A 46,951-nucleotide genomic window follows, 5' to 3' on the forward strand; every position below is an offset into this window, starting at 1 on the left:
GCACATTATGATATATAGTATATAGAGTGCGATATAAATCCATAGACCGGAGAATACATACAGAATGTATAGAAACAACAGGATGGAGAAAATGGCGGAAATAGAGAAGGTAATATTTATGAATATGTGCATGGTATATGATCACGCTGGGCGTGTACTTGCACTCGATAAAGTAGGGAAAAGCTATTCCGGAACGACATTCCCTGGTGGACATGTGGAACCCGGAGAGACATTCACAGAATCGGTGATACGAGAGATATATGAGGAGACCGGGCTGACCATAAGCAATCCAAAGCTCACCGGAATATATCACTGGATGACTGGAGCTGTGAGAAATGTCGGATTTCTGTACAAGACGGATGAGTATCAGGGGGAACTTATATCTTCAGAAGAGGGCAAAGTGTACTGGATATCGGGAGAAGAGTTCCTGCTAAAACCGCTTGCACCAGGAATGGAACAGGTGTGGCAGATGATGCACGATGACAGTGCGTCGGAATGTCTGCAGACACTTACGGAAAATGGCATAGTTTCAAAGATACAATAACAATAAAAGTTTAATGGGATTTATGGGGAAAAGAAAATGTCAATATTTTCAGATATATCAAATCTTTCAAATAAAAAACGTAAATTGGAGGTGCCAGCGCCAGATACAAAATTGCTCGTGAGGGGGATAGTGTTGTTGGCATTGGGACTTCTCGGAGCCTCAGTCTATACAGTTGAGGATATAGATAAGACGCCGGCTCTTGTTTTTCTGTGTATTGGAGCGGCTTTGATCATAGCCGCTATAATTTCTTTGATCTGTTATGGAAAACAGGTGACAGCATTTAAGAAATATACTCCAACATGGGAGAAACACAGAAGTATTTTTGATGATTTCGCCATAGAATTAAATCATTGGTATGATTCTGACATGCGTCCACGCAGTTGTGATGGAGACACATCATATATTCTTCGCCTTCAGAAGGATAGAATGACACGGAAAGGCATTCGTATGATACAGCATACATCACCTGTGAAGAGAGAAACGATGGGAACTACAAGAGTGCCTCGAAAGACATCCTGGTACACAGTTGATCTCATGTATGAGGGTGTTGACAGACATCTGCAATTCCAGAATTCAACCGGCATAATATATGAGCGTGTAACCGAAGATACGATGTACGAGACAGTTGTCCATACTCCAAATGAGCAGGAACTTACACGTATGTCCATGACTTGTCCAAACTGCGGTGCAGTCAGCCCTGTGGCAGCTCTCACGGAAGGCTGCCCTTATTGTCGTACGGTTTTTCGTATCAGTGATCTGTTTCCCCGTGTAACAAATATATTTTTTATTCGGGAGAATGCTTCTACAAAGAATCAGAAGAAGATGGGAAAGGCCACAGGGATAACCATGCTGGTTTTCTTCCTTGCATGTTTTATACCTTCTTTTCTCGACCGGGAAACTCCAATACCGCAGGCTTTGTTAATGTCATTTTTTGTAGCACTTATTATGGGCGGAATATTTGGATATATAATTTCTATTATTATATTTATGACAAAACAGTTCAACAGGGATGGACGAAAGAGAATACCGTTCTGGTCCTATGTGACAACAAAAGGAAAGGTCAAAAGTGCATTTGCACCATATGATCCGTATTTTTCATTTGAGAAGTTTGAGGGACAGATCATATCTCTTATCCGTATGGCGATTATGTCAGACCACCCGGAGAATCTGGCATCATATTGTGGTGGAACATTAAATCCATATTTTCGGGATATTATAGAAATGACATATATGCAGGCTATGACAGTGCAGGATATACATATGGAGGGAAGTCATCTGTGCATGACACTCAGAACATGGTGGATAAATTACAGTGAGAAGAATGGACGCGTCAACAGGTGCGGAGACTGTATAGACGTTACACTTCGGAGAAATGTTGCTTACATGGAACCTCCTGGATTCTCCATTACATCTGTGTATTGCAGGAATTGTGGAGCAAGCTTTGATTCTGTCCGTCAGAGAAACTGCCCATATTGCGGAACCGTATATCACATGGAGAATGAAGGTTTTATAATTGAAAGACTTGAGCTGGTATAAGCAAAGAGTATAGATACAATATAAGCTGAGTATAAAGGAAACGGAGAAACTAACAGGTATAGTATCTTAAAATCTGATTATAACGAGGAAGATAAAAGAAAGAAATAAAAAGAAAATAAGAAGAGAATAAGGAAATACATAATAGGAAAAACACAAAAATAGAAAAAGAAAAAATATGCTTGACATTGTAAAATGATGGTGGTATCTTATAAAAGCTGTCGCGTGAGACGGTGTCAGGAACATCTGTAAAGCATCAGATTTTGAGATTTATTCGTTATATAATCACCCGGTTATGATACGAAATCAGTTCATAAGAGCTGACGAAATGACTTGAAAAAAGATGAAAAAAGTTGTTGACATTAAGAAATGAATGTGATAGTATTTAGAAGTTGTCGCTGAGAGGCGGAAACATAGATTTTTGGAATTTCAGGGTTGTCATGTTGTTAATTTTTCAAGGTTCTTTGTGCTCTCGCCTCTCAGCGACAACTTCTATATGTTATCACATCTAAAGTTCTTTGTCAACAACTTTTTCATCTTTTTCCCAAGACCTTTTCGGTTGCTGATGTCTGACCTCTTCGGCGACAACTTCTAAATATTACCACACCGGAGTGTGTATGTCAACAACTTTTTTCATTTTCTTTGTCATCATATTCCAGTGACAGAAGAAGAAAATCGATGTTAACTTGTGCCGGTCACAACCAGCAAGTGAAACTATACTAAATATCTCCCAATATGTCAATAACTATTTTCAAAAAAATGTTTTTATCGTACAGATATGTGAGAGCCTTGCTGTCGTGTACCATTTCCAGCATCTGCGAAGCCACTGAGAATGCTGACAAAAACGTTATGAGAACCATTGCGATCCATATACACAACACAGCCTGTGCAACGCCAAAAACAAGTCCTCCTGCTTTGTCCAGTCCACCGACCACGGGGATACCCGACAGAACATGCGATAACGCAAGAGCTATCAGCACGAGCAGTAGCACCACAAATATGGTTAACAGATAAGACAGTCCGTTCATGACCATATCTGTGAGATAATCCACAACATATGCCACATAGTCTCCGATCGCCTTTCCATTTATCTTGTCTCCGCCGTTACTGCGTATGTAGTTCTTCACGATCTCCGGCAGTTCTGTATGTTCTAGATAATCTTCTTTCTCATAGACAGATACACTTTCACTGATATCTTCCACTCCTATGCTCTGCTCCACCTTCTGCCTCACGGTGTCTCTGAGTGGTGTATGCTGACAGAGGAACTGGTTTACATACGGATTCAGCACATTTGTCAGGATCACCGCTCCTACTATGCCCACTGCACTTACCGCACTTTTGATGAGACCTCTCCTGTATCCGATAAGGGCGCACAGAAGAATAACCGCCACAGACGCAAGCAACATCAGATTCATATGCGCTTCTCCTTTCTCTTACATGCCCTTGAGGGCAATAGTCTGCGTCTCATTTTCAAATATGACCACATACTCCTCCTCGTTTGAGTCCGGCACAACATTTACAAGATTCTTGGTGAATGAATAATTAAATTTCATACTTCCATTAAACCTAATTATACTGCAGTCCATATCTCCCGTGACTATTATCTCCTCTTCAGTTGCATATATTTTGTCAAATGCATTGTCGTAGTCCACTTCAGCCTTCAGCGCACCCTTGTTGTCATATATATATATTTTGTATTTCGCCTTTGAGGCAGAATCCGAGACAGCAATATAACCCACGCAGGAAGAATTATAGAATACGCCCTGCATCTCCCTGGATCTGAGATCTATAACAGCTCTCTCCTCCGGTTTCTCCGTCATAGTGTATGTTCTTATATCTTTATTACCAAAGCATGCAATATTGTCATTATCTGTAAATTTCACGATAGGATACAATGCATCATCCACTGTATAGCTTCCCATCATACGATCAGCATTCTCATTCTGTCCAACCGAGCTAAAATTGTACATGGCTATCACAGACTGTACCTTTGTGCCCTGTATCTTCATATAACTTGTGACCAGCTTCTGTCCATCGTTCGATATGTCTATATCCATAGGGTATCCACTTTTATCTATCGTGGTCTTGAGCTCATAGATCGTGTTGCTGTCCTTATCGTATCCATTGATATAATTGCAGTCTTCTCCCACAAGTACAAGGGTGTACACTCCCTGCTCTGCAATATCAACATTTGAGATGTCGTAAGCGAGAGTCTGACGGCTGACTTCGCCGTCAACATTAAACACATACACATCTTTACCGTTCATATCCGCAACTATCGCGTAGTTTCCGCACACCTCTGCGTGTGGCATCTTCATCGCATAGCTCACATCCCACTTTGTCACGCCTTTTTCATCTATGTAAGATGCACCGTCCTTGGTCACCTTCAGCACATTTCCCGCAAACACCGTGTAATCTGCTATATTGTCACCTGATGTTTCCGTCGCTGACACCACATCATACTGAGTGTATGTCTTTATCGCATTATATCTCAAAAGTGCAGTGACAAGTCCTAGCACAACCACAATTGCTGCGATAGCGAGGAGCATTTTGCCTTTTTTGCCCATGGTACGTTTTACTTCAATGACATTATCCCTGCCATTTGCAAGGCTTTCCTCGTCCATATCATCTTCTGTCTGATTCTGAACTTCCTGTTTTTCATCGTCTCTGCCCGCAGCAATTTCCTTATCCGCAGTTTTTTTATTTTTTGTTAAAAATTTCATATCCGTATTCCTTCTGTTCTTTATTCACTATAAAAAAACATGGTAATTATAGCATTTTTAATCTGTATAGGGAATAACCAATTTCTGGCCCTCATATATAGGTTCATCTATCTTCAGGCCATTTACCGCCGCTATACTCTCTGCGCCATCCTGCGTTCCGTACATCTTTATCGATATACTCACAAGAGTGTCCCCCGGTTCAACCACATAGATGCTCTCCGTATCCTCCGGCACAGAAGGTATCTCTGATGTTACAGCTTCATCTGAAACACTGTCCGAAGTGTATTCCGAGCCATCCGAAGTTCCCTCCACCGAAGCACTTGTATTCTCCGCTCCTTGCGCCGCTGATATATCCTGCGATCCATTTGCTTTCTGTGCCATCTCTGTATCCTGCACACCTTCCGCATTCTGAGTTGCCTCCGTGTTCTGTGATCCCGGCGTATTTTTTTGTGTATAGGCATCTCCGGATGCAGCTCCTCCCACTGTTTCCTCAGCACCGGCCATGGTGTCTGCACTGTTCATGAACACCTGAACCTCACCGGAGTGTTTTGCCTTTGTCAGCCTGTCCGTTATCTGCCCCACTGTATCCGGGGATATGTACCACAATGCTCCAAATGACACCGCACATACCGCAACAAAGCACGCCGCGGTTGTACCCCAGCTCCTCTTCTTCCGGTTCTCCGTCTGTTTCCCCCTCTCTCTGAAGTTTTCAACGACCGTCTTATCCTTTATTACCACACTGTCTGTCGCAGATTCCGCAGTCTCACGCTTTCTGCTGATTATGTAGTTCTGCATTTTCTCATTTCTCACATAATATATATAGTATCCCTTTTCCCTCATAAAGGTCCCGTGATCGTAATAATAAAATGCCTCCTCACACTCCAGTGCATCCATAAGGAACAGGATCTTTCCCTCACCCGGGAAATTATCGCGGTGCAGCCTTTTCATCTGATCGTTTATCTCTGCAGAGAAACCCATTCTGGACAGGAACCATCCCACGATCGATAGGTCATCGAAGTATTTGTTTATCTCCGCATATATCCCGCTCCACTCGCTGTCACCAAATTTTATCATGGATATGTCAAATTCAAGATTCTGCGCATCCACTGCGCCGCTGACAAATATCACCTTTGTGCCATTTTCATCATATACTTTTCCGAGAAGTATGGCTCCACGGCAGTTCATATTGCCCGGCGATGCAATTCTCCTCAGATATGTCATGACATAGTCTTCTACATATATCTTGTAATTTCCTGGGGCATTTCCCACCTGTCGTATATTCTTGGGCAGCTCATATTTCACCCTGTCGCTTGACCTCATCATCTCATTTGCTTCATCATATACTATCTCTATCATTCACCCGACCTCCTATACTCTTAAGCATCAGCCCTTACAGCTCCGCCAACGATGCATGAATAATACCATGTTGACAAGACGCTTTTTTAGGAAATCATGTCATTTGATGTGTGTAACTGCGCCCTATATTCCAGCCTATTACGACCTATATCTACAGGATCACGTAAATGAGCGCTTTATGAATCTATTGTGTAAACTTTGATAATCTTGGAAATACTCTATACTATAAAACACAGGCAGGGTATTGATATGATAAAAAAGAAGCAGCGACAAACAGAATATTTTAATCCAAATGACATTCTTGCCTGCCGTGCGCTTTCAACCAGAATATCGGATTTTCTGGCAGACAGCGGGCAACCTTCTGACAGCACCGTGGTTTTATGCATAGGAACCGACCGCGCTACCGGTGATGCTCTCGGCCCTCTGACAGGCAGCTTTCTGACAGAGCACAACTGTCCTTTCAAAGTATACGGAACGTTAAAAGCTCCGGTCCACGCCCTCAATCTGCGCGATACCATACACCATATATACGACCATTTTGTCTCCCCCGCCATCATCGCCGTCGACGCATCCCTTGGACGTCCTTCAGATGTAGGTATGATCACGCTCTCTAACGCCCCCCTGTACCCCGGAATCGGTGTAAATAAAAAACTCCCGGCGATAGGAGATATCTCCATCACCGGGATTGTAAATCTGTCTGGAAAGCCAGGTATGAGTCTTCTTCAGAGCACCAGGCTGTATACCGTCAGCAATATGGCACGCTTCATCTCTGACGCCATACTGTCATCATCGACACACTGACTAGCTCTCTCCCTTATAAACCTCTATGGCGCCTGACACTGTGCTTGCCGTGCCCTCCTCCATGATCGATATAAGATCAGAGAGTTTCTCTTCTGTGAGCAGATCTTTGCCAAGGAATGTGACATAGCTGTCAGTCAGATGGCTCTGCATATCAGCAAGCTGTGACTCCATGGCATTGATCTTTTCCTCGAGCTGCTTCAGATCCGCCTTAAGTGCGTCGATCTTCGGCTGCCGTCTTCCTGTTATCTCATCAGTTATAACCTGTTTTGTATCATTCTCAAATACTTTTATCGCCTCAAGCTTGCGATTGCTTATATCCTCGCGCTCCGCCTCAAGCTCGCTGAGCTTTTCATCATATTTGCCAAGATTATATACACTCTCATCCTTGTCTCTTGTTATCGAGTTTCTGATGATCCTTATCTGCTTGTTGTTGGCGCGGACCTTGTTTCTTATCCGCCTGCCCTCATTGACGATCTCAAGATTCTTTACCTTGGCAAGATTGAACACTATGAAATATATGATAAATTCTGCTATGACAATCGCCTGACTGATCACCACATACGTCAAAGTGTGAACTCCGGTCTGGTATATGGTGTATGAAAGCGCCACGCATACAATCGCCGGTATACATCCGCAGAACAGGAGTATAAGCAGTATAAGCTTAAACACGTCGCCTGCTCCGCACGGAGCGAACATACAGTAGAAAAAGCCCGTATTGCAGAAGCCCGATACATTGTTCTGCTTAAACAGCTCCTTTGCCTTGAGTCTGAGCTGTCTGTTGCTCTCGTTGAGGGAGGCCGTCTCGCTCTCTATTCGGTTGCCCATACGCTCCGTCTTCTTCTTATCTTTTTTTGACTGAAGCTGCCTTATCTTGGCTCCGTTCGCCGAAAGCTGCTGGTCGTATCCATCCTCTATCTCATTCTTTCTGTTTTTCAAGGTTGAACTGATCTCATCAGAAAGGCCCTTTTCCTCCTGTGAGATACTCCTGCTGGTCTTTCTCTGTGCCGTTCTCACCTGTTCAAGGTTGTCCTGCACATCATCGATAGCCACCACCAGCTCCCTTGCCTTTATAAGATATTCCTGATTCTCCTGGAAAACATTCTCCGATCCCATACAGTCCTCCTTATGTCTCTTATAATAGTGCATATCAAGTTTATAATATCAAATCGCCTACTAATTAACAACATAATTTTGCAATTTCTGACACATCTGACACATTTCGGATTATATTCTGAAAATACTTTCTTATCATGCACCCGGTCACTATTATTTCACAGTAATTTAATTGAACTCATACTGATTATATTTTATAATTATTACATATGGGCGATAAGCAATATTTATGGTATTTATCATTTACAGAATGGGGCTGTAAAATTACAAATTATATATGACAAGGAGAAGAGGCATGAACATTTTATTTTTTCTTACACCTAAGAGCGATGTAGCATATATTGAGGACAGTTTTTCACTCAGACAGATACTTGAGAAGATGGAGATACACAGATATTCTGCAATACCGATACTATCCAACACCGGTGAATATGTCGGCACCATAACGGAGGGCGACATTCTCTGGTACTGCAAGCGCAATTCGATGAACGCGCTCAAAACCGCAGAGAGCATCTTCCTTAATGATATTCCAAAGAAATTCGAGTACGCCTCCGTATCCATCAGTTCCAACATGGAGGATCTCATAGCCAGAGCCATGGTCCAGAATTTTGTTCCGGTGGTTGACGATCAGAACAAGTTCATCGGCATAGTTACACGAAAGGATATCATCGGTTACTGCTATAAGAAACTTAAGACCAGCGAATCATAAAAAACACCCGGATATGTAAGCATTTCGCCTGCACATCCGGGTATTTTAATGTAATTCAATATATCTTAATCCCTAATTTAATATCTAATTGAGATCTCCCGTTCTGTTGACGGCGCTCACGAGTGCATGTACAGATGCGTCTATGATATCGTTCTTTATTCCTGCGCCCCATGTAACCTTACCATCGACAGTCTCGACTCCGACATAGGCAACTGCCTGTGAGTTTGAGCCAGTCTGGAGTGAATGCTCCTCGTAGCATACGACCTTGAACTGTATGTCAAAGTGCTTCTTTATAGCGTTGCTCACGGCATCCAGACGTCCATTTCCCTTGCCGTGGTAAACCTTCTTCACACCGTTCTTCAGAATAGTTATCTCTGTGGATATTCCATCTCCCTGTACGAAGTGATTCTCAAGCATCTTGATAGGGCCATCTATATTGACATATGTATTCTGGAATATATCCAATACTTCCTTTGGACTGAGCTCCTTGTGCTCCTTATCTGACACATCCTTTACTGTGTAGCCCAGATCCTCTCTGAACTTTGCAGGAAGGTCAAAGCCGTACTTTGTCTGGAGGATGAATCCAATTCCACCCTTTCCTGACTGGCTGTTTATTCTAATAACATCGCCATCATACTTTCTTCCGATATCCTCAGGGTTAAGCGGCAGATATGGACAGGTCCACATTCCGTCACCTTGCTCTTTTCTGAACTTCATTCCCTTGGCAATGGCATCCTGATGTGAGCCTGAGAATGCGGCAAATACAAGCTTTCCTGTATATGGTGAACGCTCGTAAACCTTCATTCCTGTAACTCTCTCATACATCTCTGTGAGCGATGGTATATCGCTGAGATCTATCTCAGGGTCAACTCCATGGGTGAACATGTTCATGCAGAGTGTGATCACGTCCACATTTCCTGTTCTCTCACCATTTCCAAATAATGTTCCCTCTATTCTGTCTGCGCCGGCAAGGATACCAAGCTCTGCATCTGCCACTCCACAGCCTCTGTCATTATGAGGATGAAGTGACAGGATAATATTCTCCCTGTCGTGGAGGTTCTTGCTCATATACTCTATCTGGCTTGCGTAAACATGCGGAAGTGACATCTCGACTGTTGCAGGGAGGTTGATTATAACCTTTCTGTCCGGTGTCGGCTTCCATACATCGATAACTGCGTTGCAGACCTCAAGTGCATAGTCAACCTCTGTTCCGGTGAAGCTCTCCGGTGAATACTCAAAACGATATGGAACGCCGTACTCATCAGCCATCTTGTTGAGCAGCTCTGCTCCATCCACTGCTATCTTAAGTATCTCTTCCTTTGACTTTCTGAACACCTGCTGTCTCTGGGCAAATGATGTTGAATTGTACAGATGTACGATCACGTTCTTTGCACCCTCTATAGCCTTAAATGTCTTCTCTATGATATGTGGTCTTGCCTGTGTAAGTACCTGTATCGTGACATCATCAGGTATGAGATCCTGCTCTATAAGTGTTCGGCAGAACTCGTACTCAGTCTCGGACGCTGCAGGAAATCCGATCTCTATCTCCTTGAAACCGATCCTGACAAGCTCCTTGAAAAATTCCAGCTTCTCATCAAGGCTCATAGGTACGATCAGGGCCTGATTACCGTCTCTCAGATCCACGCTGCACCAGATAGGTGCTTTGTCAATATACTCCTTGTTTACCCAGTCTGTGCACTGTACCGGCGGCATGTAATAGCCACGCTTGTAATTCTGATAATTCTTCATTGATATAACCTCCTACTTAAGCAAAAAAAAACTCACATCTCCTAATCACTATAGAGACGTAAGTTACGCGGTACCACTCTATTTCATACAATAATGTATGCTCTCATCGCAGATACAGATGAACGATATACTTACCGCCGTCTTATACCCTCCTGCTGTAACGGTCAGGCTCCGTCCCTTCCTACTTCACACGATCATCTGACGTGCCATTCAGCGGGCTGCTCCAAGGCGAGTTCAAACCCTATCGATCACCGCCTCACACCAACCGGCGGTTCTCTGAACATCTCCAGAATTCTACTGCTCCTCTTCATCGCATTATCTAGGCTGACTCTAACACATACAAGTGTCAGATGTCAACCCCTTTTAGCTATAATCCTATATATATTAACAGTTCTACCAGACAATAAATCTCTTGTTCTTGAGAGATCTTCCGCCTGCTGTAAGCATCAGTATACCCACTACAAGACCAGTAACTATCGTTATAACCCCAAGTGCTATGTTGAGTGCTCCAACCTGCTTCATAGTCTTATATGCTTTCTCCATACTCATATGCTCCTTTCTATAAGTCTTTATCAATTCTCAGATATAGTAAGTATATCATGTGATATTGCTTCTTACAACTTAAAACTTGAATTAGTTTATTTTACTTTGCACCCCGCCCGTGATAAAATAACTGTGTTTCGGATCATTATATTTGTATACAAAAAGGAGTATCAATATGCCAGCAATAACAAATGACTGGGCTGAATATCTTAAGCCTGAATATAAGAAACCTTACTATAAAAAGCTGTTTGATTTTGTGGGACAGGCATACGCAACGGAAACTGTCTACCCACCAGCCGATGATATATTCAACGCATTTCACACAACGCCGTTATCCCATGTAAAATGTGTGATAATCGGTCAGGATCCATATCATGAGCCAGGGCAGGCACACGGTCTGAGTTTCAGTGTGAAACCAGGTGTCACCATACCACCATCGCTCGTCAACATATATCAGGAGCTTCACGATGATCTGGGATGTAAGATCCCCAATAACGGATATCTTGAGAAGTGGGCCGACCAGGGAGTCCTCATGCTCAATGCCGTGCTGACCGTTCAGGCTCACAGAGCCGGTTCCCATCAGGGAAAGGGCTGGGAACATTTTACCGATGCAGCGATCAGGATCCTGAACGAGCAGGACAGACCTATCGTGTTCATCCTGTGGGGTGCATACGCCCAGAAGAAGGCCGCATTCCTGAACAACCCACACCACCTGATCCTGAAGTCCGCACACCCAAGTCCACTGTCTGTATACAGGGGCTTCTGGGGAAGCAAGCCGTTCAGCAAGACCAACGATTTCCTGGTTGCAAACGGAGTCGAGCCTATCGACTGGCAGATCGAGGACATTTGATTTTGGAGGACTGTACACATGGAGATTTATATTGTAAGACACGGTGAAACCGTATGGAATAAAAAGAAGCTGCTTCAGGGCCGGACTGACATTGAGCTCAGCGACAAAGGACGAGAGCTCGCCAGGATCACAGGAGAAAATCTGAGAGACACACACTTTGATATGGTGTTTTCCAGTCCGCTTAAGAGGGCTTACGAGACAGCCAGCCTCATTGTCGGCGGCAGGGACATTCCAATTGTGAAGAATGACCTCATAAAGGAAATGTGCTTTGGTGACTGGGAAGGGCAGAATATGTCAGAACTTCTGGCAGACGGAGGTCAGGATTTTCAGTATTTCTTCAAGCATCCTGAGCTCTATCACCCGGTTGGAAACGGTGAATCATTTGAGGAACTCTGCCAGCGGGCGGCCAGATTCATGACTGAGTATGTGGAGCCACTCTCCTCAAAATATTCAAGGATCATGGTCGTTGCCCACGGTGCGATAAACAAAGCAATGATGATGCATGTAAAAAAGCATCCGCTCGAGGAGTTCTGGTCAGGCGGACTGCAGCAGAACTGCAACGTGATAATGCTTGACTACTCAGACAACGTATATACGATCATCGACGAGACAAAAATTTTCTATTAGACAGTATAATAAAAACAAAGAGCGCTGTCCCGGCTTCATCTATGATACAACCTATCATGAATGTTTCAGGTTCAGTGCTCTCTGCACTTCCAGTATCTGCTCTTCTATCTTATCTGCGAGCATATATATCTGTTCATTATATCTTCCGTCTATTCTCCGCATAGCCTCGGGAAGGGGATTGAGAATGTCTGTATACGACTGCTTTATCTTCTTCTGTATCCACCTCACATCAGGCATGTAAACTATCGTTCTGAGATTGTGAAGCCTGTCCGCAAGCTTCACGATCACCGTCTGGTACGAACCCTGAGAAAATAACCTCCTGGCATATACGGAAAACGGTTCCCCCTGTATCCTGGTCAGAAGTCTCACCTGTTCGCGTATGTCCGCGCCAAATGCACTCTCTATATCGTCAAGTGTACATTCTGTATCTTCAACCGTGTCGTGAAGGAGTGCAGTTATGAGGATATCCTCGTCGGTTATCCCGCACTCTTCTCTCAGGATATTGTATACGCCAAGTATATGCTCATCATAATAAGGCTTCATACCGCCATTTCCCCGGCGCATCTGCCCTTCATGAAATGCTTTTGCCATATCCATAGCCTGCTGTATGCGTTCTGAAACCTGTACATCCGGTCCAACCATATCATCAACGCCTTTTCCCAGTGTCATGTCAGCCATCTTCTTATCCCTTTCAGTACATCCCAAACTACACAAAGTATAACATAGCAGCCTTGAATAATCTATCCATTTTTTATATACTTAACAAATGTGCTTCTATTAAATTTTACATTTACAATGAAATATTTTTTTACTTTGCACATCACACTTTACAAAAGGAGTATATACATGGACATAATCAAGAAAATTGCTCAGGAGATAGGCTGTCGTGACAGCCAGGTTGAAGCAGCGGTAAAACTCATCGACGAGGGCAACACAATTCCATTCATCGCCAGATATAGAAAGGAAGCCACCGGCTCCCTCAACGACGAACAGCTTCGTCTTCTTCACGAAAGACTTGTATACCTTAGAAATCTCGAGGACAAAAAGGCTCAGGTCATCGCAAGTATAGAGGAGCAGGGAAAACTTACAGATCAGCTCAGGACGGAAATTGAGAAGGCCGAGACCATGGTTCTGGTCGACGATCTCTACAGACCATACAGGCCTAAGCGAAAGACAAGGGCAACCATCGCCAAGGACAAAGGGCTGGAGGGGCTTGCAAACATCATCATGCTGCAGATGACCAGAACTCCGATAGTCAAGGAAGCTGAAGCTTATGTGTCTGAGGAGAAGGGCGTTGCAGACACCAGCGAAGCCATCGCAGGCGCAATGGACATAATCGCTGAAAATATATCTGACACCGCCGATTACAGGACTCACATAAGAGACCTCACCACCAGACACGGTGTGCTGAGAACAACAGCAAAGGACCCGGAGGCTGAATCCGTATACGAGATGTACTACGACTTCTCCACCCCTGTATCCAAGATGACCGGATACAGAACCCTCGCCGTTAACCGCGGTGAAAAGGAAAAGTTCATCACAGTAAAGATCGAGGCACCGGTCAACGACATAATATCATATCTGAAAAAACAGATCATCGTCAGAGACAATCCTGAGACCGAACAGATACTTTCAGACGCGATCGCAGACAGCTACGACAGGCTCATAGCCCCTGCCATAGAGAGGGAGATCAGAAACGCCCTCACAGAGACCGCTGAGGACGGTGCCATCAAGGTATTTGCATCGAATCTGCAGCAGCTCCTCATGCAGCCTCCTATCGCAGGACAGACCGTGCTCGGCTGGGATCCGGCATTCAGAACCGGCTGTAAGCTCGCAGTTGTGGATCCGACCGGAAAGGTTCTCGACACCGTTGTCATATTCCCAACGGCACCTCAGAAGAAGGTTGCAGAGGCTAAAAATACTGTGAATGCTCTTATAAAGAAGTACGGCATAACTCTCATATCCGTGGGAAATGGTACGGCATCCAGAGAGTCAGAGATGGTGATCGCCGAGCTCATCAGTGAACTTGACACACCTGTACAGTACGTGATAACCAACGAGGCAGGAGCTTCTGTCTACTCCGCCAGCAAGCTTGCAACCGAGGAATTCCCTCATTTTGATGTTGGTCAGAGAAGTGCGGCTTCCATCGCCAGAAGAGTACAGGATCCTCTGGCAGAGCTGGTCAAGATTGATCCAAAAGCTATCGGAGTCGGTCAGTATCAGCACGATATGAACCAGAAGAAGCTGACAGAAGCCTTGGACGCAGTTGTTGAGGATTCTGTAAATAAAGTCGGCGTCGACCTCAATACCGCTTCTGCCCCACTCATGGAGCACATTTCCGGAATAAACAAGACGCTGGCCAAGAATATCGTGGATTACAGAGAGGCAAATGGGCGCTTCAACACCAGAAAGGAACTCCTCAAGGTTGCCAAGCTCGGACCTAAGGCATTTGAACAGTGCGCAGGTTTCATGAGGATAAGCGGCGGCTCAAATCCTCTGGATGCCACATCTGTACATCCTGAGAGTTACGATATAGCCACTGCCCTGCTGAGCCACATCGGCTACACAACCGATGACATTGCATCCGGCAGGCTCAAGGATCTTTCAAAATCCGCCGGCAACATCAAAAAGCTAGCTGAGGAGCTGGGAACAGGAACGATAACTCTCAACGACATCATAAAGGAGCTTGAAAAGCCTGCCCGTGATCCTCGTGACGAGATGCCAAAGCCGATCCTCAGAGGAGATGTCCTTGAGATGAAGGATCTGACAGAGGGAATGATACTCAAGGGAACCGTCAGAAACGTGATCGACTTCGGTGCATTTGTGGATATAGGTGTTCATCAGGACGGACTTGTCCACATCTCAGAGATGTCCGACAAATTCATAAAGCACCCTCTTGACGTGGTGAGCGTCGGCGACATTGTCCAGGTAAAGGTCATCGGCATAGACCTCGCCAAGAAACGCATACAGCTCTCCATGAAGGGTATTTAACACACGACAAAATACAGTAACATATTTAAGCCTCCAGCATAGTTTATACAGAGAAAACTTATGTATGGAGGCTTTTATAGTGGAACAAAACAGAAACTGCTGCCGTAACGGCCAGAATCGATGCTACTATAACCAGGGAACCTCTGTTAAATACACCGCCTCATCCGGCTCCAAGCCACGCTCCTGCGACTCCGGCACTGCCACTTCAGTGAGAACCGACAGGCCGCTCGGAATGGCTTATATCCCTGAACAGCTCTTTGAAAATCTGTACGATGCAAAATGCGGACTGATGGAGGGCACCATGTTCAAGGATCTCAATCTGATATTCTGCGGGGTAAGGGGGAAATAGCCATGAATAAAATGAACAAAAAACAGCTTCTTCGCTTTATCGCAGAGGTCTCTTTTGCACTTGACGATATTGCGCTCTATCTCGACCTTCATCCCGACTGCACCAAGGCACTTTCGAGCTATGACAACTATCAGAGCATGCGTACCCAGGCTATAAATGATTACGTGAACATGTATGGGCCGCTGAACAAATATCAGGTCACTGACAACAACTATTTCAACTGGGTCAATGACCCTTGGCCATGGGAAGGAGAGTGTAACTGCTAATGTGGGTTTATGAGAAAAGATTACAATTTCCTATAAATATAAAGGAAACCAACGCAAAGCTGGCCCAGGACATAATCAGTCAATACGGCGGTCCGGACGGTGAAATGAGTGCCTCGATGAGATACCTGTCGCAGAGATATTCCATGCCTGACAAGAAGGTCAAGGCGGCTCTGACCGACATCGGAACCGAGGAACTTGCCCATCTCGAGATGGTTGCGACCATCATTTACCAGCTCACAAGGGATCTGAGCATCGAGGAGATCAAGGCATCGGGCTTTGACAAATATTATATCGACCACACCATCGGCATCTGGCCACAGGCGGCAGGAGGAATTCCATTTAACGCCTGCGAATTCCAGTGCAAGGGCGACGCGATAACAGATCTTTTTGAGGATATGGCCGCTGAGCAGAAAGCCAGGTCGACCTACGACAACATCCTCAGACTGTGCAAGGATCACCCGGACGTATATGAGCCTATCAAATTCCTGCGCGAGAGGGAGGTCGTGCACTTCCAGAGATTTGGCGAATGCCTTGAGGCTGTAAAAGATACCCTCGATCACAAGAATTTCTATGCATTCAACCCTTCATTTGACACCAAGGCACCTTGTTTAAAGAATAATTGAAAATTAGAAATATCGGTGGTAAAATGATGTCACTTTTAACAAGAGAAGAGGCGGTGTTATGTCAGAAAAACAGATCAACCACTCACAGAGATTCGGAATCATACTGGTTCTGTCATGCGGAATCATGTGGGGCATAAGCGGAGTCCTTGGACAATACGTGTTCCAGTCGTCAGATGTAAATGCTACACAGCTTTCCATAATCAGACAGTTTATATCCGGTGTCGTACTGCTTGTCATCGCCGCCGTAAAGGGAGATAAAAGGGCTTTGACCATATGGTCAAAGCCTAAAAGTGTCATATCTATGCTGTTCTTTGCACTCTCAGGTGTCATGGGCGTGCAGTTTACATACTTCGCTTCCATCGAACATTCCAACGCCGCAACCGGCACAGTGATCCAGTTCACATACATAATCATGCTGCTGTTGTACACAACAATATTCATGCACAAGAGACCTCATATATATGAAGCCGCCTCAGTCGTATGTGCATTTGCAGGTATCTTTCTGATCGCCACACACGGCAGCCTGAATTCCCTTGCCATATTCAGGCCGACGCTCATATGGGGACTCACCTCAGCGGTATGTTTCACTATATACTGCCTTTATCCTCAGAAGCTCTACAATGAATATGGTCTGGTAAATATCATAGGCTGGTCATCACTCATAGCCTCCATTTTCCTTGCGCTGGTCACGAAAACATTCTCACTGCCTCACATGGATGGAAGGATAATTGCAGCCTCACTTGCGGTAGCCATTGTGGGCTCCCTCATCCCATTTACAATATACGGTCTCGGCATCAGCATCCTCGGAAGCGTGAAGGCGAGTCTTTTTGTCACAGTCGAGCCCGTGTCAAGTGCCCTGCTGACGTGGATCTTTCTGGGAACCCAGTTCACCAGCATGGATCTGATCGGTTTTCTCCTGATTCTTGGATCCATACAGGTTGTTGCCATAATGACATTTCACAGTGAAAAACACATAGTAAAAGCTGAACAGACTCATCTGTCATGATGAAAGTCCATCCAGCTCATCTATCGCACATCTCATAACCCGGATCTCCTGAAGCTTTTCATCAAGAAGCTTCTCCCGGTGTGTGAGTTTTTCGTATATATCTCTTCTTCGTCCGTCAAGGCTTTGCAGCCCGGTTCTGCGGCTGTGTATCTTATCCCGCTGTGCACAGAGCTTATCAAGTTCCGCCCTGCTTTCCTCAAGCTCCGCTGTCAATCTCTTTCTTCCACTCTTCTTCCTGAGTCCCCAGTATTTTGACAACGCATATCCAATATAGTATGCAAGTCCCGCAGCTCCGACAGCGAAGAGCATCGCATACACAAGTCGTCCGTCCGGGAGAATATTATCCCCCCGTGCGACCAATGCATACATTATAACTATCGACAATATTCCAAGTACCATGAGCGGTACAAGTGCTGTTCTTACTCCAGTCCTTATCCAGCTTCGTCTGTACTCCTTAGGAAGCTCCTCCAGATGACGTCTGAGCGTCGTGATCTCAAGTTCGCTTTTCCGCTCCTGTGCCCATACCGAGTTAAGCTCACCCAGAACATCAGAGCTGACCTCGTAGTCATTTCGCAGGCTCATATATTCCCTGACCGCAGCGTCCGCCTCGTATGTCTGACATTTCATCCTGAGTATCTGTCTGACCTGTCTCAGTGTATCGTGATAAAGCTCCCTGCCCATTTTTCTGCCCGATCTTGCATACAGCCCCGACACCTCTATCATCATGTCGACCGCAAGTTTTATTCCGTCTCTGCTTTCAAGATCGGCAACATTCAGTTTATCGAGCAATCTGCCAAATTCTGTATTTTTGTTGGCTCTGGCGTATTCACTGTAGTCGGATCGTTCAAATCTCTCACCTTCCACCGCCAGGATTCTGTAATCCTTCAGCATGGATGATATATCAAAGTTCTTCTCACAGCCTGCCATACGGTTCAGGCATATGGAATATATATTGCCACGTCCCTCAAGCTCCAGGATACCCAGAATGGCCTCCGTCAGAGCACCGTCCCTTGTATCGTTATCCACCGGATAATCAATTCTTTTATATTCTCTGACCGCAGCAGGCACAAACTTAGTCGAAACCACTCCGTCAGACATTTCCCCATAGATATATCCATGTGCGCCTGTTGACTCTCTCGACACAGCCTCCGGACTTCCAGAATAATAAGCCTTGCCCGGAATCTTCATCTGATACTTCTGGCGGCCGCCAAACGCAATGTAATTAAATCCACTGGCACGCAGCCTGTTCCAGTCAACCGGCATCCGTCTCCGGTCACCCCCACATGCGATCAGCACATTACATACCGCTTCATCCTGCGGTTCTGCATCATCCACCACCCTGGCATCCATCTTCCTGTCAAAATAGCTCACGCCGTATATATCAACGTCCTTGTCCGGAAAATGAATATGATCCAGTGCCATGGTCGCCTGCTCATCCCTGACCGCTGTGTACCCCATATCTCCAGTCTGTTTGTCTCCAATCTGTCTTATTCCAGGGCTTCCGATCACACACACACGGGATTTGAAACCATAGTCAAGAAGCGGCGCATCACTTCCCAGATTATCCTGAAATCCAGCAGCATATATGACCACTGTATGCTTTAAGCTTCCAAATATCTCATCAAGCCATACAAGCTCTTCCTCAGATGGCTGATGGTCAAACAGATTGCCTGCAACCAGAAGAAAATCCACGTCAAGCTCCCCGGCACGTGCCACCACAGCCTCAAATGTCATGTATATTTCGTTTTTCCTCTCGCCGCTCCATACACACTCCCTGTCAGGAAGCGCGCCGAGCAGCACATCGGATATATGTATAAACGTTATCTTTTTCATCAATCTGTATATTCCAATCCCAAGCATGAAAATGCATTATAATCCGTATTTGTTATGTGTGAGCATGACGCACGCCCCACATTTACATACTCTTTTATAATTATATTAGTATATGTCGATACACGCAAGTGCAACGACATAATGTATGTCGTGCACAGGTGCGACAGCCTTCACGCATCAATGTGCTTCATTATTTCATGTCATCTGGCCCTAAAACGTTCATTTCAACAGCCAGAGCATTATTTTGCCAAGTTTAATTTGTTTTTAGCTTGTTTTTCTCAATTGACTTTTAGATATGGCTTGCTTATAATATGTTAATGTAGTTTTTTGAAGTATTAATGGAGGATATAATTATGGCAGTCAAGTATGTGTTTGTCACTGGTGGTGTTGTATCTGGACTCGGTAAGGGTATTACTGCTGCTTCTCTTGGACGTCTTCTCAAGATGAGAGGATATAAAGTCACAAGCCAGAAGTTCGACCCTTATATCAATATTGATCCGGGAACAATGAACCCTATCCAGCACGGCGAAGTTTTTGTCACTGACGACGGCGCCGAAACAGATCTGGATCTCGGTCACTATGAGCGTTTTATAGACGAAAGTCTCAACAAGAATTCTAATGTAACAACCGGAAAGGTATACTGGAGCATCCTTCAGAAGGAGCGCCATGGTGATTTCGGAGGACACACAGTACAGGTAGTGCCACATATCACCAATGAGATAAAAGACAGATTCTACAGAAATCCCGATGCAAAGGATACTGAGGTAGCGATAATCGAGATCGGCGGAACCGTTGGAGATATCGAAAGCCAGCCATTCCTTGAGGCTATCAGACAGTTCCAGCATGAGGTCGGTCCTAAGAACTGCATCATGATCCATGTAACTCTTATCCCTTATCTGAAGGCTTCAGGTGAGATCAAGACCAAGCCTACCCAGGCGAGCGTTAAGAATCTTCAGGGAATGGGTATTCAGCCCGATATCCTCGTATGTCGTTCCGATCTTCCTCTTGATCAGGGCATCAAGGATAAGATCGCACTGTTCTGTAACGTGCCGAGCAGAAACGTTATACAGAATCTTGACGTGGATGTTCTGTATGAGGTTCCACTTGCCATGGAGAAGGAGCACCTTGCCGATGTAGTATGTGAGTGCCTGGATATGGAATGTCCTCCACCTGCAGAACAGGCATGGCTCGAGTGGACAAGCATGATAGATGCATGGAAGCATCCTGAGAAGAATGTAAGAGTTGCTCTGGTCGGAAAGTACGTATCACTTCACGATGCCTATATCTCAGTAGTTGAGGCATTGAAGCATGCCGGCGTTGCCAACAAGGCAGAGGTTGAGATCAAGTGGGTCGACTCCGAGCTTGTAACAGAGGAGAATGTCGCTGAGATCCTCGGCGATATAGACGGAATCCTTGTTCCGGGCGGCTTTGGCGACAGAGGTATAGAGGGAATGATCACTTCTATCAATTACGCCAGAACACACAAGGTTCCTTACCTTGGACTGTGTCTCGGAATGCAGCTCACGATAGTTGAATTTGCAAGAAATGTACTTGGATATTCAGACGCCCACAGCTCTGAGTTCAATCCAAACTCATTCCACCAGGTAATCCACATCATGCCAAACCAGCACGATGTAACCGATCTTGGCGGTACCCTCAGACTTGGTTCATATCCTTGTGTGCTTGCAAAGGATTCAAAGTCATACCAGTTATACGGTACAGAATATATCCACGAGCGTCACAGACACAGATACGAGGTCAACAATGACTATCGTCAGGCTCTGACTGACAACGGAATGGAGCTTGTCGGACTGTCACCTGACGGACATATCGTCGAGATGATCGAGATTCCTGAGCATCCTTGGTTCATCGGAACACAGGCACATCCGGAATTCAAATCAAGACCAAACAAGCCACATCCTCTTTTCAAAGGATTTGTAGCAGCTGCACTTGAGCATATGGATAAATAATATATAGAGACAGGGAGTATATCAACTGCTGATATACTCCCTGTTTTTCTGTTTATTATGTTTTATAGCAGGTCTGTAAATGACCTTCCGGATCACTCCACCACGTCAAGAAGTTCCGCAAATGTATGGATCTCCGCATCCTTATCCTTCACACTGCCAAACCCGTATGCCGCGTGAATGAACTTTATCCCGGCAAATCTGGCACTGTCGCAGTCGCCCTGGATGTCGCCGACATATGCAGCATCCTCTATTCCATTCTTCTCCATGAGTATCTTTATACTCTCGCCCTTTGATACCTTTGTATCTCCCCAGCAGAGTATATCCTTAAAATACTTTCCAAACCCGTAATAACCAAGAAATGCCTCTATATATCCACTCTGGCAGTTGCTGACTATAAACAGCCTGTGTGAGCCCGAAAGCTTCGCAATGGTATCCTCTACACCATCGTACAGAACGCCGCCATGTTCACGGAGATACTCGTTCTCATAGTCTCCGCAGGCATCCATAAGCTGAGTCATTCTGTCCTCCGAATACGCTCCGAACAGCTTGTAGGCAATGGCATCCATAGGCATACCCATAACAGATTTGATATCGGCCTCTGTCACCTTCATGTCCACATCAGCCTGTCTTTCGAGGACTTCATTCCAGGACGCAGCCACATTTGCCGCGCTGTCCCACAGAGTTCCATCCATGTCAAATATAAGTGATTCTACCTTCATATTCTACCTCTCGTATATTCTATTCAAGTATATGGTCAACACCCTGTTTGATGATGGTCACAACGTGCTCATCGGCCAGGGAATATATTATATTCTTGCCCTCTCTTCTGCTTTTTATCAATTTGGCCTGCTTCAGCACCCTGAGCTGGTGTGAAATAGCCGATGCATTCATCTCCAGACGCTCTGCGATGTCTCCGACACTCAGTTCCTGCTTAAGCAGGGCGAACATGATGGATATACGTGTCGCATCGCCAAACACCTTGAACAGGTCTGCCAGATCTGCGAGATCCGCCTGTTCCAGTTCATAACTGTCAAAAAAAATATTTTTATCTTCTGCCATATCTATGGTCCTTTCTGCTCCCAAACAAGCAACTCACGTGTTCCATTTGAACAAGTATTCATATGTAAATTTACTACACTTACTTTTTTGTGTCAAGTCACTGAATCTCATGAATATTTCAAATGATAACTGCACACAATTACATCATACTGAAACGCCGCATTTGGCGCGATCATATTGGAGGTCAAAAATGAAAACATTAAATTGCATATGTCTCACACTGACCATAATCGGTGCTATCGTATGGGGCATTATAGGACTGTTCAGCTACAACATAGTGGACGGCATCTTCGGTGCCGGAACTGCATTTTCCAGAATAATCTATACTCTGGTGGGTGTTGCCGGACTGTATGCCATCTCCTTCTACTGGTTACTCAACAGGGATTAACGGCATTAATATGCAAATGCCCGCACCTATAAAAGTGCAGGCATTGTATTACATATCATAAAACAAATTCTGTTATTATCATAAATCCTATGCATACGCACAGTGCCAGAACAAGCGGCACAGATATGATCCTCGGTCTCTTGACCTCAGCGTTCCTGTTTCTTCTGAACATCGCCAGCATATCCATATGCCTTCCATTCAGGTACGCCAACAACACTATCATCGCCGCAGCCGCACACAATCCCATAAATGCAAATGGAATATATATCAATATCGTCTGCTTGAGCTGATCTGCTGCTATTCCCTCAGAAGCCTGTTTCTCCACCATCTGCTTGAGCACGCTGACATGTGATGCTATATAGCTGATGATGACGGATATCTCATTAAAGCAGAAATGGGCATACATGGTCGTAAATATACTTCCTGTCGCCTCGGCAAGAAATCCCAGCATCATTCCCAGAACCATCGCATATGCCATCTGATTGAAATTCATGTGCATGGCTCCGAACATTATTCCTCCTATGATTATAGCCGCCAGTCTGCTGCCATATCTGTAGCTTCCCATTATGACGCCTCTGTAGGCAAGCTCCTCCACGATTCCCGGAGTGACCGCCATGAGAAGTGTTGACACCCACAGCTTATGATTCGACACAAGACCTGTTGCAAGCTCGGTAGTGGCACTCTCCACCCACAGAAGACTTATGGCATTTATGAGTGTCATAAGAGGCTCAAGAGCCACGACGAATGCCGGAACGATGATTATCGCCAGCCAGTGCGTCTTTTTCAGTCTGAGCGTTTCGCGCAGATCACATTTGCTTATAAGAATATATATGATCGTCGGCACGAATATCATGCTCTGGCTCAGGATCAGATTCTGAACCATGGTTATATGTGAGCCGATATTCGTCTTCCACAGTATCATAACAACACACAGATACACACATATCAGCGACAGGAAAAACCATGACGCTCCGTGTACCTTTCTCTGAACATTGTCCTGTCTCATACGCTTACTCTACTGTAGCGATGGCTTCTATCTCTATAAGCACATCCTTAGGGAGTCTTGCAACCTCCACGCATGAACGTGCAGGGAAATCGCTTGTGAAGAAGTCCTTGTAAATATCATTTATCTTGCCAAAATCATTCATATCCTTGATAAATACTGTTGTCTTCACTACCTTATCCATAGATGAGCCTGATGCCTCTATGAGATTCTTGAGATTGCCGATCGCCTGTCTTGCCTGTACAGTGACATCTCCCTCAACCAGTGTATTTGTCTCAGGATCGATAGGTATAACTCCTGATGTAAAAAGCATTCCATTCACGAGAACCGCCTGTGAATATGGTCCTATTGCCGCTGGTGCCTTTGGTGTACTTATTATTGTCTTCATGTTTTGTTCCTCCTGTTTTTTACTATTATATATGATGAACCATTACTCCTCATCCATCTCGCTCAGCTCCGCCATGAGAGCCTTTCTGTTGTTGCGCCTTCCGCCATTGCTTCTGGTAAATTTCACAGTGCCTTTTCTGTCTGGCACGGGCTCCGGTGACCGTCTGGATACCGGCTTCTTCGTCTCAGGCTTTGCACGCTTCACAACATCGGCTTTGGTTGTTCCTTTTTTCGCAAGCTCTGCCCGCTCTTCCTCGGACAGTATCTCAATGTTCTTCTCTGTGATCCTTATCTTGCCGTCCTTGAGGAGCTTGCCAACCGCCGTCTTAAATGCTCTCTTGCTTATTCCAAATTCCTTCTCTATCACCTTTGAATCTGCCTTGTCATTGAACGGGAGCACTCCATTATATGAATCGATGATATTCAATATCATCTCTGCATTCTCCCTGATCTGCATCTTTATCGGCTTCTGCATGGTGAGGTTCAGCTTGCCGTCTTCCCTGACTGACGCAACCCTGCCCTCAACGTGGTCGCCGGCATATATGGCACTGTGTATCTCCTTCTTCGGGATAAGTGCTGAATATTTGTTGTCCACAGCGACAAATGCACCATACTCGGAGCTGTACTCTATAACTATTCCCGATATAGCATCTCCCTGCTTATATGGGGAATTGCTGCTCAGATACTCATAAACCTTCATGGACACACACAGTCTGTCCGATTTGTCAGTGTACATTCTGACCAGATATTCATGGTTCTCTCTCACCGGGCCAACCTGCTCCTTAAACGGAAGCAGAATATCCTTTTCAAGTCCCCAGTCCATGAATGCACCGATCTTGGTAGTTCCCACACACCTGAGAACAGCCATCTTACCCATAGTTATATATGGAACATTCACAGTTGCAATGAGTCTGTCGTCAGAATCCCTGTATATGAACACGTTGATGTGCTCGCCTGTCTTTATGCCATTCGGAACCTGCTTTCTCGGAAGAAGCACCTCACTGTCAGAATCCGCACATCCAAGATACACACCAAATTCCTTTTCTCTCTTTACTATAAGATCATTCCATTCGCCTATCTTTATCATCGTCATACCGTCCTCTTAATTTTTTCTGTCGACACAGTATATCATATATCCTTACTGCTCCGTTCAAACTGGACAACACACCTTGTCCTGTCCTCTTCATCTGCCAGGATTATCTGAACATATCTGTCGTCAATAAACCTCTTTACTACTATAACATCATCTTTCACATATTGCATCTTATATTCCGCTCTGACTGCAATAATATCCGCAACATCATCCACGTATTCCTGGGCAAGAGCAATATACGCTTCATTATTCATATGATTGTTGGAGTCTATCTGATAAGACATGACCTTTCTGGTATCTATAGTCTCCGCATCGCCCAGCAGTTTTACCTTGCGCGGCGCATACTCCATGTCTATGGCAGGCTCCATCGGATATGCGTCTGACACCTCTTTGTCTATCTTGACAGGTCTCAGCCTCTCGGTGTCCATATAGCTCCAAATGGATGCCGCCTTAACTATGCGTTCTCCATTCTCGTCCAGTATATCTATATTTCTGAATCCCAGAGATGCCTTGAAATCATATGCCCACGTCCTGACCTTGATCTTCTCTCCCATCGCAGGATATCTGACCACCTCTATCTGCCAGGAAACCAGGAACCATGCTCTGTGGTGTTCTGCCAGATAATCCAGCCCTATGCCGACCTCCTCCGATTGCAGTATAGCACAGTCCTGGAAATAGTTCGCTATGGTCGCCATGTTGGATATCTTATTTCCACCAGTCTCACTATACCTGACTATCGCTTCATATGAATACATTACGCCACCTCCATGATGCTCATTTTACTATAATTTTATACCCTATTTAGAGGGCTATCGCAAGGTGAAAAATTTTTTGAAATTTTTTTAAAAAAGTGCTTGCATTATTCTGAGCTTTAGTATATACTACCATTTGTTGAGGCAATGGGCTATCGCCAAATGGTAAGGCACTGGACTCTGACTCCAGCATTTTCAAGGTTCGAATCCTTGTAGCCCAGCTACTAAGACTTGAGATTTATCTCAAGTCTTTTTTATTTTATAAACCGCTTCATATAATGATACTTACAGTGGGCAGTCCGCTCCACAGCACATAAAAAAGACATGTCGTTAGGCTCCGACATGTCTTTCGTGTATTACTATCTGTGAAAAATTTCATTGGCGTAACAAAAATGTAACACATTTTTAAAACATTATCAATAGGTTTTTGCGTATTTTTTCTAAAAATTCAATTTCAATCCAAGCAATTTTCGCGCATTATTCTCAAATATATTGTTTTTGTCCACATCTTCCAGATCAAGGGCCTCTATGTCCGCACATGACTGTTCCTGATCAGACCATGGGCTGTCCGTTCCGAACAGGATCTTGTCAGACCCGTGAGCTGCCACTATCTTCTTAAACATGTCACCATCAAGAAGCTGCCATCTGTGCGATGCCCCCTCCCGCCAGTCTATCTGTCCATAGGAAAATGCCGTGTCAAAATACACATCTCTTCCGCAAAGTCTGTTCAGCACGTCATCCCACATCTGCCATCCACCCATATGGGCAAGCACAAGCTTGTCAGGCCCAACCTCATCCAGCACCTCCTCCGCCATTGCAGGAGTGCAGTGAGTCACATCAGGAAGTCCTATGTCTGTTCCCGCATGTGTCACCACGATAAGCCCAAGCTCTGTGGCATAGCTGATTATCCTTTTATATCTTATATCGTTGAAAAAAGCCCCCTGGTAGTCAGGATGGATCTTTATCCCCTTCAGACCTTTGTCGCATATATCCCTGAGTATCTCTTTGTAATTGTCATTGTCGGGATGTATCCCTCCAAACGACCACACATGTGTCTCTGAAAAGCGCTCATTCTCCTCAACTGCGAATTCATTTATATGCTTATATTGTTTCGGAGACGTTGCCACCGGAAGTACCACAGACACATCCACATGTCTGCTCCTCATGTCATTCTCCAGTCCGTCAAGTGTGCCATCCGAATGTGCCCTTGTACCGGATCTGCTCTCCAGAAGCCCTACCGTCTTGGCTGCTATCCTGTCGGGATACGTGTGTGTGTGAAAATCTATTATCATAAATATTCCTCCTGTACATTTATACTGCGTAAGCGCAGAACACCTCTGCTGCGGCCATGCTGTTCACGTTCTCCATATCCCCAGTTGAAAAACATCGGATTTTGAGGTATCTTTATCAAAGATATTTCCACGAAGGAGAAAACATGAGCAAACGAAAAAAGAAAATGACGCTGAAACAGATGCGTTCCCTCGTCGTCTTTTTGGTCGCCATAAACATCATACTATTATTGTGCATACTTGTCATGGGATTTTTTCTGGCAAAGGCACAGATCACCAAGGGGAAAGGACAGACTGTCATGCTCCAGAAGGCCAACGACACATACACGGTGTGTGTGGATGCTGGTCATGGAGGAAGCGATGTAGGCGCTGTGGGACTTGACGGAAGCTACGAGAAGGACGACAATCTCCGTCTTGCGCAGGAGGTTGCCAAAGCCCTGAAAAAGAGCGGCGTCAACGTCATAATGACCAGATCCGACGACAGCGACACACAGCTCGACTCCCGTTCAAAGATAGCAAACAAGGCCAAGGCTGATATCTTCGTTTCGCTACACCGCAATTCAACAGCCAACCCAAACACCACAAAGGGCATTGAGATATGGATACACAGCTCAGGATCTGAGCGCAGTTATGCGGCCGCAGATGACATTCTGAGCAATCTCGAGGAAGTTGGTATAACCGCCAACCGAGGGGTGCGAATCGGAACCCAGGGAGACAGCGATGATGACTATGCGGTCATCAGAGACACCGATATGACAAGCATGATCGTTGAGATGGGCTTCATGACCAACCAGGACGATCTGGACTATTTCAATGAAAATCTTGAGAACTACGCCAAGGCAATATCCAACGGTGTGGTTCAGTGGCTGAACGATTATGTCCAGTAACGCCGGACATATCATAACATTTGAATAATTCCATAAAAAAATAACACATTGAGCACAGCCCAATGTGTTATTTTTTATTCACTTATAACTGTTCTGTTTCTTCCTGATTCCTTCGCCTTATAGAGTGCTGAATCCGCTCTGTTGAACCATGCCTTGGAACTCTCTCCCTTGGTGTACTCAGCGACACCACAGCTACAGGTTATTCCATCCTTGTTCATAAAGTGGAAATAGTAGCATCTGAACTCTGTTCTTATGTCCTCAACAACATTCATGACCTTGGACAGTTCCACATCATGGAACAGTATCACGAACTCCTCACCGCCGTATCTGAAGGCAAGTCCCATATCCTTCGACTTCTCCTTCATCATCTTACACAGCGCCTTGATAACTATATCTCCATTGCTGTGGCCATATGTATCGTTGACTTCCTTGAAATGATCTATATCAAATATGGTGACATAGGACTTCGCCCCAGTCTGCTCCACATTCTCGATCTCCTTATCAAGGCTCTCCTCAAATGATCTTCTGTTGTACAGGCCTGTCATCGGATCAACCATAAGCTCACTCATCAGTGTTACCTGTCTGTTGTAGCTTCCGGCAATCGATTCCATAAGTGCCTTCGTGTGCTTGTTGACAACCATAACCATCGCACACATAACAGATACTACCAGTATGTATATGAGCAGTGCTCCAACCCAGTTCATCTGTGTGGCAAGCTCACCGACATTCAAATGTAATCTCACAACATTGATGACCATGAGTGCAAGCACCGCAACTCCCGACCATACCGTCAGCTCCTGATCTGCAAATAACGCCGTGGCAATTATGGTGACACACGGAATAAGTATAAGCGGGTATATGGTGCAATATGTAAATGCTATAACACCGACACATACATATATCATACCTGTCACGACATAATTCTTGTGCTTTATGTCCGCCTCATCGTGCTTCATATAAAAATAGCAAATTGTGATCGCTATAGCCTGTACTATCATCGGCAGCACGATATACTTTACTATATATGCGCCTGCTCCTATGCTCTTATCTACTCTGTATACTCCAAATAATATCCATGCAATAACAAAAGAAATACTGCATATAACTATCATCATACGCCATACCAGCATATGCCATCTTGCGTCAATCTCATCCTTGTTAATATCATTCATGTGTACGCACCCCGCAAACCATCATATGTGTTGATTTTACCATATGAGGGTCCTTTTTTCCACCATTAATCAACAAAAGACGGACTTTTTTTATGCCAAAATCCGTCTTTTGTACCAAAAATCGTCAAATTACTTAAGGTTGTAGCCAACCTCAAATGCCTCAAGATTCTTCTCCACTGTCTTAGGTGGAACTGTGTTCTTGATAACCTCAACCCATGCATCATGTGAGAAATCCATGTGCTGTGCCGCGATTCCTATGATGACTGTGTTAAATACCTTGTTGTTGCCAAGCTTCTTTGCCTCGTCCATGGCATCAACTGAGATAACCTTGTACTTGCCGCTGAGCTCCTCGATGATTCCATCAGGATACTGTGCTGCGCCTGTAACTACAGTGATAGGATCTATTCTCTGGTCATTTACGATGATAACTCCATCCTTCTTCAGGAAGTGTGCATATCTGAGTGCCTCAAGTCTCTCAAATGCTATGAGGACATCCGCACATCCCTCTTCCACGATAGGCTCATTTACCTTCTCACCATATCTTACATATGTAACAACACTTCCACCTCTCTGGCTCATTCCGTGAACCTCTGAGAGCTTTACATCATAACCTGCTGCCGTGGTGATTCCACCGAGTATACGGCTTGTGAGAAGTGTTCCCTGTCCGCCTACGCCGACGATCATAATATTCTTTGTCTCCATGATTAGAACTCCTCCCTTTCTATAGCATCGAACTTACAACGCTTCATGCACAGTCCACAGCCTGTACAGAGTGTGTCATCTATACGGATGGTTCCATCCTCCTGCCTGATAACTGCAGGGCATCCAGGCTTTAAGCACATACCGCACTTCTTGCACTTCTCAGGTATTGCCTTGCATCTTCCTGTTATCTTAGTCGTCTTCAAGAGTACACAAGGTGACTTTGTGATGATGACTGATACCTCATCCTTTGCTGTCTCCTCCTTGATGAGCTTCTTAAGACCTTCTATATCAAATGCATTTATCTCATGGACGCTCTGGATTCCCAGTGCCTTGCAGAGATTGTAAATATCAATGGCATATGTAGGATCTCCCATCAGTGTCTTACCTGTTGCGGCGTGATCCTGATGTCCTGTCATACCTGTTGTCGAGTTGTCAAGTATGATGACTGTTCCTGTGCTCTGGTTGTATACCATGTTCATGAGTGAGTTCACACCTGTGTGAAGGAATGTTGAATCACCTATGACCGCTACCCAGTTCTTGATATAATCCTTGCCCTTTGCCTTCTCCATTCCATGAAGGGTAGAGATGGATGAACCCATGCAGACTGTTGTGTCAATAACACTGAGCGGTGCGACAGCTCCGAGTGTGTAACATCCGATATCTCCTGCAGCGTGGATCTTCAGCTCTGAGAGGACTGAGAATACGCTTCTGTGTGGACATCCTGGACAGAGGATAGGTGGTCTAGCTGGAACCTGAGCAGCCTCGACTGTCTCTACCTTCTCGCCGAGAAGCTTCTCTCTGAGCATATTTGCGCTGTACTCACCCTGAACTGTAAGCAGCTCCTTGCCGACTGCATCTATTCCCCATGATCTGACCTGAGTCTCGATATGTGGCTCAAGCTCCTCGATGACATACACCTTGTCTACCTGTGCACAGAAGTCCTCGATCATCTTTCTTGGGAGTGGATTTACCATGCCAAGCTTTAAGACTGATGCGTTTGGCATAGCCTCTCTGACATACTGGTAAGGGATACCGCTGGTGATGACACCCACACTCTTGTCTCTCATCTCAACTCTGTTGATCGGCATGTCAGCTCCGTCTGCTGCCATGTCCTTGAGTCTCTGCTCTACAAATACATGACGTGGTATAGCGTTACCAGGCATCATGACATATTTCTTTATATTTCTCTCATATGGCTTGTCAGGAATCTCCTGTCTGTCACAGAGCTCTACAACGCCCTGTGAGTGTGAGAGTCTTGTGGTTGTACGGAGCATTACAGGAGTATCATACTTCTCACTCAGCTCAAATGCATACTTTGTGAAATCCTTTGCCTCCTGGCTGTCTGATGGCTCAACAACTGGGATCATGGCTGTTCTTGCTACAAGTCTTGAATCCTGCTCATTCTGTGATGAGTACATTCCAGGATCATCTGCTGCAACAAGTACCATACCTCCGTTCACACCTGTGTATGCTGCGGTGAACAGCGGATCTGATGCCACGTTCACACCTACATGCTTCATCGACACTATTGATCTCACTCCCGCAAATGATGCACCGATCGCTAACTCTGTGGCTACCTTCTCATTTGGTGACCACTCTGAGTAGATATCTCCTTTGTACTGCACCATGTTCTCACTGATCTCTGTACTTGGTGTTCCAGGATATGCCGCTGATACCTTGACACCCGCTTCATAACAGCCTCTGGCGATGGCTGCGTTACCAAGCATAATCTTTTTTTCGCCCATGAATCTTACCCTTCCTGTCTATATTGATATTCTTGTTTTTATTTTTTCGTCTTAATTGACACTCTAATTTGTTATTATACAAGAATTATCAATAAAATAAAAGAGTTTTATACAATGTGATTACAAAGTGTGATTACAAAGCCATATCGAACAGCTCCTCTTATCGACATTTTCCCTAGTCAGTTATATTCTGCGTCTGACGTACCATGTCTGCAAAGCCCTGCCACTGCATATCGATAATATCGCCACTGCCGGCTGAACTGTCCACCTTACCGCCAACAAGAGCCATAACCATATCAAAATCTGCAGAACCCACATATTCACTGTTTTTGAGGATCATACCATAGGCCGCCACGGCACTTGCCGCACTCATGTCAACGGACATTTCGCTGCTGTAGCTGTCAGTCTTCACCACACGGCTCACAAGACTGCTCTTATCCCCATCCGGCTCCTTGTATCTTACGTTCACTGTCGCAAGCTCACCGGTATAGTCCTCTGCGCTATCAGACTTATCCTTAACGTCTTGTGATGCAGTCTCCGATGTATTTGCCTGATTGGAATCCTGTCCGTATTTGTGCTCGGCTGCAGGCACATCGAAGTCTGATCCCGCAGGCACTATCTCATAGAGCACCGTCACCATATGTCCTGCGCCTATCTCGCCGCCGTCCACAGCGTCATTTGCAAAGTCCGCATCCGCAAGGGCGCGGTTCTCATAACCTATCTGCCTGTAACCCTTGACATTTGCCGGATTGAACTCTATCTGAAACTTCACATCCTTGGCAACGGTGTTCAGAGTTCCGCCCATCTCGTCCACCAGCACCTTCTTTGCCTCATACGCAGAATCTATAAACGCATAGCTTCCATCACCATTATCAGCAAGAGCCTCAAGCTTGTTGTCCTTCAGATTGTCTGTTCCAAACCCAAGCACGCTGAGAAAAATGTTGTTTTCCTTCTTCTCCTCGGTTATCAGATCCACAAGGTCGCTCTCACTGGTAAGCCCCACGTTCAGATCCCCGTCCGTTGCAAGTATGACACGGTTGTTGCCTCCCTCTATAAAGTTCTTCTCCGCCAGCTCGTAAGCTGTGATGATGGCATCTCCGCCGTTGGTACAGCCCTCGGCTGTCATACTTGAAAGCGCCTCATTTATCGTGTACTGCTCTGAGCCGGATGTGCCCGAGAGCACCACCGTATCCTCACCCGCATATGTGACTATGCTCACCTTGTCGTTCTCATCCAGATTCTCCGCCAGCATGGCAAATGACTGCTGCACGAGTGGGAGTTTGTTATCTTCATACATGGATCCCGAGGTGTCGATCAGGAACACCAGATTTGAAGGCTTCTTGTCTCCAAAATCTATTTCATCCGTGTTGATCCCAACCATCATGAGCTTTGTGGCCTTATTCCACGGGCAGTCCGAATATTCTGTGTATATGGAGAACTTCTCTCCATCCTCAGGCTTCCTTCTGTAGTCATAGGTAAAATAGTTCAGCATCTCTTCTATTCTCACCGCTCCGTCCGGTGGGAGACAGCCTGACTCTATATACGACCTGACGTTGCTGTATGATGCCGTATCCCTGTCCGCCGCAAATGTGGAGAGAGGTCTGTCCGCTGTGGATACAAATCCATTCTCCGCCACGCTGTCATACTCTCTCGTATCGTAGGCGATCTCTGTATACATAGAATTTGAAGTATCTGTCACCATCGCTGTATCTCCAGCGACTGTTGCCACATCACAAGCTTCCTCCGCATACATAACATCATTCGACGTACTGTTGAATATTCCACTCAAGCCATTGTCCTGCAGCGACTTCTTTTTTTGCTTACTTTCTTTTTCCCTGTACTTTTCTGCGATCCCTGTTATCTCTGTCTTATCCCCATTTTGTTTTTCAAGGCGCATTCCCCTTCCATCTACTGCATCATCGTTACCGCAGCCCGTAAGACCTCCTACCATCATAACCCCTGCCATAACTGCGCATATGGATCTTGCAAATATTTTTGAATTATATTTCATCATAAAAAATCCCTCCGTAATATGAATTTCAAGCTACCGGTCAAGCTTTATATTCTATATACGAAGGGATTATTATTTTTTATGGTAATTTCTGTATTTTTTAATTTTTGATTTGTTTGTGCTATTCTGCCCTCTCAAATCTGTACCAGTTGCCCTCAACCTTCACTACAAGGCTGCCATCATCACACACAATGTAGGCTGAGTTTCTGGATGGGTTCATGTCAAAGTTGACCTCGCCGTCATTTGCCGGCACGCCATCGGTGTAGCTCTCAGCGTAGGCCGCTTTGCTCTCATCCACGCTGTCAGCATCGACCATGTCGTATGTGTCCCTGTAGAGCACACCATCCAACATGATCATGGGGATATAGTCAGCACTATTCATAGAATTCTGAGCATCAGTATTTCTCTGTACATCATAGCTCGCCGTGGCGTTGTCTGCCATTTCAGCAGCATCGCTTTGAATATCGTCTGCCGCAGCCGCGTCACTTTCTTCTGCATAATAACTTTCATCCGAAGTCACCTTCACACTGTTGTCCTGCGCTGTCTTATCGCTTGCCCTCTTACGGCTGTTCCTTAACGGTCCGGCTACGATCAGCACACACACCACTGCCGCTGCCACAAGACCGGAAACGATCTGGATGGTTCTTCTGTTCCTGACTTTACGGTCTTTCTTGACTCCAAACTTCTTATCTCCAGATTTCTTATCCTGCACCCGCTGCGCATCCACCGCATCAAGTCCTGCCTCTATTTTTCCCCAGAGATCAGGTGCATCCATATTCTCTATATATTTGTCAGCTATTTCCTTTTCCAGTTCATCTTCATGTCTGTTCATAGTCTGCACCTCCTAAGTCTCTTGATCGCACTGTTGTAAAGCCACGTGACTGTTCCCATCGGCTTGCCAACTATCTCTGATATCTCTCTGAAGGTAAATCCTCCAGCCACCTTCATATCAACTATCTCCCGCTCATCAGGCTTAAGCGACTCCATGGCCACCTTCAGTGACACGCTGTTCACAACCTGTTCCTCCATGCTGCCACTCTGCCCGGTCTCCGGTATCTCATCCACCAGAGCCTCACGGTCTATCTTCCTGATCCTGTCCACCGCCATATTCCGGGCGATCGTGACCAACCATTTCTTATGTCCATTTCCCGGCTTATAGCTTCCCGCAATGCTATACAGCTTGATGAAGAATTCCGATGTCACATCCTCAGCCTCCTCGCGCTGTCCTATGGTGTCGTACACCACAGCATATATGAGCTTCAGATACGCATCATATATGTGCCGCAGGCTATCCCTGTCGCCCGCCGCCATCGCAGACATGCACTGTTCAAATTCTCTGTCTGTCATAGCTCCCTCCTCATGATAATATACGTTATATCAACTGATTTTTATGGAATGTCATTTAACTTTTTAATCTTTTCCGCCTATTTACAACATCATATCTTCCGCATGGCGGCAAATCCCATCACGTAATTTTTCCTGCCACCGGCCGTGTCAAATGGCCATACCATATGGCGGCTGTCAACCAGCTCCACGTCGTAGTTCATATGAAGCGACATATCCTTCATGAGCTGTGCCACACCTTCTATGTGCTCCACCGACTTCATCGTCTCCACATCCCGCCTGTCAAATGCATTTGCAAGCTTCTCTGCGCATGTCTGATCCTCACATGCAGCGACCTCATATCCATATATGAGGACATCCTTTGTCATATGGTACATGTAGTCATTGAGTCTCTCCACCGCCGCCTCGTTCAGCCCCGAGATGGCACTGCTTATGAGTCTAAGATCCTCGTCATGATAATTGTCCCTGTAGTGGTAAAGCAATGCCGCAAATCTGGAATTGAGCTGGCTGTGAAGCCCGACCGCCACACTGTAATCAAATATATCAAGATACCTGTCGGTGTCATTTACTATATCCCCAGATTCCGTTCTGCCAATATATTTACCGGAATTGGCAGTCGCTATGCCTGTCAGGAACTCAAGTATATGCTCGGTGTCCTCACAGTCCTCAAGCATCGCCTCATACAAGCGGTACTGGTCATCGTCTACATGCCAGAATGGAATATCCGCTATTATATAATCCTGTTCCTTCAACCCATATTCCCTGACTGCCGAAAGCACAGCTTCCCTGTCTCTGTCTATGAGCACCAGCCTGTAATTATCTGCCAATCTTCCTATATCTATATCGCCGGCCGGCCCTATTCCCCACAGTGCAAGCACAGGCTTTGAATTCGCTGCATCTGCATCCTGTCCGGATTCTTTTTTTACCCGGCAGTTATTTTCTATATATTCCGTCACCTCACGTCTGTACTGTTCCCATCCCACATAGGAATCCGGTATACGCTCCGTGGCGATCATCTCATCAAAATAGCTCATTGTCTTCTCCTGACTCTGTGAACTGACAAATAAAGCAAAATGGTTATGCCTGTCAGTATTTATTGATCATTCACAGGTATTTTATAAAATTTTATTTTTAAGCACAAGTGGAATGTAGTATAATACACATAGTTGTGCAACAGGACACACCATTCCAGTTTTTTTACATTTTGGAGGAGTTATGGAATCAATACAGACAAACGCTCTGAACAGCAAATACATCAATTCACTCCTGCGCCCGGAGGAAAATCCTTTCATGCAGGAGATGCAGAGTTTTGAGGAGATCATGATGATGTATTCATGTGCCATCAGAGAGGTGAAGACAAAATTTGAAGTGCTGAACGATGATTTCAGCGTAAGATATAAGAGAAATCCTATAGAATTCATACAGTCAAGGATCAAAAAGCCTGTCAGCATTGCCAAAAAGCTTGCAAGCAAGGGCTGTCCGGTTACATGTGCAAGTATACTGAACAATCTGGATGACGTCGCCGGAATAAGAGTCATCTGCCCATTCATCGATGACATATACATGGTGGCAGAAAAGCTCATAAGTCAGGACGACATCACCCTGATCGAGGCAAAAGACTACATATCGCATCCAAAGCCAAATGGCTACCGCAGTCTGCATGTCATAGTCGAGATTCCTGTGTTCTTCGCAGACCACACAAGGAATATGCGTGTGGAGGTACAGATCAGAACAATCGCGATGGACTTCTGGGCGAGCCTAGATCACCAGCTCAGATATAAGAAGGATATCCCGAACGTAGACATGATATCCGCAAGACTTAAGAAATGCGCAGATGTGATATCCGCAACAGACCTTGAGATGCAGTCCATCAAGAACAGCATATATGGTCAGAGGTATATTCCTGAACTTAAGAGAGAATCACCTGAAGAATAACTACAGTTATTTATTACTGATATTTTTCAACCTCAGGTTGAATGAAAAAATTGAAATATTTGCAACTTTTTATTTGACATTTGCTCAAACCTGTTGTAATATAACTGATGTTGTTAATCAACATGTGTGCATAGCTCAGCTGGATAGAGCACTTGGCTACGGACCAAGGTGTCGGGGGTTCGAATCCTCTTGCGCACGTGACAGAAGCTGTCTGAATTATTTCAGACAGCTTTTTTGTTTCATCAAAACTACTTTATAACAGCCAAATATTATTCATAAAAAAAGCCAGGGGTGCGGCTATAAGCTTTATTTACATAAAGTGCTACTCCCTGCTCCCCAGATATTCTTCCACCTTCTCCGGCGTATCCAGTCTCAGCCGTACAATAGTCATCATGATCATGTATCGCAGGACTTCCTTTAATATCTCTTCGTCAAACTGCGACTTCATATTTTCCGGATACGCATGTACGAGAAAATGCACATTGTAGGCATCGCCCTGTCTTGAGATAAATGCACTCACATAGAGGCCATTCATGACCGCTGTTATGATGTCGTCATCCGTGATCTGTATATTTATCTTATACATCTTTGATATAAACTTTACCGTCTTGTCTTCTTTTACGAGAAAACGCCTGTCTGTAATCTCTCCTATGGAAAAGTTCTGTTTATGGAGTGTTATCGCCTGCAGGAATTCTGATTCCCTGTCATTCTCAATTATATAATCATATATATCATTAGGTGTGTATGCCATATTGTTCAAGTTATCCTTTCATCTATTTGTCTATATGCTAAGCGCTTTTGTCTATCACTCGTCCGGAGTCGTCACGTCACACTGCCCATCGTAAGTCCGATCACAAATACCACAAATGCACCAATCGTAAGCACATACCACTCGATAACACGGACTGTAAGTTCCCAGTCAGACGGCTCAACATCATACAGGTTTCTCACCCTGGGCCACATGGCCAATCTGAAAAGTTCATCTGGAAACAGCATACTTACGACCGCAATGATGCATATAATGATTCCGAATATATATAATACTATATTTCCTCTGTTTGTTGTCTGCGGACCATTAATAAACTTCACTATTTCATAAATATCCGGCGGATTTGCATAATAATCTCCTAAAACCACATCAAAATCGTTGGTCATCGTGCCGTCCGCATTGTATACCATGTATCCATCTTTTGAGACAGCGCCTCTAAAAAACACCTTATCACCCGCCATGATCTTTACTCCGATATAATCATCAGATGATAACATGCCGTTCTCCGTCCCTGCCGGTATGGCAGAATAATCCTCCATCCAGCTATATGGTCCATATGTTACGTCTCTATACCCATCTCCTGTAAATCGATGATAACACTTAAATTCTATGCTCTGGTCATCATATACTGTGATACTTGTATGTCCATCTGTATATGTCACATTTCCCTGTTCTTCTTTTAGGGTCAGAAAGTCACCCCTGAATTCTATTCCCTTTATGGACATTATAATCGGATAAATTATGGAAAATGCTATGATCATTGCCACTATAATGCTCATCAGAACCTTTTGCGTCCTGGATAAATTCTTTATTCTCTCCATATACATTTCCCCCCTCGATCAGGAATTTTCTGTTATCTCCACGAGCTGCGAAACATACTCTGCAGATTTCAAATACATATCGACTGCCTATATTATCCTCCCATGCTAACCACAGCCCCTGACTACTACCCGCGCACGCCTAGAACAGATCCAGCGTATTGTCAAGATATATCTCTTCTCTTACCCGCAGCTGATACTCTGGTTTTGTCATATAGTATAGCAGAAATTCCAACACTATGGCACTTCCAAGACTTCTTCCCTCTATCTTGAAATTTGAAAACCCCAGTGGCAGGTAAATGTTCTTTATATCATCTATACCTATAAATCCGGGATTCTCCATCGCCTTTGAGAAACGATAGCCACCTGCTGCGTTCGGCGATGTACAGCGGTGAATTGATTTCTCACCGAGAGCCATACGGCTCACATCCTCATAGCAGTCTTTCCTGTCCTGACAGGAGAACCAACAGCATTCGTTGCACAGGAATTCCACCTTGTCTTTCTTCTTTTGCGTAAACGCACCCAGCCTGTCAAATGCTTTGTTCAGCCGAAAATCCGGCACAACATATCGGAATTCATCCCGGTCAAGCTCTGCTGAAAACAGATCAAAGTCCGTAATGACCTTTGTTGTCGATGAAACCATATATAGTCCCGGATAATTCTCCTGCAGATAATCAAGCAGCAGCTCCGAATGGACTATGACGCCATTTTGAACATATGCCTTGCCTTCTGCCTGGTTAGATCTTAGCATGATACTCCTGCTTCGGGTGTCATCTGCAACAGCCCTGCCATCCTCAAACGCCCTGCACAAGTCATTACACTGCTTATCAGCAAGGTGTCCCGGTCTCAGTAGTGAGTTGCTGAAGGTCAGCCTCGCCGATATTCCATACTCACTCATAAGTTCCAGCACATCTCCGGCACCGCTGTCACCATATCCCACTCTGCCACCGCCCCAGAGGCAGTCACCCGGTGCGCCATACACTGAACCGATATCACACCAGTCGTAAAAATATTCCCTGTGCTCACGATATAGTGGCAGGAACACCTTGTACAGCTCGTAGAATTCAAAAAGTCCGGGCAGATGGTAATGTGCCTTGTATTCAGTTTTGCTATTCCCTGTCTCTGTCTTTGATCTGCCAGACAATGGCTCATTCTTCATAGTGTTCATTTTCCCGTTTTTCTTTCAGTTCTCATATGTTATCTTAATTTCCGCATATTATCTACAATTATATAAAAGTTCTTCATCTGTTGCAAACCATGTTTAGGATATTGTATATTTGAGCTATGGGAATTCACATTTTATAAGCGAGGGATGACTATGAATTATGCATTTACAAATGGAAAAATATTAAACGGAACTAAAGATATGCAGATACAGACCGGGCTCTGTATCCTGGTCAGAGATGGCAAAATATATGACATCATAAAGGATACTGCTGATCTTGACGGATATAAGATCATAGACCTTCAAGGACATTACATTCTGCCGGGTCTTATCAATATGCATGTACATCTTGCGGGAAGCGGAAAACCACAGAAGAAGCAGCGCGACAATGAAAAACTTGTAAATACCATCATGGGCTCGGCGCTTACCAGAGCCATCGCATACAACATGGTGGCGGGCTTTGCAAAGGACGAACTGCTAAGCGGTGTCACTACCATAAGAACTGTTGGCGGCCTTGGCAACTTTGACACCAGACTGCGTGACGAGATCGAAGCAGGCACCAAGATGGGGCCGCGTATCCTTGCCGCCAATCAGGGAATCTCAGTTCCCGGGGGACATATGGCGGGATCTGTAGCTATCGCTGCTGCAAACATAGATGAAGCCCTTGCCCACCTGAACAAATGTGAGAAAGAAAAGGTTGACATAATCAAGCTCATGATCACCGGTGGAGTGCTTGATGCAAAGGAAAAGGGAGTCCCTGGAGAACTGAAGATGTCTCCTGACATGGTGAGCGCAGTCTGCGACAAGGCTCATGCAGACGGATACATGGTTTCCGCACACGTCGAATCTCCCGAAGGTGTCCGCGTTGCTCTGGAAAACGGAGTTGATTCCATCGAACACGGCGCTAAAATGGACGATGACATGATCAGACTTTTCAAGGAACGCGGGGCATTCCTCTGCACCACTATCTCTCCGGCTCTTCCATATGCCCTGTTTGACCGCACCCTCACGAATGCGACTGAGGTCGAGCAGTACAATGGAAATGTCGTATTTGAGGGAATCATTGACTGTTCAAAGGCAGCCCTGGCAAATGACATCCCTGTTGTACTGGGAAATGACGTCGGCTGTCCATGGATCACACAGTATGACTTCTGGCGTGAGCTATACTACTTCCACAAATACGTCGGGGTATCCAACTCATTTGCACTGTACACCGCGACAAAGCGGAGTGCAGAGCTTGCTGGGATTGGACAGCTCACCGGATCCATCGAGAAGGGCAAATATGCAGACATGATAGTCACCGCAGGAAATCCTCTTGACGATCTGCGCGTTCTCAGGAATCTTGAGATGGTCATCACCAAGGGAAACATCATCGACCACCCAAAGATCAAGAAGAGGAAGAATGTGGATGCGGAGCTGGACAAGTTTCTGTAAATAATGAATACTGTTTGTGTTTAATATTGCATTTAATGAAGATAAACCTGTTGTTTCTTTCATTGTTAATAGCAATGAGTTAAACTAAAAATACGACTAAACAGCAACGGAGGTTATTATTTATTATGGGAAATACATTTAGGGAAGTGCAGTGTTACAAATGCGGACATATTTTTATGTGGCAGAAAGATGGTATAGAATATCAGTCTGAATATCGTCTGGAAAGCACCAGCGAACTGCTGGGAATTGCAGCATGTCCTAAATGCGGAACGGATATGTTGGTAATTCCGCATATTCTTGAGGGAATCTCTAAAGATTCAAATGGAATTGTAGAATCAGGGATACGAGGAATATAAAGACAAAAACAACCGGGTATGTTTCTTCCTGAACATGCCCGATTATTTTTTATATGGGAATATCCTACTCATCTGGATTCACGATGGCGCCTATCTTAAACTCTCTGCCATCCTTTTGCCACTGTCTGTACTCCGCTGTAGCGGCAAAGAGTACATCTCCCGATGAGTTGATTGCCGTCTCAAGTGAATCCTGGACCACTCCGATGATCATTCCGACAGCAACAGCCTGCATGGATATATCCTGTGGGATTCCAAACAGCGAGCACGCCATAGGAATGAGCAACAGCGAACCTCCCGCAACACCTGAGGCACCGCACGCGCCAAGGGTTGCCATAAGACTGAGCATGAGTGCTGTCGGAACGTCAACCGACACTCCCATGGTATTTGCAACGGAAAGCGCCATTATAGTTATAGTGATGGCGGCACCATCCATATTGATGGTCGCGCCAAGCGGTATGGATACCGAATACACATCCGGGTCAAGTCCAAGTCTTTTGCAAAGTGACATGTTCACTGGGATATTTGCCGCAGAACTTCTGGTGAAGAACGCCGTCACACCTGACTCTCTGAGGCATCTCCACGCAAGTGGATATGCATTTCTCCTTAAGACGATAGTCGCAAGGAGCGGATCTACGATCAATGCAACCATAAGCATGGCGCCCACAAGCACAAGCAGCAATCTGCCATATTCCTTGAATATCGACAATCCACTCTCCGATACTGTCGTGAACACAAGTCCCATGATTCCAAATGGTGCGCACCCGATGATCCACCTCACGACGGTTGATACCGCATCCGATATGGATACAAGTGCAGATTTTATAGACTTGCTTGTCCGTCGCATGGCAAGTCCAAACAAAAGTGCCCATGCAAGTATGCAGAGATAATTTGCGTTGAGTATCGCATTTACGGGATTATCGGTGATGTTGAGCAAAAGATTCTGGAGGACCTCCATGATTCCCGATGGGACGACATCCGCCTGATATGATTCAAGGTCCAGTGTCATGGTTACAGGGAAAATAAAACTTGCGCTCACCGCCACTATCGCTGCGCACAGCGTGCTGAGCATATACATGATCGTCACCATACGGAACTGCTGGCCATTTCCCTTTCCTGCATTTGCAATTGAGCTGATGACAAGGGCAAACACCAGTATCGGCGCAATTGCCTTGAGCGCCCTGACGAACATGGTTCCGATCAGGCCTATTCCCGTTGCCCCCGGCACCAGAAGTCCCAGCACCGCACCGATCACTATTCCAACCAATATCTTCGCGATCAGCGACACCCTATTCCACATCTCTACAATCTTTTTCATGAATCTAACTCCTAACTATATCTATATTTCTGCTTTTTAACATACATTTTCTTTAGCATTCTTCTTTCTCAGAAGAAGTATCCTCACGAGCAAAAACACTGGGAATATAACTCCCGCAAGGATTCCGCGTTTCTTAATAGTATCATATATCGATCAGGCTTGTATATAACAGATTTCATAACACAAAAAGCGGCGAACAGATTCTTGCTTCTGTTCGCCGCCACTTCACTTCTATAATACTCTATTTTATGACCAGACTTCCTCTGCTATCTCCTTAACGAGCTTGAGCTTTGCCCACTGCTCTTCCTCTGTCAGCTTGTTTCCGATCTCACACGATGCAAATCCACACTGAGGGCTCAGGCATAATCTGTCAAGTGGTACATACTTTGCAGCCTCATGGATCCTTGCAATGACCTTCTCCTTGTCCTCAAGAACCGGAAACTTTGTTGTGATGAGTCCGAGCACGACCTTCTTGTTCTCTGAAACCTTTGCAAGAGGTGCAAATCCGCCTGATCTCTCATCGTCATACTCAAGGAACAGCGCATCTACATTCTCATTTGCAAATACATAATCCGCAACTGTGTCATAAGGACCGCTTGTGAAGAATGTTGAGTGGTAATTTCCTCTGCAGATATGTGAAGTGATGACCATATCCTCCGGCTTTCCTTCCAAAGCAAGGTTGTTCACTGCAAGCAGCTCCTTCTTGACATCCTCAAGTGATATTCCAAGTGACTTATATCTCTGCTTTGCTGCATCCCCCACTATGGCGCCCCATGTACAATCGTCAAGCTGAAGATTTCGACAGCCTGCATCGTAAAACTGCTTAATAACATCCTGATAAGCCTTTCCAATGTCCTGGATAAGCTCCTCATTTGTAGGATAGAACTTCCTTGTGTTTGCAATATTGTCAGGTACTATCATCTGCTGAAATGTCTGTGCAGGAGCCGGTATCGTATACTTTGCAACAGTATTCTCATCCTCGAACTGCTTTAAGAACTTGAAATATTCAACAAATGGATGAGCCTTTGCCTTTATCTTACCTACAAGATACGTATCATCAAGAACCGCAAGCTCTGCATCGAATTTCACACCATTTCCAGTGTTCTCATGGGCAACTCCATCAAATCCCCACATAAAGTCAAGATGCCAGAATGTTCTTCTGAACTCGCCATCTGTGATCGCATGGAATCCAAGTTCCTTCTGCTTTTCAACGACCTTGGTAATCTCCTCATTAACAACTTTGTCGAACTCCTCCTTGGTGATCTTTCCGTCCCTGTATGCCGCCTTCGCATCCTTGAGTGCCTGTGGTCTCAGAAAGCTTCCTACAAAATCGTATCTGAAAGGTGTCTGTAATTTGCTCATATGTCTTTATCCTCCGTCGTGTTTTCTCGTTTTCTTAACTTGAGGATATTCTAGCAGGATAGACTGTCCATGAAAAATACTATTATTTTGAGGCTCGTCATAGTTTCAGACTATGTGTAGCATACTATCTTCCCGGAAGGTCTTTTATCAGTGGCCTTATTTTCTTATAAACCGCCCCAACTTTATCATTAGAGAAGATTCTTTGCAAATCGTTATTTACCTGCTGCCTTGTTGTAGCAATTGATAACAATTGCACCACATTTTCTTTCTTATCTACAAATTCTTTTTCTTTGAAATTCTGATTCAAAAAAGACCTTATTTGCATTTCTTTTCCACCCTTGTCTGCCGAAACTTTTTCCTTTGTAACAGAGGTATTGGGTGTAATGGCATTTTTCCCTGTCAATTTGCATATCTCTTCTGCCTTTTGCACTTTTATCTTGTTAGACGCAAATGACTTAACAGCCTGATCGAAATCAGAGTCTTTTGAAATAATATAATACTTTGCAATACGATTCTGCTTGGCAAAATCCCTAATATCAAATAATATCTGACAGTCAACTGCATTTTTTATCGGAATTTGAACTTTTATATAATCAAAATGTGCCTTTGATGCATTAATCCTTCTATGTAATCCAAAAGTCATAGTATCAGCTGCATCGCTATAATAAATTCTTACACAATCCGTCTCTTCAAGCTTTGAAATTCCATTGAGTACTTCCCGATTAACATTTTCATAATCAACAAAAAAATAGCGATCATATACCAATTCAAGCTCATAATCATCTTCATAATCATCATTACTGCCTTCTACCCAATCCCAAAACCACGGCTCCTGCATATCCGTATAGAGTTCAGCATCATCTCCCATTATTCTTCCTCCTCTTTTTCTATACTACATCTATTTTATTTTTAAGTATAACACTCTCATTTGTATACTTCACTGTTTTTCTTATTTCATCGTAATAAAAACGGCAATGAACAGATAGTTTCCTGTGATATGTACCCAGAATCCTGGACACATATTTATGAACTAGGCTGAACACATGGATGCTATCCTGTATTGTACAGGTGGCATCCATTTTGTTTTTGCCTGAATTCTTTTGTTATTATAATAATCTATATATTCTTCAACCGCTTGTGAGAATTCTTCGAAGGAAGAATAGTCTTTCTCATAACCATAATACATCTCATTTTTCAATCTTCCAAAGAATGTCTCCATAATACAATTGTCATAGCAATTACCTTTCCGTGACATGGATGTACAATGCCATGTTCTTGTAAGGCATTTCTAAAATTGACATGCTGATACTGCCACCCCTGATCAGAATGAAATATTAATCCTTCGACAGAAGGAAATTTTTCAAAAGCTTTATTTAGCATTCTTTCTATCTGGCCAAGATTAGGAGTCCTAGATAAATCATATGAAATGATTTCGTTTGTATTCATATCTAACACTGGCGATATATAACACTTTCCCCATGAAAAATTGAATTGAGACACATCTGTGGTCCATTTTTGTAAAGGCGAAGTTGTGCTGAAATCTCTGCCTATTATATTATCAGCAATCTTACCAACTTGTCCCTTATAGGAATGATATTTCTCCTTTGGTCGTTTGCCGGCTAATCCTGATTCATGCATAAGACGCTGAACTCTCTTATGGTTCACCTGATACCCGCGATTAATAAGTTCCTGGTGAACCCTTCTTACGCCATATCTGCGTTTGTTCTCCTCAAAAATATTTTTTATTTCTTCTAGTACTTCTTGATTGCGTTCGGCAACAATATCGTTTCTGTTAATCTCAAAATAGTAAGTAGATTTAGCCATATGCATTGCTTTTAGGAGATACTTTAGTTGATATCCTTTTTCTCTGAGTTCTTTGATGATTGCTGCTTTTTCGCCTTGAGTTGCGCAACCCATTTTTCTTGCCTCAAGGCGATCCGTTTTTTTATTACTTCATTCTCGGCTTTGATATATTCATTTTCAGTTCTCAAGCGTATCAGTTCTTCTCGTTCCGATTCTGTTAAAGGTAATGGATTTGTTGATTTTTTCATTCTCGGTTCCTTTGTTGGTCGTCCTTTTTTACTTTCTACCAATCCATTATATCCTTGTAATTTATATTTGTGTACCCATTGATAAAGCAGTCCTGCATTAATGCCTGCTTCTATGGCAACTTTCGTTCTTGGTGTGCCTGCAATAACCTTTGAAATCAGTTCAAGTTTTTCTTCGGGTGTCCATACCTTATTAAACACCTTATGTTTTAAAACTTCTGGACCATGTAAATCAACCAATCTGGACCATTCTCGTATATGCCTTTTGAGAGTATTGGGATTCAGCCCCTCTGGGATGTCAGGATACGAACCCAAATGATACAATTCAACA

48 protein-coding genes, 2 tRNA genes and 1 other annotated feature are annotated in these 46,951 nt (G+C 44.6%); of the genes, 19 read left to right on the forward strand and 31 right to left on the reverse strand.

All coding sequences use genetic code 11. The features are described 5' to 3' along the window. Positions 1–91 precede the first annotated feature (91 nt). Positions 92–544 (forward strand): 8-oxo-dGTP diphosphatase, encoded by a 453-nt coding sequence (locus CCU_RS02305; protein WP_208895918.1) that lies wholly within the window; start codon positions 92–94, stop codon positions 542–544. 135 nt (positions 545–679) lie between these two features. Continuing rightward, positions 680–2,080, forward strand: a complete 1,401-nt coding sequence (locus CCU_RS02310; protein WP_161172292.1) for a zinc ribbon domain-containing protein — start codon at positions 680–682, stop codon at positions 2,078–2,080. Positions 2,081–2,796: 716 nt separating this feature from the next. Here CCU_RS02310 and CCU_RS02315 read toward each other — a convergent pair. From CCU_RS02315 to CCU_RS02325, 3 genes are read right to left on the reverse strand one after another with little or no spacing between them, the layout of a single operon-like run. Further along, positions 2,797–3,492, reverse strand: coding sequence for a CvpA family protein (locus CCU_RS02315; protein WP_015533408.1), 696 nt, complete (start codon positions 3,490–3,492; stop codon positions 2,797–2,799). Between the two features lie 18 nt (positions 3,493–3,510). Then, positions 3,511–4,800 carry a DUF5711 family protein gene (locus CCU_RS02320; RefSeq protein ID WP_015533409.1) on the reverse strand — a complete coding sequence of 430 codons (1,290 nt, stop codon included), beginning with the start codon at positions 4,798–4,800 and terminating at the stop codon, positions 3,511–3,513. Between the two features lie 57 nt (positions 4,801–4,857). Continuing rightward, a complete protein-coding gene (locus CCU_RS02325; RefSeq protein WP_015533410.1) occupies positions 4,858–6,156 on the reverse strand; it encodes a LysM peptidoglycan-binding domain-containing protein in 1,299 nt (432 codons plus the stop codon). Between the two features lie 249 nt (positions 6,157–6,405). Here CCU_RS02325 and yyaC point away from each other — a divergent pair, with 249 nt between their 5' ends. Further along, complete coding sequence (gene yyaC, locus CCU_RS02330) at positions 6,406–6,957, forward strand: spore protease YyaC (RefSeq protein ID WP_015533411.1); 552 nt, start codon at positions 6,406–6,408, stop codon at positions 6,955–6,957. On the opposite strand, the gene CCU_RS02335 is transcribed toward yyaC, so the two are convergent. Next, entirely contained in the window at positions 6,958–8,070 is a 1,113-nt protein-coding gene (locus CCU_RS02335) for a hypothetical protein (RefSeq protein ID WP_015533412.1), read from the reverse strand. It lies immediately after the preceding gene. Between the two features lie 295 nt (positions 8,071–8,365). Between CCU_RS02335 and CCU_RS02340 the strand changes: the two genes are divergently transcribed. Beyond that, positions 8,366–8,779: a CBS domain-containing protein gene (locus CCU_RS02340; RefSeq protein ID WP_015533413.1), complete on the forward strand. Its 414-nt coding sequence runs from the start codon at positions 8,366–8,368 to the stop codon at positions 8,777–8,779. 84 nt (positions 8,780–8,863) lie between these two features. Here CCU_RS02340 and CCU_RS02345 read toward each other — a convergent pair whose 3' ends face one another. Both CCU_RS02345 and CCU_RS02350 read right to left on the reverse strand, forming a co-directional pair. Beyond that, complete coding sequence (locus CCU_RS02345) at positions 8,864–10,528, reverse strand: 2-isopropylmalate synthase (protein WP_015533414.1); 1,665 nt, start codon at positions 10,526–10,528, stop codon at positions 8,864–8,866. Positions 10,529–10,577: 49 nt separating this feature from the next. Beyond that, positions 10,578–10,848, reverse strand: a binding site (T-box leader). A gap of 73 nt (positions 10,849–10,921) precedes the next feature. Continuing rightward, positions 10,922–11,071, reverse strand: a complete 150-nt coding sequence (locus CCU_RS02350; protein WP_015533415.1) for a hypothetical protein — start codon at positions 11,069–11,071, stop codon at positions 10,922–10,924. A 175-nt stretch (positions 11,072–11,246) separates the two neighbouring features. Between CCU_RS02350 and CCU_RS02355 the strand changes: the two genes are divergently transcribed. Next, a complete protein-coding gene (locus CCU_RS02355; RefSeq protein ID WP_015533416.1) occupies positions 11,247–11,921 on the forward strand; it encodes a uracil-DNA glycosylase in 675 nt (224 codons plus the stop codon). An 18-nt stretch (positions 11,922–11,939) separates the two neighbouring features. Further along, complete coding sequence (locus CCU_RS02360; RefSeq protein WP_015533417.1) at positions 11,940–12,548, forward strand: histidine phosphatase family protein; 609 nt, start codon at positions 11,940–11,942, stop codon at positions 12,546–12,548. A gap of 54 nt (positions 12,549–12,602) precedes the next feature. Here the strand turns inward: CCU_RS02360 and CCU_RS02365 are convergent, their stop codons facing one another. Further along, positions 12,603–13,217 carry an HD domain-containing protein gene (locus tag CCU_RS02365; RefSeq protein ID WP_015533418.1) on the reverse strand — a complete coding sequence of 205 codons (615 nt, stop codon included), beginning with the start codon at positions 13,215–13,217 and terminating at the stop codon, positions 12,603–12,605. 177 nt (positions 13,218–13,394) lie between these two features. On the opposite strand from CCU_RS02365, the gene CCU_RS02370 reads away from it, so the two are divergent. From CCU_RS02370 to CCU_RS02390, 5 genes are all read left to right on the forward strand, one after another. Beyond that, positions 13,395–15,539: a Tex family protein gene (locus CCU_RS02370; RefSeq protein ID WP_015533419.1), complete on the forward strand. Its 2,145-nt coding sequence runs from the start codon at positions 13,395–13,397 to the stop codon at positions 15,537–15,539. A 79-nt stretch (positions 15,540–15,618) separates the two neighbouring features. Continuing rightward, the gene (locus tag CCU_RS02375; RefSeq protein WP_022216734.1) at positions 15,619–15,888 is read left to right on the forward strand and encodes a spore coat associated protein CotJA; all 270 of its coding nucleotides are present in this window, start codon (positions 15,619–15,621) and stop codon (positions 15,886–15,888) included. A gap of 2 nt (positions 15,889–15,890) precedes the next feature. Next, positions 15,891–16,154: a spore coat protein CotJB gene (locus CCU_RS02380; protein ID WP_015533420.1), complete on the forward strand. Its 264-nt coding sequence runs from the start codon at positions 15,891–15,893 to the stop codon at positions 16,152–16,154. Then, positions 16,154–16,777, forward strand: coding sequence for a manganese catalase family protein (locus CCU_RS02385; protein ID WP_015533421.1), 624 nt, complete (start codon positions 16,154–16,156; stop codon positions 16,775–16,777). Before CCU_RS02380 ends, CCU_RS02385 begins: the two co-directional genes overlap by 1 nt. Positions 16,778–16,835: 58 nt before the next feature. Beyond that, the gene (locus CCU_RS02390; protein ID WP_015533422.1) at positions 16,836–17,783 is read left to right on the forward strand and encodes a DMT family transporter; all 948 of its coding nucleotides are present in this window, start codon (positions 16,836–16,838) and stop codon (positions 17,781–17,783) included. On the opposite strand, the gene CCU_RS02395 is transcribed toward CCU_RS02390, so the two are convergent. Further along, on the reverse strand, positions 17,778–19,616 hold the full coding sequence (locus CCU_RS02395; RefSeq protein WP_015533423.1) for a metallophosphoesterase family protein: 1,839 nt from the start codon (positions 19,614–19,616) through the stop codon (positions 17,778–17,780). The two genes, CCU_RS02390 and CCU_RS02395, sit on opposite strands and share 6 nt — an antisense overlap. Positions 19,617–19,969: 353 nt before the next feature. Between CCU_RS02395 and CCU_RS02400 the strand changes: the two genes are divergently transcribed. Next, on the forward strand, positions 19,970–21,586 hold the full coding sequence (locus tag CCU_RS02400; protein ID WP_015533424.1) for a CTP synthase: 1,617 nt from the start codon (positions 19,970–19,972) through the stop codon (positions 21,584–21,586). A gap of 92 nt (positions 21,587–21,678) precedes the next feature. Here CCU_RS02400 and CCU_RS02405 read toward each other — a convergent pair whose 3' ends face one another. Together CCU_RS02405 and CCU_RS02410 are read right to left on the reverse strand one after the other, a co-directional pair. Beyond that, the gene (locus CCU_RS02405) at positions 21,679–22,305 is read right to left on the reverse strand and encodes an HAD family hydrolase (RefSeq protein WP_015533425.1); all 627 of its coding nucleotides are present in this window, start codon (positions 22,303–22,305) and stop codon (positions 21,679–21,681) included. A gap of 19 nt (positions 22,306–22,324) precedes the next feature. Beyond that, entirely contained in the window at positions 22,325–22,645 is a 321-nt protein-coding gene (locus CCU_RS02410) for an ArsR/SmtB family transcription factor (protein WP_015533426.1), read from the reverse strand. Between the two features lie 190 nt (positions 22,646–22,835). Here CCU_RS02410 and CCU_RS02415 point away from each other — a divergent pair, with 190 nt between their 5' ends. Next, complete coding sequence (locus tag CCU_RS02415) at positions 22,836–23,033, forward strand: DUF378 domain-containing protein (protein ID WP_015533427.1); 198 nt, start codon at positions 22,836–22,838, stop codon at positions 23,031–23,033. 55 nt (positions 23,034–23,088) lie between these two features. Here CCU_RS02415 and CCU_RS02420 read toward each other — a convergent pair whose 3' ends face one another. From CCU_RS02420 to CCU_RS02435, 4 genes are read right to left on the reverse strand one after another with little or no spacing between them, the layout of a single operon-like run. After that, a complete protein-coding gene (locus tag CCU_RS02420) occupies positions 23,089–24,039 on the reverse strand; it encodes a CPBP family intramembrane glutamic endopeptidase (RefSeq protein WP_015533428.1) in 951 nt (316 codons plus the stop codon). 4 nt (positions 24,040–24,043) lie between these two features. Beyond that, complete coding sequence (locus CCU_RS02425) at positions 24,044–24,424, reverse strand: RidA family protein (protein ID WP_015533429.1); 381 nt, start codon at positions 24,422–24,424, stop codon at positions 24,044–24,046. Between the two features lie 42 nt (positions 24,425–24,466). Continuing rightward, positions 24,467–25,510: a CvfB family protein gene (locus CCU_RS02430; RefSeq protein WP_015533430.1), complete on the reverse strand. Its 1,044-nt coding sequence runs from the start codon at positions 25,508–25,510 to the stop codon at positions 24,467–24,469. Between the two features lie 41 nt (positions 25,511–25,551). Next, positions 25,552–26,271 (reverse strand): acyl-[acyl-carrier-protein] thioesterase, encoded by a 720-nt coding sequence (locus tag CCU_RS02435; protein ID WP_015533431.1) that lies wholly within the window; start codon positions 26,269–26,271, stop codon positions 25,552–25,554. A gap of 145 nt (positions 26,272–26,416) precedes the next feature. Between CCU_RS02435 and CCU_RS02440 the strand changes: the two genes are divergently transcribed. Further along, a tRNA-Gln gene (locus CCU_RS02440) sits at positions 26,417–26,489 on the forward strand. 219 nt (positions 26,490–26,708) lie between these two features. On the opposite strand, the gene CCU_RS02445 is transcribed toward CCU_RS02440, so the two are convergent. Beyond that, positions 26,709–27,560, reverse strand: coding sequence for an amidohydrolase family protein (locus CCU_RS02445; protein WP_015533432.1), 852 nt, complete (start codon positions 27,558–27,560; stop codon positions 26,709–26,711). A 143-nt stretch (positions 27,561–27,703) separates the two neighbouring features. Between CCU_RS02445 and CCU_RS02450 the strand changes: the two genes are divergently transcribed. Further along, on the forward strand, positions 27,704–28,444 hold the full coding sequence (locus tag CCU_RS02450; RefSeq protein WP_015533433.1) for an N-acetylmuramoyl-L-alanine amidase family protein: 741 nt from the start codon (positions 27,704–27,706) through the stop codon (positions 28,442–28,444). Positions 28,445–28,518: 74 nt separating this feature from the next. On the opposite strand, the gene CCU_RS02455 is transcribed toward CCU_RS02450, so the two are convergent. From CCU_RS02455 to CCU_RS02485, 7 genes are all read right to left on the reverse strand, one after another. Continuing rightward, entirely contained in the window at positions 28,519–29,616 is a 1,098-nt protein-coding gene (locus CCU_RS02455; RefSeq protein WP_015533434.1) for a GGDEF domain-containing protein, read from the reverse strand. A gap of 129 nt (positions 29,617–29,745) precedes the next feature. Next, positions 29,746–30,318, reverse strand: coding sequence for an indolepyruvate oxidoreductase subunit beta (locus CCU_RS02460; protein ID WP_015533435.1), 573 nt, complete (start codon positions 30,316–30,318; stop codon positions 29,746–29,748). A 2-nt stretch (positions 30,319–30,320) separates the two neighbouring features. Beyond that, positions 30,321–32,063, reverse strand: coding sequence for an indolepyruvate ferredoxin oxidoreductase subunit alpha (gene iorA, locus CCU_RS02465; protein ID WP_015533436.1), 1,743 nt, complete (start codon positions 32,061–32,063; stop codon positions 30,321–30,323). 175 nt (positions 32,064–32,238) lie between these two features. Next, on the reverse strand, positions 32,239–34,077 hold the full coding sequence (locus tag CCU_RS02470; RefSeq protein WP_015533437.1) for a vWA domain-containing protein: 1,839 nt from the start codon (positions 34,075–34,077) through the stop codon (positions 32,239–32,241). A 118-nt stretch (positions 34,078–34,195) separates the two neighbouring features. Then, complete coding sequence (locus CCU_RS02475) at positions 34,196–34,906, reverse strand: hypothetical protein (protein ID WP_015533438.1); 711 nt, start codon at positions 34,904–34,906, stop codon at positions 34,196–34,198. Next, positions 34,903–35,421, reverse strand: coding sequence for an RNA polymerase sigma factor (locus tag CCU_RS02480; protein WP_015533439.1), 519 nt, complete (start codon positions 35,419–35,421; stop codon positions 34,903–34,905). The genes CCU_RS02475 and CCU_RS02480 overlap by 4 nt, the downstream gene beginning before the upstream one ends. Positions 35,422–35,510: 89 nt before the next feature. Beyond that, positions 35,511–36,452, reverse strand: coding sequence for a hypothetical protein (locus CCU_RS02485; RefSeq protein WP_015533440.1), 942 nt, complete (start codon positions 36,450–36,452; stop codon positions 35,511–35,513). Between the two features lie 181 nt (positions 36,453–36,633). On the opposite strand from CCU_RS02485, the gene CCU_RS02490 reads away from it, so the two are divergent. Further along, positions 36,634–37,353, forward strand: coding sequence for a GTP pyrophosphokinase (locus CCU_RS02490; protein WP_015533441.1), 720 nt, complete (start codon positions 36,634–36,636; stop codon positions 37,351–37,353). 124 nt (positions 37,354–37,477) lie between these two features. Next, positions 37,478–37,551 (forward strand) — tRNA-Arg (locus CCU_RS02495). Between the two features lie 124 nt (positions 37,552–37,675). Here the strand turns inward: CCU_RS02495 and CCU_RS02500 are convergent. The 3 genes from CCU_RS02500 to CCU_RS02510 form a co-directional block, all read right to left on the reverse strand. Beyond that, positions 37,676–38,104: a hypothetical protein gene (locus CCU_RS02500; protein WP_004853714.1), complete on the reverse strand. Its 429-nt coding sequence runs from the start codon at positions 38,102–38,104 to the stop codon at positions 37,676–37,678. Between the two features lie 71 nt (positions 38,105–38,175). Continuing rightward, a complete protein-coding gene (locus CCU_RS02505; protein WP_015533442.1) occupies positions 38,176–38,943 on the reverse strand; it encodes a hypothetical protein in 768 nt (255 codons plus the stop codon). A gap of 139 nt (positions 38,944–39,082) precedes the next feature. Next, entirely contained in the window at positions 39,083–40,099 is a 1,017-nt protein-coding gene (locus CCU_RS02510) for a hypothetical protein (protein ID WP_015533443.1), read from the reverse strand. Positions 40,100–40,258: 159 nt separating this feature from the next. Between CCU_RS02510 and CCU_RS02515 the strand changes: the two genes are divergently transcribed. Next, positions 40,259–41,539: an amidohydrolase family protein gene (locus tag CCU_RS02515; RefSeq protein WP_015533444.1), complete on the forward strand. Its 1,281-nt coding sequence runs from the start codon at positions 40,259–40,261 to the stop codon at positions 41,537–41,539. A 125-nt stretch (positions 41,540–41,664) separates the two neighbouring features. Next, complete coding sequence (locus CCU_RS02520; protein ID WP_015533445.1) at positions 41,665–41,895, forward strand: hypothetical protein; 231 nt, start codon at positions 41,665–41,667, stop codon at positions 41,893–41,895. A gap of 64 nt (positions 41,896–41,959) precedes the next feature. Here CCU_RS02520 and sstT read toward each other — a convergent pair whose 3' ends face one another. From sstT to CCU_RS02550, 6 genes are all read right to left on the reverse strand, one after another. Further along, positions 41,960–43,210, reverse strand: coding sequence for a serine/threonine transporter SstT (sstT, locus tag CCU_RS02525; protein ID WP_015533446.1), 1,251 nt, complete (start codon positions 43,208–43,210; stop codon positions 41,960–41,962). Between the two features lie 246 nt (positions 43,211–43,456). Next, positions 43,457–44,572, reverse strand: a complete 1,116-nt coding sequence (locus tag CCU_RS02530) for a 5-methyltetrahydropteroyltriglutamate--homocysteine S-methyltransferase (protein ID WP_015533447.1) — start codon at positions 44,570–44,572, stop codon at positions 43,457–43,459. A 124-nt stretch (positions 44,573–44,696) separates the two neighbouring features. After that, positions 44,697–45,440, reverse strand: coding sequence for a PIN domain-containing protein (locus CCU_RS02535; RefSeq protein WP_015533448.1), 744 nt, complete (start codon positions 45,438–45,440; stop codon positions 44,697–44,699). Positions 45,441–45,602: 162 nt separating this feature from the next. Further along, positions 45,603–45,791 (reverse strand): IS3 family transposase, encoded by a 189-nt coding sequence (locus CCU_RS02540; protein WP_243440836.1) that lies wholly within the window; start codon positions 45,789–45,791, stop codon positions 45,603–45,605. Next, positions 45,767–46,489, reverse strand: coding sequence for an IS3 family transposase (locus CCU_RS02545; RefSeq protein WP_015533449.1), 723 nt, complete (start codon positions 46,487–46,489; stop codon positions 45,767–45,769). Before CCU_RS02545 ends, CCU_RS02540 begins: the two co-directional genes overlap by 25 nt. Next, positions 46,420–46,951: helix-turn-helix domain-containing protein (locus CCU_RS02550; protein ID WP_243440837.1), on the reverse strand; the 532-nt coding region annotated here is incomplete at its 5' end. The genes CCU_RS02545 and CCU_RS02550, both read right to left, overlap by 70 nt.

It is taken from the genome of Coprococcus sp. ART55/1 (genome assembly GCF_000210595.1).
GTDB lineage: Bacteria > Bacillota > Clostridia > Lachnospirales > Lachnospiraceae > Coprococcus > Coprococcus aceti.

Excerpts from the sequence above, each read along its gene's own strand:
- CCU_RS02450 (WP_015533433.1), top strand. The coding sequence starts at position 27,704 with ATGAGCAAACGAAAAAAGAAAATGACGCTGAAACAGATGCGTTCCCTC.
- CCU_RS02475 (WP_015533438.1), bottom strand. The coding sequence starts at position 34,906 with ATGAACAGACATGAAGATGAACTGGAAAAGGAAATAGCTGACAAATAT.
- CCU_RS02535 (WP_015533448.1), bottom strand. The coding sequence starts at position 45,440 with ATGGGAGATGATGCTGAACTCTATACGGATATGCAGGAGCCGTGGTTT.
- CCU_RS02365 (WP_015533418.1), bottom strand. The coding sequence starts at position 13,217 with ATGACACTGGGAAAAGGCGTTGATGATATGGTTGGACCGGATGTACAG.
- CCU_RS02520 (WP_015533445.1), top strand. The coding sequence starts at position 41,665 with ATGGGAAATACATTTAGGGAAGTGCAGTGTTACAAATGCGGACATATT.
- CCU_RS02435 (WP_015533431.1), bottom strand. The coding sequence starts at position 26,271 with ATGTATTCATATGAAGCGATAGTCAGGTATAGTGAGACTGGTGGAAAT.
- CCU_RS02400 (WP_015533424.1), top strand. The coding sequence starts at position 19,970 with ATGGCAGTCAAGTATGTGTTTGTCACTGGTGGTGTTGTATCTGGACTC.
- CCU_RS02505 (WP_015533442.1), bottom strand. The coding sequence starts at position 38,943 with ATGGAGAGAATAAAGAATTTATCCAGGACGCAAAAGGTTCTGATGAGC.
- CCU_RS02425 (WP_015533429.1), bottom strand. The coding sequence starts at position 24,424 with ATGAAGACAATAATAAGTACACCAAAGGCACCAGCGGCAATAGGACCA.
- CCU_RS02305 (WP_208895918.1), top strand. The coding sequence starts at position 92 with ATGGCGGAAATAGAGAAGGTAATATTTATGAATATGTGCATGGTATAT.
- CCU_RS02430 (WP_015533430.1), bottom strand. The coding sequence starts at position 25,510 with ATGATAAAGATAGGCGAATGGAATGATCTTATAGTAAAGAGAGAAAAG.
- CCU_RS02460 (WP_015533435.1), bottom strand. The coding sequence starts at position 30,318 with ATGGAGACAAAGAATATTATGATCGTCGGCGTAGGCGGACAGGGAACA.
- CCU_RS02530 (WP_015533447.1), bottom strand. The coding sequence starts at position 44,572 with ATGAGCAAATTACAGACACCTTTCAGATACGATTTTGTAGGAAGCTTT.
- CCU_RS02420 (WP_015533428.1), bottom strand. The coding sequence starts at position 24,039 with ATGAGACAGGACAATGTTCAGAGAAAGGTACACGGAGCGTCATGGTTT.
- sstT (WP_015533446.1), bottom strand. The coding sequence starts at position 43,210 with ATGAAAAAGATTGTAGAGATGTGGAATAGGGTGTCGCTGATCGCGAAG.
- CCU_RS02320 (WP_015533409.1), bottom strand. The coding sequence starts at position 4,800 with ATGAAATTTTTAACAAAAAATAAAAAAACTGCGGATAAGGAAATTGCT.
- CCU_RS02350 (WP_015533415.1), bottom strand. The coding sequence starts at position 11,071 with ATGGAGAAAGCATATAAGACTATGAAGCAGGTTGGAGCACTCAACATA.
- CCU_RS02445 (WP_015533432.1), bottom strand. The coding sequence starts at position 27,560 with ATGATAATAGATTTTCACACACACACGTATCCCGACAGGATAGCAGCC.
- CCU_RS02545 (WP_015533449.1), bottom strand. The coding sequence starts at position 46,489 with ATGGGTTGCGCAACTCAAGGCGAAAAAGCAGCAATCATCAAAGAACTC.
- CCU_RS02370 (WP_015533419.1), top strand. The coding sequence starts at position 13,395 with ATGGACATAATCAAGAAAATTGCTCAGGAGATAGGCTGTCGTGACAGC.
- CCU_RS02345 (WP_015533414.1), bottom strand. The coding sequence starts at position 10,528 with ATGAAGAATTATCAGAATTACAAGCGTGGCTATTACATGCCGCCGGTA.
- CCU_RS02415 (WP_015533427.1), top strand. The coding sequence starts at position 22,836 with ATGAAAACATTAAATTGCATATGTCTCACACTGACCATAATCGGTGCT.
- CCU_RS02540 (WP_243440836.1), bottom strand. The coding sequence starts at position 45,791 with ATGGAGACATTCTTTGGAAGATTGAAAAATGAGATGTATTATGGTTAT.
- CCU_RS02405 (WP_015533425.1), bottom strand. The coding sequence starts at position 22,305 with ATGAAGGTAGAATCACTTATATTTGACATGGATGGAACTCTGTGGGAC.
- CCU_RS02355 (WP_015533416.1), top strand. The coding sequence starts at position 11,247 with ATGCCAGCAATAACAAATGACTGGGCTGAATATCTTAAGCCTGAATAT.
- CCU_RS02510 (WP_015533443.1), bottom strand. The coding sequence starts at position 40,099 with ATGAAGAATGAGCCATTGTCTGGCAGATCAAAGACAGAGACAGGGAAT.
- CCU_RS02410 (WP_015533426.1), bottom strand. The coding sequence starts at position 22,645 with ATGGCAGAAGATAAAAATATTTTTTTTGACAGTTATGAACTGGAACAG.
- CCU_RS02470 (WP_015533437.1), bottom strand. The coding sequence starts at position 34,077 with ATGATGAAATATAATTCAAAAATATTTGCAAGATCCATATGCGCAGTT.
- CCU_RS02340 (WP_015533413.1), top strand. The coding sequence starts at position 8,366 with ATGAACATTTTATTTTTTCTTACACCTAAGAGCGATGTAGCATATATT.
- CCU_RS02380 (WP_015533420.1), top strand. The coding sequence starts at position 15,891 with ATGAATAAAATGAACAAAAAACAGCTTCTTCGCTTTATCGCAGAGGTC.
- CCU_RS02480 (WP_015533439.1), bottom strand. The coding sequence starts at position 35,421 with ATGACAGACAGAGAATTTGAACAGTGCATGTCTGCGATGGCGGCGGGC.
- CCU_RS02315 (WP_015533408.1), bottom strand. The coding sequence starts at position 3,492 with ATGAATCTGATGTTGCTTGCGTCTGTGGCGGTTATTCTTCTGTGCGCC.
- CCU_RS02515 (WP_015533444.1), top strand. The coding sequence starts at position 40,259 with ATGAATTATGCATTTACAAATGGAAAAATATTAAACGGAACTAAAGAT.
- yyaC (WP_015533411.1), top strand. The coding sequence starts at position 6,406 with ATGATAAAAAAGAAGCAGCGACAAACAGAATATTTTAATCCAAATGAC.
- CCU_RS02490 (WP_015533441.1), top strand. The coding sequence starts at position 36,634 with ATGGAATCAATACAGACAAACGCTCTGAACAGCAAATACATCAATTCA.
- CCU_RS02335 (WP_015533412.1), bottom strand. The coding sequence starts at position 8,070 with ATGGGATCGGAGAATGTTTTCCAGGAGAATCAGGAATATCTTATAAAG.
- CCU_RS02485 (WP_015533440.1), bottom strand. The coding sequence starts at position 36,452 with ATGAGCTATTTTGATGAGATGATCGCCACGGAGCGTATACCGGATTCC.
- CCU_RS02390 (WP_015533422.1), top strand. The coding sequence starts at position 16,836 with ATGTCAGAAAAACAGATCAACCACTCACAGAGATTCGGAATCATACTG.
- CCU_RS02360 (WP_015533417.1), top strand. The coding sequence starts at position 11,940 with ATGGAGATTTATATTGTAAGACACGGTGAAACCGTATGGAATAAAAAG.
- CCU_RS02395 (WP_015533423.1), bottom strand. The coding sequence starts at position 19,616 with ATGAAAAAGATAACGTTTATACATATATCCGATGTGCTGCTCGGCGCG.
- CCU_RS02500 (WP_004853714.1), bottom strand. The coding sequence starts at position 38,104 with ATGGCATACACACCTAATGATATATATGATTATATAATTGAGAATGAC.
- CCU_RS02385 (WP_015533421.1), top strand. The coding sequence starts at position 16,154 with ATGTGGGTTTATGAGAAAAGATTACAATTTCCTATAAATATAAAGGAA.
- CCU_RS02325 (WP_015533410.1), bottom strand. The coding sequence starts at position 6,156 with ATGATAGAGATAGTATATGATGAAGCAAATGAGATGATGAGGTCAAGC.
- iorA (WP_015533436.1), bottom strand. The coding sequence starts at position 32,063 with ATGGGCGAAAAAAAGATTATGCTTGGTAACGCAGCCATCGCCAGAGGC.
- CCU_RS02455 (WP_015533434.1), bottom strand. The coding sequence starts at position 29,616 with ATGAATGATATTAACAAGGATGAGATTGACGCAAGATGGCATATGCTG.